This is a genomic window from Collinsella aerofaciens, assembly GCF_020709435.1.
Taxonomy (GTDB): domain Bacteria; phylum Actinomycetota; class Coriobacteriia; order Coriobacteriales; family Coriobacteriaceae; genus Collinsella; species Collinsella aerofaciens_AU.
On the sequence record NZ_JAJFDP010000004.1, the window covers coordinates 56,922 to 114,592 of the forward strand.

Below are 57,671 nucleotides of genomic sequence, written 5' to 3' on the forward strand. Positions count from 1 at the left end.
CCTATGTTCTTCGATTGCGGCAACGATGCGGGCCTCGCCGTGGCGGGTCTCAATTTCCCGGGTTATGCCGAGTATGCCGAGGGCCCTGTCGACGGCAAGACCAATATCGCGGCCTATGAGTTTCCCCTGTGGGTGGCAGCGACGTTCTCGACGGTCGATGAGGTCGAGGCCGCGCTGCGCGACACGGTGATTGTCGCCAAATCTGCCGGAGAGGGGCTGGGCGTGTCACTGCTCCATTGGATTATCGGCGACAGCCAGCGCAGCATCGTGGTCGAGATGATGACTGACGGCCTGCATGTATACGACGATCCGGTCGACACCCTTGCCAATCAGCCGACCTTCCCGTGGCATATGGAAAACCTACGCACCTATATCACCGCCACAAGCGATTTTCCGCAGACGGCGACATGGCGTGGCGCCGAGCTCAAGCCCTATGGAGCCGGTGCCGGCATGCGCGGCATTCCGGGCGATTGCTATTCGCCGAGCCGTTTTGTAAAGGCGGCGTACCTCAATGCCAATTACCCGCAAAAGGAGAGCGAGACCGAAAACGTCGTTCGCATGTTCCGCTCGCTCGAGGGCGTGGTGATGATCGAGGGAGCGTCCAGGATGGGCGATGGCAAGTTCGAGAAGACTATCTACACCGGATGCTTTAGCGCGCGCACGGGCAATTATTACTACGCGATGTATGGGGATCCGTCGATTCGCTACGTGAGCCTGATGGATGCCGAGGGCGCGAGCCCCGATAGACTCGTGGTTCCCGAGCCGCGTCGTTCGTAGCCGATAGCTTTACCGCAATGCAAAGCGGCCCTGCATCTCCCGTGAGGTGCAGGGCCGCTGTCGTTGATTTGTGACGTCGCTAGAAGTTGGCGTCGTTGAGTTGTTCGTTCTCGAGGCCGTCGAGCTGTTGCTGTTCGGGCGTATCGGCGACGCTCTCGAGCAACTCGGTGGGATCGACGTTCATGTCCTTACCGGCTTCGTTGCCGTTGACCAAGTCGTCCGAGAAGATGTCGACTTCCATTTCCTCGGCCTCTTCGATCTGAACCTCGAGCGGCACCTGGGTGCGCACGAGCTTAACGGCCGGGCGCATGCGGGCAAACAGCGGCACGTACTCGATGATGATGGCCGAGTTCTCGAGACCGTACCAGCGTGCCGGGCTTCCGCAGGCGCGGCGGACGGCGTACTTGATGGCCATCACGCGGTGGTCATTGCGGTTGATGTCCGTTTCGGGGGCAAGCATCTTGCGCAGCATGCAAAAGCGGAAGTCACCCACGTTGCCGCGTGTCTCGTAGATGGAGTAGGTGTGATGTTGCGGCGGCAGCTCGCCCGATGCCATCAAGTCGCCGACGATCTGACGCAGATAAGCGTTGACGCGCTGGTTGACTTTAAAGCCCAGGTCCAGGCGAACGCGGAAGAGGAAGTCCGTGCCAAAGGTCTCGACGGAATACTCGTGCGTATAGGGTTCGTCGGTAACGTGCACGTTAATGAACCAATATGCCTTGGCGCGCTTGGGATGCTTATCCAGGATGGAATAGAGCACGTCGCGGTCGAGCGTGAGCGGGTCGGGGCTGTTGGTGAGAAATACCAGATTGTCGGCGAGCACGGGATAGGTCTCGTCGTTGCGCAGGCGGTTGAGCTGATCGATGTACTTGGAGACGGGCAACAGAATCGTCTGCGTGCGCTCGATGGCGGTGCCACGGCGCCACACGTACATAAGGCCAAACAGCAGTGCGGCCAGGAAGATCATCACATAGCCGCCGTCAAAGAACATGGTGAGGCACGAGGCAAAGAAGCACAGCTCAATGGCACCGAAGAGCAGGGCGAAGACGCAGGCGCCCAGCTTGTGCTTGAGAATGCCAGCGATATAGCTCGTCAAAAGCGTCGTGGTCATGAGCATGGTCACGGTAATGGCGAGGCCGTAGGCGCTCTCCATGCGCTCGGAGTTTTGGAACAGCAGCACGATGAAGATGCAGCCGACCCACATGATGTTGTTGACGAGCGGAATATAGAGCTGGCCCTTGGTGTCGCTGGGGTAGTGGATGCGCAGATGCGGCATAAGGTTGAGGCGCGTGGCCTCGGATACCAGCGAGAACGAGCCGGTGATGAGCGCCTGCGAGGCGATGATGGCCGCTACGGCCGAAAGCACGATGGCAAAGGGGCGCAGGGGCTCGGGAAGCATCATATAAAACGGGTTGACGATATCCATCGCGAGCATCTGGGGGTTGGAATTATTGGCGAGCAGCCAAGCTCCCTGACCCAGATAGTTGAGGATAAGGGCCGCCTTAACAAACGGCCAGGATGCATAGATGTTGGCCTTGCCAACGTGGCCCATGTCCGAGTAGAGGGCCTCGGCGCCGGTCGTCGACAGGAAGACAAAGCCGAGCACCATGATGCCCGAGTGGTTGATGGGCGAGAACAGGAACATGATGCCGCGGATGGGGTTGAGCGCGCGCAGGATGGACAGGTTGCCGAGCATGTTGAACAGGCCGGCGCCTGCCAGGAACAGGAACCACAACGTCATGAGCGGGCCGAACAGCTTGCCGATCGACGAGGTACCGGCGCGCTGCATGGCAAATTGGCCGCAGATAATGATGATGGTGATGATGATGACGTTGGTCTGGCCGTCGCCAAGCAGCGCGTGGCCCCACTCGATGGTACGCAGGCCCTCGATGGCTGTGGTGACCGTGACCGCGGGAGTGAGGATGCCGTCGGCGAGCAGCGCCGCGCCGCCGATCATGGCAGGTAGGATCAGCCATGGTGCCACTTTTCGCACCAGGCTAAACAGGGCGAAGATGCCGCCTTCGTTGTGGTTGTCGGCCTTCATGGCGATTACCACGTACTTGACCGTGGTCACGAGTGTCATGGTCCAGATGACGAGCGAAAGCGCGCCCAGGATCATGTCCTCGCTGACGGTACCGATGCCGCCGTTGTTGGCGACGATTGATTTCATGGTGTACATGGGGCTCGTGCCGATGTCGCCATAGACGACGCCGAGCGTTACAAGCAGCATGCCAGCGGAGAGGGGGATGGCTCCGTGCCCGCCTTGACCACGCTGGTCTTGGGGGCTTGCCTCCAGTTTGTTGTGTGCCACGTGGACTCCCTTAGACATCCGGTTATCTGTTTAGGACAGATAATCTTTATGCCGTCTTTATACATACAAGAGCAGTTTGGCACATCAGGTTATTTTAGACAATAATCCTCAGCTGGGGATTATTTATCTACGCAGGTAGCATTTCAAAGCAGGGGCTTTTAAGCACGTACTGTCTGGGCGATGCCAGCCTTGGCGTTTGCGCGTTTGCCGGCGAGTTCGCAAAAAATCGCGCCGCCGATGATAAGCGCGGCGCCCATCAGGCGGACCGGTGTTATGGCTTCGCCCAAAAGGACGGCCGAGAACACGACGGCCGAAAGCGGCTCGAGGTAGCCGACGACCGCGACGGTCTGGACGGGCAGCTTGGCGACGGCACTAAAGTAGAGCAGGCAACCGATGCCGGTGTTGACGACGCCGAGCATGACGACGGCGCGCCAATCAATACTGGCGGCGACGCCGGCGGACAGGAATGAGGGAGCGCCCTGCGTGATGAGCGTGAGGACCAGCGCGGTCACAAAGGCGGCGCTCACCTGGAGCGTGGAGTTCTCGAGGCCTTCGATGTGTGGCGCACCCTTGCTAGCGATGACCATCAGCGCATAGCAAAATGCCGAGGCGATACCGCAGACGATACCCGCAATGGGCATATTGCCGCCTAGACCTTGTGCTGCAATGAGAAAAGCACCGCAGGCGACGGCGATAAACCCGGCGATTTTGCCGCCGGTCAGTTTTTCACCAAAGATGAGTGGGGAGAGCGCCATGACAATGATGGGGCCACAGTAGTACAGCAGCGAGGATACGCCGACGCCGATCGTCTGGTAGGCACGGAACAGAAAAATCCAGCTGGCACCCAGCGCGGCTCCCGACAGAAGGAGTGCTGCGGCTTCGCGGGGACGAGATGGCGCCTGCAGTTTATGGTGTTGGGTGATGGCAAGGATAGTGACAAGCGAGAGGGCGCCCAAAAACGTGCGCAGTAGCACGATATCGGAGCTCGGCAGCGCGATGGCAGCGGCGATGATGCCGTTGGAGCCAAACAATAGCAATGCTGCTAAGTACGTAAACAGTCCGTTGTCCATGCGCTTCCGTCCCCTCTATATTCGAGCATGTTCACTATGGGCGAACTGGCAATAGAAGAAAAGCGAATATAATGCATGGCTAACATGACAAAAACTCATGCAAAGGTGGAGGGGTGCCGTGGAAACGAATATTCAAAAGATGCAGGTGCTGCTCGAGACCGTGCGCGCCGGCAGTTTTACGCGCGCCGCCGAGCGGCTGAGCTATTCGCAGTCGGGCGTGAGCCGTATGGTGGCCGATCTTGAGACAGACTGGGGCTTTAAAGTGCTCGATAGAAGCCGCGAGGGCGTAGTACTTTCTGCCGATGGGCGGCAAGTCATGCCGGCGGTCGAGGCGTTATGCGAGGAATTTGTTCGTTTGCAGCGACGGGTGGATGAGATGCGTGGGCTCATGCGCGGCAAAATCTGCATCGGTACGTTTTCGAGCGTGGCGACCCACGTGCTACCGCCGGTGATTGCGCGCTTTCGCGCCGATCACCCGGACGTCGATTATGAGTTGCTGATGGGCGACTATTCAGAGATCGAACAATGGGTGGCAGAGGGCCGCTGCGATCTGGGCTTTATCCCGTATGAGCCTCGAGAAAACGGCATGGCATCGCGGTCTTTGGTGCGCGACGAGTTGATGGCGGTAGTGCCGGCAGATTCTTTGCTTGCCACGGCGGAGGTCGTTTCTCTTGCCGATTTAGCCAACGAGCAGTTTATTCTGCTAGAACGCGGCACCGATGACGAGATTACGCCGCTGTTCCGTCGGGCGGGGCTGACGGTGTGCTCCAAGCTGTCGACCTGGGATGATTATGCGATTATGGCTATGGTCGAGGACGGCCTGGGCGTGAGCATTCTTCCCGCGCTCATCTTGCGCCGTTGTCAGTTCGATGTTGCCGTGCGTTCGCTTGAGGGACATCCCCATCGGCAGATCAATGCCATATATCGAACGGCCGATGTTTCGCTTGCCGCCGCCCGTTTTCTCGAATACCTCTAAACGTGTACACGCCATTGTTTGCTTTGGGCAGATCTCGGAGTCCGATACATTTTCTTATGAAATTGAACTTTCGAATGAAGCGCCGCGTTATACTGCTTGCTAAATTGAACCATGGTTCAATTCGTGTTCTATAAATTGAACTTTGCCAGCAAGGAGGTTCTAGTGGCCCAAGAGACGTTTAGCGATCGCCTGCGACAGGCTATGTCCGATCGCGACGTTCGCCAGTCGGACGTGATCCGCGCATCGGAGATGCTCGGCAAAAAACTCGGCAAGAGTCAGATGAGCCAATATGTGAGCGGCAAGACGATCCCGCGGCGCGATGTGGCTGAGCTGCTCGCCCGTATTTTGGAGGTCGATGTTACCTGGCTGCTCGCCGGCGACGCCGATCAAGGCGAGGCATCATCACCCCGCAACGATTCCAAGCCCGAACCCCATCCCTCAGCTCAAATTGCAAGGAGCACCACCATGCGTACTTTTTCTAAATCCACCAAACTCGACAACGTCCTGTATGACGTGCGCGGTCCCGTCGTCGACGAGGCCGCCCGTATGGAGGACGAGGGCGAGCGCATCCTCAAGCTCAATATCGGCAACCCGGCGCCCTTCGGTTTCCGCACGCCCGATGAGGTCATCAAGGACATGCGCCAGCAGCTGCCCGACTGCGAAGGCTATTCCAACTCGCGTGGCCTGTTCTCCGCGCGCAAGGCGATCATGCAGTATTCGCAGATCAAGGGCCTGCCCAACGTTCAGATGGAGCATATCTACACGGGCAACGGCGTGTCCGAGCTCATTCAGCTTTCGATGAACGCGCTGCTCGACAATGGCGACGAGATTCTGATCCCCAGCCCCGACTATCCGCTCTGGACGGCGTGCGCAACCCTTGCTGGCGGTCATCCCGTACATTATCTGTGCGATGAGCAGGCGGATTGGTATCCCGACCTGGAGGATATGGAGTCCAAGATCACGAGCGCGACCAAAGCCCTCGTCATCATCAACCCCAACAACCCCACGGGTTCCGTCTATCCGCGTGAGGTGCTCGAGGGCATCGTTGAGGTTGCGCGCAGGCACCAGCTCATGATTTTTGCAGACGAGATTTACGACCGCCTGTGCATGGACGGCTATGAGCACGTCTCGATTGCCTCGCTCGCTCCCGATCTGCCCTGTGTCACCTTTAGCGGCCTTTCCAAGTCGCACATGATTGCGGGCTATCGTATTGGCTGGATGGTGCTTTCGGGCAACCAGCGCTGCATGAGCGACTTCATCATGGGTATCAACATGCTCTCCAACATGCGCCTGTGCTCCAACGTGCCGGCTCAGTCGATCGTTCAGACGGCACTCGGTGGTCATCAGTCCGTTAACGACTACATCCGTCCTGGCGGCCGTGTCTACGAGCAGCGCAACTTTGTGTATGAGGCGCTCAACAAGATTGACGGCATCTCGGTGGTTAAGCCGCGCGCGGCGTTCTACATCTTCCCCAAGATGGATGTGAAGAAGTTCAACATCACCGATGACGAGCAGTTCGCCCTTGACCTGCTGCACGAGAAGAAGATCCTGATCACGCGCGGCGGCGGCTTCAACTGGGCTGAGCCCGACCACTTCCGTATCGTGTACCTGCCGCGCATGGAAGTACTCAAAGAGTCCCTCGAAGACCTCGCCGACTTCTTTGACCATTACCGCCAGGCGTAACGGCAAAGGTAGCCTGTAATGAAACGGTCGGCCCGCAACGGATGCGGGCCGACCGTTTTCTGTCTAAGCCCGTGCTGTTAGCGCTTGTCTCGTTGAGCGGGCGAGGTTCGCGCGTGAGCGGCTAGTTCTATTCCAAAATGGAATACAATGGGCTTAAGCTGGAATTGATGTCCGGGTACCTGCTTTTCTAGAATGTTTTCAACAAGATGAAAGGCGGTTCCAACCAATGATTATCGATGCAAATTCCTACTGGTTCGACGAGCGCATCTTTCATGACGAGACGCTCTGCGAACAGTTTTTGGCCGAGGTGCCCCGCGCCTATGACACCGAAGGCTATCTGACCATGAATTCCGCCGGCAAACGACAGATCGTGATCGAGATGCCCGCCGGTTCTCCGGGTCTTAACTACATTGAGGGCGACTACACCCTCGAGAAGCGCTTGGCCGATATGGATGAGGCGGGGGTCGACAAGGCGATCCTCAAGCTCCCCGGCTGTCACGAGTGGATGTCGCTCGAGATGTGCCGGCGTTTCAACGACGGTATGGCTGCTGACGCGAAGGCGTCAAGTGGCCGTCTGATTCCGCTTGTCGCTGTGCCGCCCTTTGGCACCAAAGCGAATTTGGAGGAGCTCGACCGCAGGCTCGACGATGGTTTTGCGGGTGTGCAGCTCTGCGCTCACTACGGCAAGCGCTATCTCGACGACCAGGTCTTCTCGAGCTTTTTCGAGCACCTGAACGAACGCCATGTCACCGTTTACGTGCACCATGTTCCCGTGCCGGTCGAGAACGAGTCGCTTCTCGCGTACGACAACCTTCGCCGCTCTTATGGCCGCTGCGTCGACCAAACTACGGCGATCGGCCGAGAGATCTTTGGTGATTTCTTTGAGCGCTACCCCAATATCAAGATGGTCCACTCCATGCTCGGCGGCGCATACTTTGCGTTCAAGGAGATGCTGCTGCCTCATGGTCCCAAGCGCCCTGATGCTTCTGGCCGTTTTCAGGTCGATACCGAGACCGTTTCCAGGCACCTCGAGAACAACATCTATTTCGACATGTCCCATGCCCAGCCTTGGGGCAAGACACTCCTTGCCTGCGCGGTTGACGTGCTGGGTGCAGACCATATTGTTTTTGGCACGAGCTATCCCGTTAAACGCGAGTGGCTCACCGAGGGTGTCGCCTGCGTTCGCGCTGCAAATCTGAGCGATACAGACAGCGACCTTGTGCTTGGCGGTACGGCGCAGCAACTGTACGGTGTCGAGTGAGCGGCAATCAGAGGGGAGTATCTGCCATGGACGAAGGAGAGATGAGAGCTGGGGCCGCTCGTGTGGCCATCGATCTTGGGGACGTGTTGCCGTTCGACGGTTTCGACGAACTCTGTCATGAGGTCTTCGCCCGTGCCCTTATCATCGAGGGGATGGGGCGACGCGCCTGCGTCCTTTCGCTTGAGGTCACCTCGATCGCTCCGGCTCTACTCGCCGATCTGCGTGAGGTTGTTGAGGATGCCGCCAATTGCAGCGGTGCTTATTCTTGGGTGGTTCCTACCCACACGTTTTCCATGCCTCACGTCCGCACTCCCGGGCATCTTGCCGACGATGCTGCCCGCAATCGCAACGAGCGCTATCGCGCAGCGCTCGTCGCTGCCGCCCGCACGGCTGTCGAGCGCGCTGTTGCGGGCATTCGCTCTGCCACGCTCGCCACTGTGGAGGGCGAATGCCCCGTGAACGTTAATCGCGACATTGAGACGCCTGCCGGCTGGTGGTTGGGCTCGAATCCCAGGGGGTTTGCCGACCACACGATGCCCGTACTCGCCATAAGGGATGCCGGGGGCGAGTATGTTGCCGTGCTCGCGACGGCGGACGTTCAGTCCTCCGTGCTCGACGGGTCGCGCGACTCCGAGGGGAGGCGCATGGCGAGCGGAGACCTCTTTGGTTTTGCCGCCATGTCACTCGAGCGCGAGCTGGGCGGCGTTGCCCTGTTGCTGCCAGGGGCCGCGGGCGACCAAGGTCCGGCGGAGCACGCCATGAACGTCATGTTCGATGCGGCCGGCGTTAAGCAGACGCTCGATGCCCATGAGGACGGATACCGCATGCTGCACCAGCAGGGGCAGGCCTTGGGCGACGCTTTAATCGAGGCCGCTCGCATGGCGCGTGAGGATGACGCTACCGGCATCGATGCCCGCACGGTCGACGTTCTCCTGCCCGCTCAGACACGCGCCGATTTTCACTCTTTGGCCCCGCACCGAACGTATGAGTTTCATGCCGCTGGCGAGCAGCGCACGAGGGTCTATCTGCTCCGGCTGGGAAACGTCGAGCTTGTCGGCGTACAACCCGAGGTCTCGAGTGCATTCGGCGCCACTGTGCGCGCCGCTCGGTCCGGCTCTGTGTTCTTTGCCACACTCGTCAACGGCGGACAGAAGTACCTACCGGCTCCCGACGCGTACGAAAAGATCACCTATGAGGCCATGAACTCCGGTTTTGCCGCCGGATCCCATGAGCGCCTCGTCGAAATCATCATTGCCGCCTTGAATGCGGCGTGACACAGAAGGAGAACGTGCATGAACATTGGACACGCGCGCCGCAAAATCACCCCACAGGGCGACATCTACCTGATTGGCTACCGCAATCTTCCCAACCGTCTTGAACCTGCGACGGGCGTCCATGACGACGTCTTCGCCAACGCCATCCTCTTCCAGCAAGGCGAACGTGAAGTGTTTCTCTTTAATGCCGATGTCCTCGAGTTCGAGGAAAGCATGGCCGAGGAGGTCAAGACAATGCTCGCCGAGCGCTACGGCATTGACCGTGATTGCGTCCTGCTCTCGGCGACGCACGACCATACTTCAATCGTCGCTTACCACCGCAGCTGGTGGACGGGAAAATTCGACGAGAACTACTACCGCTGGTTCCTCGATACCATTTGCCAATGCTTTGAGGAGTGCCGTGCCAACGCACAGCCCGCGATTTGTCGCTTGGGCAAGCAGGTCATCACCGGTTTCTACGACAACCGCATCATCCCAGGTGAACTCGCCGACAATGAGGTCATTGTCGTATCGTTCTTCGATACCGAAGGCAAGCCATTTGCGGGCTTTGTGAACTGGGCGGTGCATTCCGCTTGCGTCGGACCCGACTGCACGGAGCTCACGAGCGAACTCGCCGGTCTTACCGGCAAAAAGCTCGCTCAGAGTCTTGGTTACTATCCGGCCATGGTCGTCGGTGCTGCTGGCGACTGTAGCGACCGCAATTTTCGACAGGGACGCGGCATTCCCGAGGTTGAGCGTGTTTCGACCGGTCTTGCCGAGGCGATTTCCCAGATCAAGCTCGATTGCGAGGTCGTTCTTGACCGCATCGAGCCTCAGACGTTCTATCACACCGTTGCCCATGACGACTTTTCACTCACGCTTAAGTGCGCCGTCATCAGTCTGGGCGGCCTGCATCTCTTTGTGTTCCCGAGTGAACTCGGCAGCGACCTGGGCATTCGCATGAAGCGCGAATGTCCGGTCGAGGGAATAGTCTGCGGTTACACCAACGGCTATTTTGAGTATTTCCTTCCGGCACGCGAGTACGGCCTCTCCTTTGAGACCGAGCGTACTCAGATTCCCCAGGGCGAACCGGAACGTCTGTGTGACAAGTTCTGCCAGACGACGAGACTTCTCGGCGCAGCAGATTCGCGTCTGTAGGCCTGATTGCGTGATATGGGCCAATGAGGCTCATTGCCATGTGATCGGCATCTTCCATCTTCTCTGCCGTTCCCCATCCCGGGCGTACGTGCGTCCGCGGATTTCAAAGGGGGGAAGCGGGTTCCTTGCCCTCCCACGTCGACTACGGAGGCATGAAATCGATGCTATACCCCGCTCAGAAAAGGAGAATTCCATGAAATACCAGAAGCTTTGCGATGAAATCATCACAAAGGTCGGTGGTCGAGACAATGTGTTAGACGTGAGCCACTGCATTACGCGTCTCCGCTTCCGCCTCAAGGATGAATCGCTCGCCCAGACCAATGAGCTTAAGGCGACGAAGGGCGTCGTTGACGTCATCCAGGCCGGCGGACAGTATCAGGTCGTGATTGGTGCCACTGTCGAGGCCGTCTACAACGACCTTGTTCAGATTGGCGGGTTCGACTCCAAACCCGCACTCGATATCGATGAGGGCGACGACGTCAAAAAGGGCGATCCATTCTCGCGTCTGCTTGCCATCATCTCCGAGATCCTGCAACCGGTTCTTGGCGTGCTTATGGCCGGTGGCTTTATCAAGTCGATGCTCGCGCTCTGCACGGTTGCCGGTTGGCTAGCCAAGGACAGCAATACGTATGTGACGCTCTCGGCAATCGGAGATTCGGTCTTCTATTACTTTCCGCTAATCATTGGCTGGACGTCGGCCAAGAAGTTCGGACTTAAGCCCGTTATGGGAATGGCGCTCGGTGGTATCCTCGTCTACCCGACGCTCGTTGCCCTTATGGGCGGAGATCCGCTCTACACGCTCGGCGCCGGCACGGTCTTCGAGTCCAATGTCTATGGTGATATTTTTGGCATCCCGCTGATCATGCAGAATTACTCATCGACGATTCTGCCTGCGATCTTTATCGTCTGGATTGCCTCCAAGGTGCACAAGGCCCTTTCTAACGCGCTGCCCGCGCTTGTGAGCTCGTTCTTCTCCAACATCCTGACGCTCCTCATTTGCGGCATCCTTGGCCTGCTTGTGGTCGGTCCGGTCATGACGGTCCTCTCCAACATCGTTGCCCAGATCATCTTGATGCTCATCAACTTCCAGCCCGCCATCGCCGGCTTCGTCATCGGTACGTTCTGGAGCCTGCTCGTCATGTTCGGCCTGCACTGGGGTATCATCCCGCTGTGGTTTCTCGATGTCGCAACCTACGGCTATGACCTCATTAACCCGCTCGTGTATGCAGGCGGTTGTGCCATCGCCGGTGCTGTGCTTGGCATGGTCATCCGAACCAAGGACTCCGAGGAAAATGCTGCCGTCAACATTCCCGCCCTTGTCTCTTCGATTTTCGGTGTCAACGAGCCTGCGCTTTACGCCATCTTGCTGCCGCGTAAGCGTCTTATGTGGGCAACCTTTATTTCCGCTGGTGTAGGCGGCGCCATTGCCGGCCTCATGGGTGCCAAACTCTATGCCTTCGGTGCCTCCGGCCCGCTCGGTTTTCCGAGCTTTATTAACCCTGCCGGCATCGACATGGGCTTTATCGGCCTTGTCATCTCCGGTGTGGTCGCTTTCGTTCTGGCTCTTGTCGCCGCTATGGTGATCGGTACCAGGAAGGACGAGGGCGGTAAGGCGCTCAACATCTCGGTGGACTAGTCTGTCTGCGCACTTTAACTAAATATGCCTCGGACGGCGACGTGCCGCCCGAGGCATATTTGTGTTTTGTGCCGTTGTCAGCGTGTTTGCGGACACAAGTCTGCGGTTGTGGAGCAGCAGGGATTATGACGGTCGTGTCGCGGTGGAAGACGCACGGTCGCCCTGCAGGAGCTGACGGTAGGGGAGGAAGCCGATGAACGAGACGACCGCCTGCGAGTGCGCGGCGTTTCGCTTGAGGTAGAGCCTGACCTCGGAGGTCGTCGCGGGCTCGAGCGGCACCAGGGCTACCTTTCCGCTGGCGAGCGATTCCGCCGGCTTGCGCATGAGGAATGAGACGCCGGCGCCGCGTGCGACAAGAGAGATGATGTTCTCGGCTCGTTTGCCGGTGAACGTAACACGTGGGCCAAATCCAGCTTCGCGACAAAGGGAAAGGACGAGCTCGCTTACGAACGAGCCTTGGGGAAGCATGAGGAAATTCTCGTCGATAAGGTCGTCTATCTCGACGGTGTCACATTCGGCGAGTGGATGGTCGAGCGGAAGGACGGCCACGAGCCGGTCGGTCGTAAAGGGAATCTTTTTGAACTCCGGCTCGATGGCGCCGCTGTCACGGATGAAGGCCAGGTCAATGTCCTCGTGCAGGAGCATGCGCTTGAGTGTGTCGCCCTCGCCTTCGATGAGCTCGACAGAATATGAGGGGTTCGCCTGCTGAAAATCGATGACGGCGTCCGTGATCCCATAAGGGGCCATAATGGGGATAGAACCTACGGTGAGGTGCTCGAGCGGCTCACCTGCGCCTATTTGAATGGCGGCAAGATAGCGGTGCTGAAGCGTCGCAATTTTTTGCGCATAGGGGAGGAGCGCTTCACCTTGCGCGGTGAGTGTTACGTGGCGCTGGCTTCGATCGATGAGCTTGCAGCCGAGTTCGTGCTCCATTGCCATGATGTGCTTGGAGAGGGTTGATTGCGACATGAAAAGCAGTTCCGCCGCATCAAGAAACGTGCGTGACTGCGCTAAGATGGCGAATTCGCCAAAGCGGCTGATATCCATAGGGAGGCCTCCGGTACCCTCATTTTGGCAGGTGGCCTAAACCACGACGCCATTGCAGTGGTCGATTTCGTGTTGGATGATCTCGGCGGTGTAGCCCGAGAAGTTTTTGATGCGGTGGACGAAGTTCTCGTCCAAATACTCCACCTTAATGCGGCGATAGCGGGTACAGGGACGCTCGCCGATCAGCGAGAGACATCCTTCGCTCGTCTGATAGGCATTGACCTGCTCAAGAATTTGAGGGTTGTACATCAGGAGTGTCCTGTTGCCGTCCTTTACGCAGATGATGCGTTTGCGCACGCCAATCATGTTGGCGGCGAGGCCCACGCACTCGTGCTCATGCTCGTGGAGTGTATCCAGGAGGTCCTGCCCGGTCGCGGCATCGTCGGGTCCCGCGTCTTCGGAAGGCAGGCGCAAAAAGAACTCGGATTTCATGATGGGCTTAATCATGGCGGGCTCCTCATGTCTCATGCTTTCGTGGACTTTTAATAATAGCGCGGAAGGAAAGCTGTGCGTCCGCGTTACAATCTTTCGATGTTGGACCATGTTGCCAGATTCGTCGTGTACGGCGTCTGGCGTAAGTCTAGGGCTCATTTTTCGCCCTGGACCGTTCCTCTGGGGCGATGCGACTGTCGTTCCAAGAGGAAGGAAATGCATGGGGAGCAAATCTCAGCAACAAGTTCAAGTAACGCCATCGGCCTCTGCGGCGATTCTCGTCGTAATGTATATTGCGGCCTTTGTTGCCGCGTTTAACGAGAACATCATTAACGTGGCGTTGCACGACATTATGGCGGCCTTTTCGGTGAGTGCCACCACGGCGCAGTGGCTCGTCTCGGGCTACATGATTGTGACGTCGATCTTTACGGCCATCATGGCCTTCCTGTCCGGCCGTTTCTCGACGCGCAAGCTGTTGTTTTTCGCATGCGGATGTATGGTCGCCGGCGAAGTCCTGTGTCTGATCGCTCCGTCGTTTAGCGTTTTGCTGCCAAGTCGTATTTTACAGGCTGCGGGATCGGGCATCTTGTTTCCGCTCATGATGAACGTGGTGCTGTCTTGCGCCCCGCGCGAGAAGCTCGGTCTGTATCTGAGCCTGGGTGGTGCCTGCATTACGCTAGGGCCGGCGTTTGGACCTGTGATCAGCGGTCTTATGTGCACGTTGTTTGGCTGGAGGGCGGTGTTCGTAGTGCCGCTGGTGGCCGGCATTGTGGTCGCTGCGGCGGGCGTAAAGCTTGTTCAGAATGTCGGAGAGCGCTCGAACACCACGCTTGATATTCTGTCGGTTGTTTTGCTCGCCGCCGGCATTACGGCATTTGTGTATTCCGTAGGCGAGTTCTCGACCAATCTGATTGCCGGCATCGTGACGCTTATCGCCGCCATTGTGCTGCTCGGCCTGTTTGCGGCCCGCCAGCTCAAACTCGAGCATCCGGTGCTTAACGTGCGTCCCATGGCGAGCGTTCGTTTTTGGCCTGCGTGCCTGCTTGTGGTGGTGTCGATGATGACGACGTTCTCGATGAGCGTTTTGTTGCCGCTCTATTTTGAGGGCGCATACGGCATGACCGCACTTGTTGCGGGCTTGCTCATTTTGCCGGCGATTGCCTGTAACGCCGTGACCTCGATTGTGGGCGGACGCGTGATGGACGCCCGTGGCGCATGGCCGCTGCTGCCGGTCGGCTTTGCCCTGATTGCCGTGGGGCAGACTGCCATCTCGATGACGGCGGCGAGTATGAACATCGGCGTCGTTGTGGCGCTGACCGTTGTGGTGTATGCCGGAGTCGGTTTGGTGCTGAGCCCCTCGCAAACGGCCGGATTGGAGACGCTGCCTGCCGCTGAACATCCTCACGGAACGGCATTGCTTAACACGTGGAACATGATTGCCGCATCGTTTGGCCCGTCCCTGTTTATCGGCCTGCTCTCGAGTTCTGCAGCGACTGCCGGCGCGGCTGGCGCTGCGACCGACGTTGCCCAGGCGATTGGATTTGCAGCTGTCGTGCGCGTGGCGGCTGTAATTGCCGTGGTCGAGTTCGTGACATCGCTGGTGTACGCTCGTCGCGAGTCACACATGTCGCATTAATGTGTGCACATAGATTCTGCAGCTAGATTGGATGGCGACACCATAAACTAATGGACGTTTTGCCGAGAGGCATGAATGTTTAAAGCGCAAAGAGTGCGCGACGGGCCCCGCGAATGGGGCGATGATGCCCGAGAGGGCCAAGAAGGAGTCTCATGTCCGAGAACGAAGAGATCATGAACGAGACCGAGAACGAGACCATGGCTGCCGAGGTTGAGGCAGTCGAGACCGTGGAGACCGAAGCTTCCGAGGTTGAGGCTGCTGACGAGGTTTCCGCCGAGGAGGAGGCCGAGGTTGTCGAGGCCGCCGTTGATTACGATGACGAAGAGCTGATGGACAAGATGCAGAAGGCCGCCCGCCTGCTGCGTAGCCGTCGCTTTGCTATTTCTAAGGAGGAGGAGGCCAAGGCCGAGCGCATGGCGAACATCGAGCGCGCCATCAAGCTTCTTGACCTCAAGCCCAAGATGGAGCAGAAGGAAATGTCCGACCTGCTGGGCATGCGCCTCCGTGAGCTCGATGGCCTGATGGCCGAGGCCGAGGCTGCCGATCTGGTCGGCCGCATCGACGACGCCGAGGGCGATATGCGCAAGATCGTCGTCTTCGCTGCCGAGGATGCCGCTGAGGGCCTGGTCGAGCTTGCCAACAAGAAGGAGAAGCTCCTGCCCGAGCTTTCTTACGAGGAGGCCACCGAGCTGATGGCCGCTCTCGATAAGGTTATCGCTCCGCTCGTCGCCATGGGCCTGGACGAGGATCGCGGTCCTCGCGGCGGCCGTGACGACCGTGGTGGCCGTGGCGGCGACCGTGGCGGCCGCGGCGGCTTTGGCGATCGTGGTGGCCGTGGTGGCGACCGCGGCGGTCGCGGTGGCGATCGCGGCGGCCGTGGCGGCTTTGGTGACCGTGGCGGCGACCGTGGCGGTCGCGGCGGCTTTGGCGGCAACCGTGGTGGCTATGGCGATCGCGGTGGCAACCGTGGCGGCTTTGGCGGCAACCGTGGTAACGACCGCGGCGGTCGCGGCGGCGACCGTGGCGGCCGCAACGGCGGCGGCTTCCGCGGTAACCGTTTTTAGTTACGGCGTTTTACCAAACGCCGTAACGGGCCGACGCTGCGCGGGCCGCATTTGGACAATCTGACGTTCAACTTCAAGGGCGCGACCAGAAGGTCAGCGCCCTTTCGTTTCACGTCACCTTGCCTCAAATGCGACCCGCTCGCTGTCCGTCCTCTGCCTGCGGCGTTGTCTTGCTCCGGATGCGGCAGTTAGGGACGTTCCTTTTCTGCCGGCAGTTTGGGACACTCCTTGTAGTCATTGGGGACGTTCTTAAATGACTAGTCGTTGGGGACGTTCTTGTTTGACTAGTCATTCAAGAACGTCCCCAACGACTACATAGCATGAGAGTGGATAATCTCCCAGTTTGGGCTCGCATTCAGGCTCAAAGTGGGAGATTATCCACTCTCGTTTCTGTTCTGCCTACATTTGTAGGAACAGTTCGTGGAGGCGGGTGTCTTCGTCGAGTTCGGGGTGGAAGGTTACGCCGAGCTGGTTGCCCTGGCGCGCGGCGACGATACGGCCGTCGACTTTCGCTAAGGCCTTTGCGTCGCCGTGGACCTCGACGATGCGGGGCGCGCGGATAAACGTCAGCGGCACTTCACCGTCGATGCCAGCTACCTGCCCCTTGGTTCGAAAACTGCCGAGCTGCCTGCCGTAGGCATTGCGCTCAACGAGCACATCCATGGTTGCCAGGCGCGGCGTGCCCTTATCGTCATGGGCGGCAAGGTCGTGAGCCAGCAGAATCAGGCCGGCGCAGGTGCCCAGGACGGGCATGCCTTCAACAATGCGGGTGCGAAGCTCCTCGAGCATGCCCAACTCATCTAGCAGCTTCCCTTGAACGGTAGACTCGCCGCCGGGAAGTACCAGACGGTCAAAGTCCTGCTTTAAATCAGCCGCCTGCCTCAGCTCAATACAGCGCGCGCCCAGCTCGGATAGTCTTGCCTCGTGCTCGGCAAATGCGCCTTGGACCGCCAGCACGGCGACCGTTTGGTCTGCATAATCGCTCATGTGCGATCCTTTCTGCTGGACTAGCGCCCGCGCTCTTCCATGATAATCTCGATCTCGTCGGCGTTGATGCCCACCATGGCCTCGCCCAGGTCCTCCGAAAGCTCTGCGATGAGCTTGGCATCGGTGAAGTTTGCCACGGCCTTGACGATGGCGGCTGCGCGCTTGGCGGGGTCGCCGCTCTTAAAGATGCCCGAGCCGACAAACACGCCTTCGGCGCCCAGCTGCATCATCAGCGCGGCGTCGGCGGGGGTCGCTACGCCGCCGGCGGCAAAGTTCACGACGGGAAGCTTACCCGTGGCATGGACCTCGCGCACCAGCTCGACCGGAACCTGCAGTTGCTTGGCTGCCTCAAAGAGCTCGTCGTTGCGCAGGGCAACAACGTCACGGATCTGCTTTTGGATCTTGCGCATGTGACGCACGGCCTGAGCGACGTCGCCCGTACCCGGCTCACCCTTGGTGCGAATCATCGTGGCGCCTTCGGCAACACGGCGCAGCGCCTCGCCCAGATCACGGGCGCCGCAGACAAACGGCACGTCAAACTGGGTCTTGTCGATGTGATAGACGTCATCGGCAGGGGAGAGAACCTCGGACTCATCGATGTAGTCGATCTCGATGGCCTGCAGGACCTGCGCCTCGACGATGTGACCGATGCGGCACTTGGCCATGACGGGGATGGAGACGGCCTCCTGGATGCCCTTGATCATCTTGGGGTCGCTCATGCGCGAGACGCCGCCTGCGGCACGGATGTCGGCCGGGATGCGCTCGAGTGCCATGACGGCGCAGGCGCCTGCCTCCTCGGCGATGCGTGCCTGCTCGGGCGTGGTGACGTCCATGATGACGCCGCCCTTGAGCATCTGCGCGAGTTCGCGATTGAGTTTGACGCGATCGGCCTTGCTGGTCTGTTCTGCCATGGTTGCTCCCTTGGTTGGCATGTGCATTGCTTGACGGAACATCCTATCGGGAAGCTGGGTATGGCAAAATACTCAGTTTTCGAGATAATAATAAGGTCAGCCTAATACCAGATTGAACAGCTCGATAAGGTCAGGTGGCAAACTCATGCTTGACTACAATTTGGAAAAACGCGGCGAAGCATCGCTTTATGAGTATGTTTACCAGCAAATTCGAGATGATATTGTTGCTGGACGTATTGTGGCGGGGGAGCATCTTCCGTCTAAGCGCGCCTTTGCCAGTCATCTGGGAATCAGTGTCATTACCATCGAGAATGCATATAGCCAGTTACTTGCCGAGGGCTATATTTGCTCAATGCCGCGTCGTGGCTACTACGCTTGCAAGCTTCCGGATGCACCGGTTTTGCCTTTGGCTTCGCAGGGCATCGACCGAGATACCGTCTCTGTGGGCCTCAGCGCGCATGATGTCAACGGACAGGTCGAGCTGTTCGATGCACTTTCTCCTTCCGCTTTGGAGGCGGCGCGGCTTTGGCAAAGCGCACTGCGGGCGACGCTGGCATCCGAAGATGAGCGCGAAATCTTTTCGCCCGCACCGGCGCAGGGCACCGCTCGGCTGCGACGCGCAATTGCTCACCATCTGCGTGGGACAAGGGGCATGAATGTCGACCCCAACAACATTGTTATCGGTGCAGGCGCCCAGCTGCTCGATACCATGTTGGTTCAGTTGCTTGGAGCCGACAAGGTGTATGCCGTTGAGGACCCGGGCTATTTGCGTCTGACGCGTATCTATCAGGCTATGGGCTGCCAAGTACGACATATCCCGTTGGATGATGAGGGCGTGGACTTGAGCACTCTGCAGAAAAGCGGGACCGATGTCCTTCACTTGATGCCGTCTCATCAGTATCCGACCGGCCTTGTGACGAGTATTGCGCGTCGCTATGCGCTACTGAGCTGGGCCGCCGAGCGACCAGGTCGGTATCTCATCGAAGATGACTTTGATTGTGAGTTTCGCCTTGCCGGCAAGCCGATTCCCGCGCTCGCGTCGATCGATGCCGCCCAGTCGGTTATCTACACCAACACGTTTTCGAAGAGCCTTTCATCGGCGTTGCGTTTGGCGTATATGGTGTTGCCCGATGAGCTAATGGAGCGGTTTAGGCGCAACCTTGGTTTCTACGCCTCGTCGGTGAGCTCTGTTGACCAGGTCGCTTTGGCGCGTTTGCTGGAATCGGGTGATTACGAGCGACATGTGAACCGCGTGCGCGTTCGTGCTCGCGAGGCGCGTGATGGCCTGACGTCGCTTGTGCGGAAAGCGTTTCCGGCAGGGGAGGTCTCGATCGAACATGCAGACGCGGGCCTTTACTGCACCGTGGTTGCGGAGCGCGGAGCGGGCGGAAGCTCTTTTGTGCGGGCCCTCACGCGCTCGAGTATCCCTTTTGTCGATATCAGTGACTGTTATTGGTGTGCCGATGGCGCATTTGTCCCTGAAAACTCAAGTCAAATTCTTGTTCAGTATGACGATTTGAGTTCAAAAGCGCTAAATACCTTGGAATCGCAGCTAATGGGAGCACTCTGCAACCTAAGTGAGTAGGCTTTTGGAACTTTGGCGACCAGGCAGTTTTGTAACAAGCTATCTACCTGCGGTTTTGAAAAGCAGGATGACCGGGCTGCTCGGGATGTTCAAAAAAGTCTACTCACTTGTCGCGCAAAGCTTCTGCATGAGAAAAATGGGGTTTTCAACAGAACTTCGTCCAGCTCTCGGCAAGCTTTTGGCCAGTTGGGGAGGGCTGTTGAAAACTTGGCAGTCCGTTCGGCACCATTTTTGGCGCGTTCGCGCCAATGCGTGACTGACTGGGTTGAAATTCGTGTTTTCCTGTGCCTATGAAAGATCTACTTTGTGACATATCGGCTTTTAGGTACTGGCGTTTGCCCCCTCAGGTCCGCGCTCTGTGTCCGCCGCTTCCACGACCGGAAGAAGACCGGCAGCGATATGATCTCGCCCGCAACCCGACGGCTGCGGTCGCGCTCGGTTTTCCGTTGTATACATTGGTTCAGACAAGAAACAAACGGACTTGTCCTGCCAGCATTAGGCAGCGGCTGTTTCTTGGTGAGCTTCCCAGGGAATCCGTACTGGAAACGGAGCATGGGTTTTTGATTACGTCTCCTCTACTGACGGTATTCATCATGTCGCGGCATCTGACGGATCTTCAGCTTCTTTTGGTATTGGCGGAGATGTGTGGCTTGTTTGCGGTGTGCGCTCTGCCTGCGGCACTTGAGGCGGAGCTTTCGCGTGCAATTGATTCGGGCGCGATCTCGACAACGTTCGGTTGGGTGCGCTGCCCGTCCGAGGACGGCACCGCCTCAAATTTATGGCGTCGAGACGCTTTGGTTTTGGGCGGAGACCTTGACCGTTTTTGTTCAGATGTTTGCGGGATACGTTACGGCAATAGATTTAGGACGGTGTCGCAACTCGTTCCATTGGGTGCCGCGTCGCCTTTTGAGGTCGAGGCGTATTTGCTACTTGCACTGCCGCGATCCCTGGGAGGCGAAGGCTTTTGCGACATAGAGCTTAATGTTGAAGTGATGCTAAGCACAAGTGCTCGAGCGATTGTGGGAAAGTCCCGTGTATATATCGACATACTTCTGTCTTCGCCGGACGGCAGGCGACAGGTGGCCATTGAATGTCAGGGAAAGGCCTCGCACGGACGCGCAGGGGATGGCTTGCGTGACGCTGACCGCATGACGGCCCTTCAGGCCATGGGCTACGATGTGCTTCTCCTGACACACAGACAGATATCGGATGAGGATAGATTCCGCGCGATCGTTAAGGCCGTATGCAGGATGCTCGATGCTGAATATCGTGATAAAAGCTCAGATGAGCAAAGGGCTGAGACATTACTCAGGTCTGAACTATTCGTTGACTGGACAAAATTGGGAGTAATCGACGGAAAGATGCCCGTTAGACACAAAATGGCTCGATCGTGGACGGCTGCGAATCTAAGTGAGTAGACTTTTGGCACTTTGGCGACTAGGTCGTTTTGCAACAAGGCATTTACCTGCGGCTTTATAAAGTGATATGGATGGTCTGCTCGGCAAGTTCCAAAAAGTCTACTCACTTAGTTTTTGACGAGAAGCCGATGCCGAAGGCGGTCCTATTTCAGGTAGTTAACAAGTTTGTGAGGCACGAAAAAGGCCCGAACCATGCGGTCCGGGCCTCATCGAGCTAGAGGTTATGTCTCAGGTTGCTGGCTTAGCCGAAGTAGCGCTTGAGCAGGCCGGCGAAAGCCTTGCCGTGGCGGGCCTCGTCGCGAGCCATCTCGTGCACGGTGTCGTGGATGGCATCAAGGCCAGCGGCCTTGGCACGCTTGGCAAGATCGGTCTTGCCGGCGGTGGCACCGTTCTCGGCCTCAACGCGCATCTCGAGGTTCTTCTTGGTGGAGTCGGTCACGACCTCGCCCAGGAGCTCAGCGAACTTGGCAGCGTGCTCGGCCTCCTCGTGGGCAGCCTTCTCCCAGTACAGGCCGATCTCGGGATAGCCCTCGCGATGAGCGACGCGCGCCATGGCCAGGTACATACCGACCTCGGAGCACTCGCCCTCAAAGTTGGCGCGCAGGTCGGCAACGATGTCCTCGGAGACGCCCTCCATCTTGGCGACGCCCACGACGTGCTCGGCAGCCCACTCGAGCTGACCCTCCTCCTGCTTCAGGAAGCGAGAACCGGGAACGCCGCACTGGGGGCACTTGAAGTCCTCGGGCAGCTGGTCGCCGTCGAACTCTTCCACATAACCGCAAACGGGGCAAACAAACTTCATGATTCGATCCTTTCGATCGATGGCGATTGTGCGCTCGTCCGGTCCCGTAAGGGCCCTCTCCGGACGTGCGTCTTGACGAGTTCTATTATCCATAAATGCAACCAAATGTGAAGCCTATTAGGAATGATTTTTAACAAAACAATTATGAGATATGAAGATGTTGATTGATTAACGATTGGCAGGCCGTCTTTGACCGTCGCTGAGTACAATCGGTCGAGCAAATGTTGACCAATCAACAAATGAGGGAGTTTCCTTTATGCATCTAGCCCGTCGTGCCTGGTGCCGAACATATCAGACGGTTTTTCGCATTGCATTGCCGATCCTGCCCTATACCGAGCCGCACATTTTAGAGCATGCCGAGGATGTGCCCGCGGTGCTTCAAAAGCGCTCGATCCAGAAGGTCCTTATCGTGACGGATCCCGGCATTGCACGTTTGGGACTCACGGCATCACTCGAGCGTGCGCTTACGGCTCAGGGGATTGGCGTTACGGTCTATGCCGAAACGCGTGCGAATCCCACGGTCTCGAATGTGGAGGAGGCGGCGTCCCTGTATCGAGAGAGCGCCTGCCAGGCCATTATCGGCTTTGGCGGAGGATCAGCCATGGACTGCGCCAAGGGCGTAGGCGCACGCATTGCGCAGCCAAACAAGCCCATCAACAAGATGCGCGGCCTGCTGCGGATTCATCGTCGCTTGCCGCTGCTCATCGCCGTTCCCACTACCGCCGGTACGGGAAGCGAAGTCACGCTTGCGGCGGTAATTACCGATGACGGGACGCACTACAAGTACCCCATTAACGACTTTGTGCTTATTCCGCGCTTTGCGGTGCACGACCCCGAGTTTACGCGCGGTCTGCCCGCCTCCATTACGGGGCAGACGGGTATGGATGCCCTGACGCATGCCGTCGAGGCCTTTATCGGGCGAAGCACCACGCCCTATACGCGCAAGATGGCACGACAGGCGGTGCAGCTCATCCACGACAATTTGCTCGAGGCCTATGAGCATGGTGACGACATGCGCGCTCGTCGCAATATGCTTTCGGCGGCGTATAAGGCGGGCGTTGCGTTTACCCGCTCCTATGTCGGATATGTGCATGCCATCGCGCACAGTCTGGGCGGCCGATACGGAATTCCGCACGGTTTGGCCAACGCGATCATCCTGCCGCACATGCTTCGCGCTTATGGTGACGCTGCCGCCCCCAAGCTTGCCGATCTTGCTCGCATGGCGGGCATTGCGCCGACTACCGCGCAGGACAGTCTTGCGGCCGAGGCCTTTATCGATTGGGTCGACCGCATGAACGAGGCCCTGGGAATCCCCAAATATGTCTCGGGTATTCGCCGCTCCGATATTCCGCAAATGGCGGCCCATGCCGATGCCGAGGCCAATCCCCTGTACCCCGTTCCACTTTTGATGGACCGCTCGGAGCTCGAGCATATGTACGAGGTCGTCGCGGGTGGTATGTTTGAGGACGAGAACTAGGAGGGTGCCATGAACACCGAGGAAATTGCGCGCATCGTCGGCGATCAGCGCGCCTACTTTAAGACGCACGCCACGTTTGATGTCGATGCTCGACGTCGCGCGCTCGTGAGTTTACGCGATGCGGTGCGGGCCCACGAGGCCGATATCGCTCATGCGCTCAAGACCGATTTGGGAAAGTCGCATGACGAGGCCTATATGTGCGAGATTGGCACATCGCTTTCCGAGATTCGACATCAGATTGCGCATGTGGCCCGATGGAGTCGTCCGCGCCTGCGTCCGTGCGACCTCGCTAACGCCGTGAGCGTGTGCAAAACGCAAACCGTGCCCTATGGCGTCACGCTCATCATGGCGCCCTGGAACTATCCGTTTTTGCTGACGCTCGAGCCGCTCGCTGGCGCCCTTGCCGCGGGCAATACCGTGGTCATCAAGCCGAGCGCCTATGCTCCGGCATCGAGCGCGGTGCTCAGGCAAATCTGTGAAGAGGCATTTGATCCGCGCCTGGTGACGGTTGTCGAGGGCGGGCGCGCCGAGAACGAAGCGCTGCTCGATGAGCACTGGGACAAGATCTTCTTTACCGGTAGCGTTCCGGTTGGCAAGCTCGTCATGGAGCGCGCAAGTAAAAACCTTACGCCCGTGACGCTTGAGCTGGGCGGAAAGAGTCCCTGCATCGTGGATGCGACGGCAAACTTGAAGGTCGCGGCACGGCGCATCGCCTTTGGTAAATGGCTCAACGTGGGGCAGACCTGCGTGGCGCCCGACTACCTGCTGGTCGATGCGCGCGTGCACGACGAGCTGCTGGACCTCATCAGGGAAGAGGCCCGCCGTATGTTTGGCGAGCATCCGCTCGATAACGAGGACTACGGGCATATCGTCAACGCCAAGCATTTTGCGCGCGTGCGCGGGCTGATCGATCCCGATAAGGTCGTGCTGGGAGGCACGGCGCGCGAGTCGTCGCTCAAGATTGAGCCGACGATCCTAGACGGCGTGACCCCCGATGACGCCGTGATGCAGGAGGAGATCTTCGGTCCCATCTTGCCGGTGCTGACGTTTGAGAGCCTAGACGAGGCCGAGACGTTTATTACGGATCGTCCGACGCCGCTGGCCCTGTATATCTTTAGCCAGGACCGTTCGGTTCAGCAACGCTTTGTGCGCTACGTGCCCTTTGGCGGCGGCTGTGTCAACGACACGATCATGCACTTGGCTACGAGCCATATGGGCTTTGGCGGCATGGGCGCGAGCGGTATGGGGCAGTACCATGGACGCGAGAGCTTCGATACGTTTAGCCACAAGAAGAGCATCGTGAACAAGGCAACTTGGCTGGACGTGCCGTTTCGGTATGCGCCCTACGCAAGCTGGAAGCACAAGTTCGTGCGCATGTTTGTGCATTAGAAAAGGGCGCAGGTAATACGAACAAGTGTTCCTATTACCTGCATTTTGCGTTAGACTACTGTTATGGAGCACGGATGGGCCAACTCCCTTTAGAAGGGATTTGGTATGAACGTAAGCGATGTTATTTCGTTATTGGCGTTGTTGATTGCGGCTATCGAACTCGGTCTGTTTATCGGCCGAATGAAATAGCCGCCCCCGCGTAAGCGAAGACGGCCACTTCTCACGATGAAAACGTGTATCGGAGTTGGCAAGACCCGCGGCAACGGGTGCCATCCGTGTTCCTATCTTATCTGCAAGCGTTCTGTCGCGCAAGCGTTGAGGCAAACGATTGAAGGACGCAGACAGGATGTATTTGTGTCCGCACGGGACCGTAGACTTCTCAATAAGGTTACACACCGGTTTATCCGGCCGTTAGAGGAGCTGCTATGTACGAGCCTTCACGTGTTCTTCTGTCATTTCACATTGCAGGATTTCAGTATGCCGATGGCGCCTTGGTCCTGGGCGATCTTAAAGCGGGCGATAAGCTGACGCTGTGTGCCGAGCGCGATAATCCCCATGACCCCGAGGCAGTTGCGATCTACTATGGCAAGACCAAACTTGGCTACGTTCCGGGAAACGAGGTCGGCCCGCTGTCCTTGATGATGTATTACGGCCACGAGGACGTATTTGAGGCCCGCGTGCAACAGGTTGCCCCCGAGCGCAGCCCGTGGCACCAGGTGCGCGTTGGCCTCTATGTGGTGGATGCCCGCTAGTCGGCAATGGAGGCGGCCATGTTTGATGACGACGACCAGTTCGATCTGACAGACGATCCGTTTGAGTGGGATCTGCTACTCGACGACGATGAGTTGGAGCAGGATCGTAAGAAACGGCAGGACAAGAAAACTCAGAGTGACGCTTCGAAAAAGCAAGACAAACGCCGCCGCGGACTGTTCGGCGGGCTCTTTGGATAACCGCCGCATCGCTGCGTCTGTATACTTAGCACGAGTTGAACACGTTGCGAAATGAGGACACAGACGATGATGTGGTTTACCGCCGACTTGCACCTGGGCGATACGAATATCTTGCACGACATGGACCGGCCGTTTGGCTCGGTCGAGGAGATGAACCGCAAGGTCATCGATGCCATCAATGAGTGCGTGGCTGCGGACGACCGCCTCTATATTCTGGGTGACTTTACCTATCGTTTGCCCCTGGCGGAGGCGGTGCGCCTGCGCGAGCGTATCGAATGCCAGAACGTGACGCTCATCCGCGGTAACCATGACGGCGACTGGGAAGATCCCGACGCCCCGCAAATTTGGGAAGACGTGCGCGATTACCTGGAGATTGCTCCCGGCTATGCCAAGGGCCATCGTCTGGTTATGAGCCACTACCCCATGCTCAGCTGGAACGGCAAGGCACGTGGCGCCATTATGCTGCATGGGCATATCCACAGCAGGGGTGACCGCGCCAACGCACGCAACCGCGATCGCGAGCGCCCTATCTTTCGCTACGATGTCGGTCTCGATGCCAACGAGTACAAGCCCGTAAGCCGCGATCAGATTCTTAGCTTCTTTGGGTTATAGGGCGCCAGAGCCACCACAAAGGGGACAGGCACCTTTGTGGTGGTTCTGGCGCCGTTGCCATTATGGCGGCGGCGCCTTTTTTGTCCGCGCGGCGCGGTAGAGTGTAGCCGGTTGATATTTGCGTCCATCGAGGAGCTGCTATGAACGAGATCAAGTGCCCGCATTGCGGCGAAGTTTTTAAGGTCGATGCATCCGGCTATGCGGATATCGTCAAGCAGGTGCGCGATGCGGAGTTCTCGCGCGACCTGAATGACCGCGTAGCGGCTGCTCGACGCGAGGGCGAGCAGGCGCTGGAGCTTGAGCGTTCGCGTTCGGCGTCTGCCCTGCAGGAGGCAGAGGCTCAGCGCAACGCTCAACTTGTCGAGCAGAAGAACGCTGCGGCTCAGCAACTGGCACAAGAGGTTGCCAAGCGCGATGCCGAGCTTGCCGAGCTGCGCGCCAAGCTCGAGGGTGCTGCCGCAGAGCGCGAGAGTGCAAGCCGGCGTGCGGCGGTTGAGGCTCGTGCCGATGTCCAAAAGGAGAATGTGGAGCTCCAGCGCGAGATCGACAATTTGCGTGCGCAGCTGGGACGCAAAGATGACGAAGCAAAGCTTGCCGAGTCGGCGGCGCGCAACGCTGCTCAAAACGATTTAGCTGCACGCGACGCTCAGATTGCCGAGCTGCAGGCCAAGCTTGCCGCGGCGGACAAGGCCCAGGAGATGGCGCTTGCCGCTGCCGCGGCAGAGTCGCAGCGTGAGCTCGATGCCGCTCGCAGCGAGGCCGAGCGCGCGCTTGCTGACTATCGAGTGAAGGTACAGGAGAAGTTTTCCGCCGCAAAGACTCAGTCCATGCGCGAGGCCGAGGGCCTTCGTGCACAGCTTCGTGAGCAAGAACTTTCTGCAAAAATGGAGCTATCGAAGGCGGTCGCCGCGGCGGAGCGAGAGCGCGATGAGGCACGTGCCAAGCTGACGAGCGAGCTGGCGGTGCGCGATTCTCGCGAGGAGCAAGCCAAGGCGGCACACGAGCTCGAGCTTGCGCAGGCCAAGCGCGCGAGCGATGACCTGATTCGCTACAAGGACGAAGAGATTGAGCGCCTTAAGGACATGAAGGTCCGCCTGTCCACCAAGATGGTGGGCGAGTCGCTCGAGCAGCACTGCGAGACCGAGTTTAACCGTCTGCGCATGACGGCGTTTCCTAACGCGTACTTCGAGAAGGATAACGATGCGTCCGAGGGCACCAAGGGCGACTTTATCTTCCGCGAGTGCGACGCAAGCGGTAACGAGGTCATTTCGATTATGTTCGAGATGAAAAACGAGAACGACGAGACCGCGACCAAGCACAAAAACGAGGACTTCTTTAAGAAACTCGATCACGATCGTCGCCAGAAAGGCTGTGAGTACGCGGTGCTCTGCACACTGCTCGAGCCCGAAAGCGAGCTCTATAACGCAGGGATAGTCGACGTGAGTTACCGCTATGAGAAGATGTACGTGATCCGCCCGCAGTTCTTCATTCCCATGATCACGCTGCTGCGCAACGCCGCCATGGGTTCGCTGCGCTATAAGCAGGAGCTGGCGGAGTACAAGCAGCAGAACATCGACGTCACGAACTTCGAGGCCAAGATGGAGAAGTTCAAGAACGACTTCGGCCGCAACTATGAGCTTGCGAGCCGTAAGTTCCAGACGGCGATCGAGGAGATTGACAAGACGATTAGCCATCTGCAGAAAACCAAGGAGGCATTGCTGTCCTCCGAGAACAATTTACGTCTAGCCAACAAGAAGGCCGACGATCTTACCATTCGCAAGCTCACCTGGGGCAACAAGACCATGAAGGCGGCGTTTGACGAGGCGCGCGGGGCTGCGACAGGGGCAAACGATGAGCCCGCCGAGGCGGATTCGTATGAGGTCGAGGATGCCGAGTAGGGGATAGCGTATAGTGCAAAAGCGGGGCCGCTGGCGATACTGCTAACGGCCCCGCTTCGTTCCAGTATGTACGGCTAGTCCTCGAGCAGGTCCTCGATAAAGCCGACGCGGTAGTTTTTGAAGATGACCTCGCCGCCGTCTTGCGTGGCATCCAGGTCGACATCGCCCATGATGCCAAAGTCGTGGTCGCCATCCTCGTCGGCAAAAATCTGGTGCACGTGCCACACGTGATCGGTCTTCTCGTCGCTCCCGTCGATGGTAAACATCGCGGCGCTGCGGGCATCTCCGTCGGTGAGGATTTCCTCGTGCTGCTCATGGTAGGCATCGAGCGCCTTTTGCCAGCGGACCTCGCTCATGCCCCAGTCCTCGTCGAGTTCGCCCAGGTCGCGAACGTGCTCGCGGGCGGCAAGGGTCACGCGGCGGAAGAGTGCGTTGCGCACCAGCAGCGTGCAGCCGCGACGGTCCGCAACGACCTCGTCGATGCCCTGCGGCGGCGCGGCGTCGAGGGCCGCCGGGTTGCCGGCGTTCTCCCACTCGTCCACCAGGCTCGAGTCGACCGAGCGTACCACAAAGCCGAGCCACGAAATGATGTCGCGCAAGCGCTCATCGCGCTTCTCAATGGGCACGGTGCGATCGAGGGAGCGGTAGGCCTCGACTAGGTAGCGCAGCAGAATGCCCTCGGAGCGGGCGATGCCGAGCTTTTGGATATAGCCCTTAAAGTCGCTCGCGCTCTCCAACATGTCGCGCAGGACGCTCTTGGGCGAGAGCTGGTAGTCGTTGGCCCAAGGTACTTCCTGGCAGTACTTGTCGAAGGCGGCATCGAGCAAATCCTCGAGCGGCTTTTCGTAGGTGACATCCTGGATGCGCTCCAAGCGTTCCTCATATTCGACGCCGTCGGCTTTCATCTCGGCCATAGCGCGGTCGCGCGCGGCGCGCTCCTGCGCGCGCAGCACCTGCTTGGGATCCTCGAGCGTAGCCTCGACCATTGAGATCAGATCCATGGTATAGGTCTCACTCTCGGGGTCGAGCAGCTCCAGCGCGGCAAGCAAAAACGGCGAGAGCGGCTGGTCGAGCGCAAAATCCTCGGGCAGGTCGACCGTTAGCGCATAGTCGATGTCCGGCGCGGCGTCAGCTGGAGCGTCGGGTGCGGGCGGCACCTCGGTGCGCACGACGACGCCGGAGTCGATGAGCGTGGCGAAGATCTCGTCGGCACGAACCTCGAGCTTTGCCTTTTCCTCAGGGGTCTGCAGGCTTGTTTCGATGAGGTCGTGCACGCGGGCGCGGGCGTCGCCGCCCTGCTCGACCACGCTAATCACCATGGAGTGTGTGATGCGCAGGCGCGGCTTGAGCGTTTCGGGCTGCGTCTCGATCAGGCGCTCAAAGGTCTGCTTGTTCCAGGTGACAAAGCCCTCGGGGGCCTTCTTCTTTTTAATCTTGCGGAGCTTCTTGGGGTCGTCGCCCGCCTTGGCCATGAGCTTGGCGTTCTCGATCTCGTGCTCGGGTGCCTCGGCAATCACCATGCCCTCGGTATCAAAGCCCGAGCGGCCGGCGCGACCGGCAATCTGGTGGAACTCGCGGGCGCGCAGACGACGCATCTTGTAGCCATCGAACTTGGTGAGCGCGGTGAGCACCACGGTGTGGATGGGTACGTTGATGCCGACGCCGAGCGTATCGGTGCCGCAGATGACGGGCAGCAGGCCCTGCTGCGCCAAACGCTCGACCAGCAGACGATAACGCGGCAGCATACCGGCGTGGTGCACGCCGACGCCGCAGCCAAGCAAACGCTTGAGGATCTTGCCGAAGGCCGTCGAGAAGCTCGTGCCCTTGACCGCCTCCTTGATGGCCTCGCGCTGCTCCTTGCTGGCAATGCCAAAGTTGGCGAGCGACTGTGCCGTCGCAAGGGCGGCATCCTGGCTAAAGTGCACGATATAGAGCGGGGCCTCTCCGCCGCGCATCGCGAGCTCGACGGTGCCCTCGAGGGAGGTCGTCACGTAGTCGTAGCTCAGCGGCACGGGGCGTGGGGCATCGACGACCAAGTCGCAGGTAGCGCCGGTGTGTTCCTCGAGTGAGGCGGCGATGGCAGTGACATCGCCGAGCGTGGCGCTCATGAGCATGAATTGCGTGTGAGGCAGCGTGAGCAGTGGCACCTGCCAGGCCCAGCCGCGGTCGGGGTCGGCAAAATAGTGGAACTCGTCCATGGCGACGCAGCCCACGTCGGCGCCCTCGCCCTCGCGCAGTGCATCGTTGGCGAGGATTTCTGCCGTGCAGCAGATGACGGGCGCCTTGGTGTTGATATGCGTGTCGCCGGTGATCATGCCGACGTTATCGCGGCCGAGCACCTGCACAAGGTCGAAAAACTTTTCGCTGACCAGAGCCTTGATGGGGGCCGTGTAATAACAGCGCTTGCCCTGTGCCATGCCCATAAAGAGCATGCCTAGCGCGACAAGCGACTTGCCCGATCCGGTCGGTGTTCCCAAAATGACATGGTCACCGGCGACTAGATCCATGAGGGCCTCTTCCTGGTGGTCCCACAGCTCAATACCGCGGTCGCTTGTCCATTCAAAGAAGCGTTCGAAGGCCTGATCGGGCGTGAGCCATGGTTCGGGCTCGCTACCATCCTCGGGCTCCCACCAGGTGGGGGAGAGCGCGCCGAGCGAGCCGAATTCGGCTTCGGTTCCCGTGCCGCCCGAGAACGAGCTGGCGGCGCCGGCGCCAGAAACGGTGCTGGCGGAAGTATCTGTCGTGGTCTGTGCCATGTGGTTGCTTTCTCTCGCCGTTTGTCCGCCAACTATTATGGCGTAGCAGCGGCGCGGGGTGCCAGCGCGCGAGAAAATGCAGGAAATGGGCGTTCTGCCCAGCCGTTTGGTGCAGCTGCCAGCTAAGTGAGTAGACTTTTTGCAATATCGCGAGCACATGGCTTTTGCGCAAGAGCTCTACCTGCGGTTTTAGTTTTCGTTATGCGGGTTGTGCTTGGCTATTGCAAAAAAGTCTACTCACTTAGGTTTGAGGGTCGTTCGCTGACGCCTATTTTCACTTGTTTGCCGACGCCGCGACCATCAGAAGCCCCTAGGACTCCTGCGGCAGGCGCTTCTTGCCTTTGCGGGCGCGGTTTCTAAAGTTCTCGACGGCCTCTTCCATGCCCAGAGGTACATAGGTGAGCGCATCGAGGTTTTCGGGCAGGTAGCAGGCAAGGCTTTGCTCCTGCGCGCGGCCCGCCGCGAGCTGTTCATCGCTGGGCTGCGCGCCGGGTGTGGCGCAAATGCCATAGACGGCGGCACCCATCTCGCGCGTGCGGCATTCATATTCGGTCTCGGGGTGCTTGGGATGGTCGCGGCGGACGTCGTCGCTTACCCAAAGCGTATCGTAGCCGGCCGCGGCAAACTGTCCCAGGGCGTAATCGCGCAACGGCTTGCTATCGGTGCGCAGCGTGACGGTAGCGCCGGCTGAAAAGAGCGGGCGGTAGAGCATCAGATGGTCGACATGGACGAGTCGTTTTTTAGCGTACTTGGCCTTGGGCTGCGGCGTGGGAAAGTTAATGGTGATGGCATCGAGCTCGCCTGCGGCAAACAGCTGTGGCAGCGATGCGGCGCCTCGGGGCAGGACGAGTGCGTTGGATAGCCCCTGTTCGCAGATTTTCTGCGCGGCATAGGCGATGCAGATGGGCTCCTGGTCCATGCCGATAAAGAGGGTGTCGGGCTCGCGGTGGGCGCGCTCGACCAGATAGGTTCCCTTGCCACAGCCAAGATCCAGGTGAAGGTGTTCGAAGGGCTTGCTGCCAGCTGGCGCGCAAGCCTCGCGCCAATCTCCGGCATAAGCCTCGGGGTTCGTCTCGATCGCATCGGCGTAGCGCTCCAGGCGCTCCTCGAGCACAAAGTTCTTAGGCGTGCGAACGTGGACGGCTCCCATGAGGCTCCTTGGTCATAAATGCGAAACGCATGGCCGCGCGTTCCGTCAATGGGTTGAAAAGGGCGGGCATAGATTGCCCGAAAGATGTGGTGCGGCTCGGCGGCGAGTCGTCGGTGCCTACAGGCGCTTGAGAATCACATAGCGGTTGAGCTCGCCGCTACGACCGTCGGCATGGAAGCGCTCAAGCTCGCGCACGGGGACCTCGCCGCTCTTGTAGAACGTACGGACGCCGCGCACCAGGTCGGTGATCTGCTGATCGTCAAAGTGATGGCAATAGCGGTAGGCGTGACGGTCGTTTTGCCAGCCGATGAGGTGGTCGCCGGCTTCAAACTGTGCGGAATCGTAACCCTCAAACGGCGGGGTGAGCTCGGCGCGGGCTTCGGCTCGAACGGCCTTGCGCGCCATGCGCTCGTCGTTCATAAACTCCCAAAAGCTGATGGCGATGATGCCGCCCGGGCGCGTCTGCCGCACCAGGGCGTCGAGTACGCGTACGCGGTACTCGCACGACGGCACGTGGTGCATAAAGCCAAAGCAGACCGAGATGTCGGCGAGCGGGGCGTCGAAAAGCACGTCGGGCGTCTCGGCGGGGTTGAGCTTCATGAGGGCGTCGAGCACGTCGAGCTCCTGGAAGTGCAGGTTGGGAATGCGCAGGGCGTGGCCATGTGCATCGATAGCCAAATCTTGACACGAGTCGACACCATAGAACTCAAACGGGCAGCTGGCATCTGCCGAGGGGTTTGCGCCGTCGACGCCCTTGGCGGCAAGTGCGCCGCCTGCGGCAAAATTCTCGAATCGCATATTGCCGCAGGCAAGATCGAAGACGCGGACGGGATGCTCGATCGTGGCGACGTCGAGCTGCCCGAGCGCGATGTCCATGGTACGCACCCAGCCGGGCCACGGGGCCTGGCGCGTATCGGAGAAGGAGGCGGAGTGCTCGCGATAGAACGTGTTGTTGAGCTGGATGAGCGATGAGGCGAAATCGCGGTTCACGGCGCGGAACTCCCTCCGTTGGCGGTGCGGAATTAACAGTACGACCATACTACCGTTAACGCCGCAACGGGGACAACCAAGCTACGGGTCATTGCTTTGTTTGGACACATTTCCGCAGCTCATATGCACCCGCAACCGCCGGTTGTCAAAAATCTCACTAGAATAGGTGGCATGTTTTTGGCGGTGGCGGATAGATTTTTAACTGTGCAAGGCGCCTTAAGAACAAAAACGGTCCGGCGGCACGGCTGGCATCACATAGGAGGAACCATGAATGTAGAAACTGCGCAGCGGCTCGCCGACCTTCGCCGCAGCAAAGGCTTTAGCCAAGAAGGGCTGGCGCGAAAGTTGGGGCTGTCGCGCCAGGCGGTCAGTAAATGGGAGCGCGCGGAGAGCTCACCCGATACCGAGAACCTGATCTCGCTCGCCAAACTCTATGGCGTGAGCTTGGACGAGTTGCTCAATCCGAGCGACGAGATTGAGGACGATATCGAGTTTGAGAACGAGGACCGCGCTCGCCAACGCGAGGCCGAGGCGGCAGAGCGCGCACGCACCCATGAGGCGGCGGCACGAGCTACCGAGGCGGCAACACAGGCGAGTGACGCCGCCGCCAAGGCGGCGCAAGCGGCAAGCTGGAGTGCACAGGCCGCCAATGCCGCTACGGCGCAGGCGACGAGTGGCGGTGCGGTTGGCTCGACTCCGGTGAAGGGCCCGTTCCAGTCGTTCCCGTATTGGGCCGTGTGCTGGCTGCTGTTCTTTTTGCTGATGTTCCTGTTTGGTGCCGGCCCCTTTGCCGCACTGATCTTCTTTACGATTCCCATCTATCACTGGGTGGCGCGTGCGCTCGATGGCGATTGGGCGCGCGGGGATATTCAGGTTGGTTCGGCGTCGGTGGCGGTCAAGGCCCAGGGGAAGGATACTTCTGCGGAATCTGATGCTGACGTGGCTACCGCGACTACCGCTGAGCCGATTGCCAAAGAGAGTGATGAATGATGAAGCTTTCGCATGAATCCAAGGTACGCTTGGGCGTTGGCATCGGAGCGTTTGTGCTCATCATCGGGCTTGTCTTTGGCATTTCGCGGACTTTGATTCATTTTGATGGCCCGTGGGATCTCGACGATGTTGTATCCGGCTTCTCTGGTATGGACGATGCGGTTGACGAGGACGATCTTTTGGATGGCGGTAACTATTCCGCTCAGCCTCAGCAGCTTTCGAGCGAAACCTTTGATGCCGACGCGTTCACATCGCTTGACTTGGACGTGACGTCGGGCACGGTCGAGGTCAAACACGTCTCCAGCGGGCCAGTGCGCGTAATTGAAAGCGGTCGCGTGGCAACGGGGACCGTTGCCTTCGATGCGGCAACCCAGAACCTGGCCGAAATCAAGGGCTCTACGCTCAAGATTCGCCAGTTCGATTGCGATGACGAGCGCGCCATTGACCGCACGGTTACCGTCGAACTGCCGCGCGAAGTTGCCGATAACATGGTGGGCATTACAGCGAATGTAGGATCGGGTGACCTGACGGTCGCGGGCATTGCGTGTCATGACCTCAACCTGACTTTGGACTCTGGAGACGTTGAGTTTACGGGCACCGTGACCGATACCCTGAATGCCGAGGTCGGTTCGGGCGATGTGACGTTCGAGCTCTACCAGGCCCCCGCGAAGTCGATGGACGTGAGTGTGGGCTCGGGCGATGTGGAGATGACGGTTCCGAACTCGACGGGCTTTAAGGCGAGCCTCACCTTGGGCAGCGGCGACTTTGAGAGCGATTTCCTTCCGCTTGGCTACGACGGCGAGACCATTTTGAATCTTGAATTCGATAACGGCGATAAGTCTGCTACGTATCGTTTTGAGGTCGGTTCGGGCGACATGTCGTTTGATCCGGAGTGACATGCGGTTTTCGGAGATCGGTACATATAGGCATGCTCTTTGATGGAGGCGCCGGAGCCGTGACGGGCTTCGGCGCCTTTGCCTTTACAATGGGGACATGGAACAGATTATCTTGAACATACTCGAGGCTCTGCGTCGCGGCGAGACCGTGGACGACAAAGCGCTCGTCAAACTGATACATGCCGAGGCGCGCCGTGAGGGTGCCGACAAACGCGATTTGGCCAAGCGCCGTCTGCTGCCGTTCTACCAGCGGGTTAAACGTGAGGAGCCGGTTCGGTGGGCTGCGTGGAATGTCGATTCCGATCTGGAGCGTCAACTGCTGCAGGTCCTGCGTATGAAGCCGCGCCGAACGGCCTCGGGCGTGGCGACCATTACCGTCATTACCAAGCCCTGGCCATGCTCGGGCGATTGCCTGTTTTGCCCCAACGATCTGCGCATGCCCAAAAGCTATCTGCACGCCGAGCCGGCGTGCGCCCGTGCGGAGCAAAACTGCTTCGACCCGTATCTGCAGGTGAGCGCTCGTCTGACCGCGCTTTCGCAGATGGGACATGCGACCGACAAGATAGAGCTCATTGTGCTCGGCGGTACCTGGAGCGACTATCCGCAAGGGTATCAGACGTGGTTTATGTCGGAGCTTTTCCGTGCGCTCAATGACGATGCCGTCGCCGGTGTGGCGGCAAACCCCATGTTGGCGCGTCCGGGCATCAGCCGTGCCGAGGCAGGGCGCCTGCTCGATGACGCTCCCGCCGATGCCCTGCCGCCGGTGGTAACAGAGCGCCGCGAGCGCTATCGGGCTGCCGGCATTGCGACAGACGAGGTCGAGCTTGCTGCCGGCGTTGCCGACGAGCAGGGGCGTGTGGATGCTGCCGTGGGCGGCTATAACCGTGCGGTGCGTCGTCTGTACGGTCCCGGTACGCCGTGGGGCGAGGTCACTGAGTGGCAGACGGCAACGATGGAGGAGCTTGAGCGTCAGCAGCGCATCAACGAGACGGCGAAGCATCGCGTGGTGGGGCTCGTTATCGAGACGCGCCCCGATGCCGTGACGCCCCAGGCGCTCACGCTTATCCGCCGCCTAGGTTGCACCAAGATTCAGATGGGCATCCAGAGCCTCAACCAGCACCTGCTCGATATCAACGAGCGTCGCATTTCGGTGGCTCAGATCGAGCGGGCGTTTTCGCTTGCGCGTCTGTTTGGCTTTAAGATCCACGCGCATTTTATGCTCAACTTGCTGGGCGCCACGCCCGAGGGGGACAAGCGCGACTACGAGCGCTTTATGACCGAGGGGGCCTTTATGCCCGACGAGGTCAAGGTCTACCCGTGCGCGCTCATCGAGGGCTCGCGTCTGGTGGGCCGCTATGAGCGCGGCGAGTGGCGCCCCTATACCGAGGAAGAACTGCTCGATGTGCTGGCCGACGACATCGTGGTGACGCCGGCGTTCTGCCGCATCAGCCGCATGATCCGCGACTTTAGCTCCGACGACATCATGGTGGGCAACAAGAAGCCCAACCTGCGTCAGCTCGTTGAGAACCGCCTGGCTGCTCGGGGTGACGGTGCGACGGTGCGCGAGATTCGCTATCGCGAGATCAGTACCGCGGGTGCCGACCTGGATGAACTGTCTCTTGATGAGGTCGCTTACGAGACGCCGGTGACGCGTGAACGCTTTTTGCAGTGGGTGACGCCCGAAGGCAAGATCGCCGGCTTTTTGCGTCTGTCGCTGCCCGTTCGCGCTTTTGTTGCCGCACATGCGGACGAGTTGCCGACGATGCCGGACGAGGCGATGATTCGCGAGGTACACGTGTATGGCATGGCGGCGCGCGTGGGGGATCAAGGCCAGGCAGCCCAGCACCATGGATTGGGACGGTCGCTGGTGGAGCGTGCGTGCCATATTGCTCGGGACGCGGGCTATGCGCGCATCAACGTGATCAGCGCGATTGGTACGCGCGAGTACTATCGCCATTTGGGTTTTTACGACCATGGACTCTATCTGCAAAAGGAGCTCTAGATGAACAAGCCAAGTGTTTCTGCCGGCGTCGTTGCCGGCGTTGCTCTGGGAGCCGCGGCGCTTGGTGCGGCCGCCGTCGCTGTTCGCGCTGCCTGTCTGCAGGTTGCGCGAACCCGCAATGGGTTGGCGCGTGTGAAACGCGTGCACGATGAGGGCGGCGATGAGATTCGCGTGTTGGTGCAAGGCGGCGTCTACCAAAGCGCGAGCTATGTCGGTGAGCGTTGGGCCGAGCCCGTCTTTGCGTACTATCGTGCGTTTGACGACGTGTTTGAGTCCGAGGATGCGATGCGCGACGCTTATGGTCACGGCATCGACCGTATGCTTATGCTGGGCGGCGGCGGGTTTGCCTATCCTAAATTCGCCCTGATGTCGCACGAGGGCTTGCGCATGGACGTCATCGAGTATGACGGAGAGATTACGCGCCTGGCGCGCCGTTGGTTCTATCTGGACGAGCTGGAGCGCACGGTGGGCGACCGCTTGCGGGTGATTACTGCTGAGGCTCGCTCGTATCTGGGTGTGACGAGTGTGGGCCATCGTCGCTACGACGTGGTCGTGAGCGATTGCTTTGGCGGTGCCGAGCCCGTACGCGAGCTGGCGACGGTTGAAGCGTTGCGTTTGGTGCGGGGCGGCCTAAATGTCGGTGGCGTCTACGTTGCCAATATCGTGAGCGCAAGCGAGGGGAGCGATGTGACGTTCCTGCGCGATTGCGCTGCCACGGCACTCGAGGTATTCGCCCACGCCTGGGTGGTCCCATGTGGCGATGCGAAGTTCGGCGGCGAGGAAAACTACCTGCTCATCGCCAGCGACGGCAACTACGCCTTTGCCGAAGCCGTGCCCTTCGACGCTGACTTTCTCGGCGCTGCCCTCCACGACTAGCGCGTCTCCCTGCGACCAGTCTGTTTATGACGGGGCTCCTTTAGCCACTCCTTGGTCATGCCAAAGTAGCTCAACAAGCCCCGTGCCGAAAAGACCGGTTTTATGTATGGTCGCGCCAGCTGCGGACACGCTGCTTCATGTCTTCGATGTCGAGCACGCCTTCGGCAAAGCCTTTGCGCACGAGCTCTTCTGGAACGAATTCGTCATACCGATCAAAGTAAGGCACCTCGCCGGGATAGACGAGGTCGATGGGGTCGAAGTCTTTCTCGGCTTCGGCGGCGAGCACTTCAAAGAACGTCTCCTCGTCGGCCTTCATCTTAAACTGCATAAAGTACGGGCGTGACGGGTCGAGTCCGCGAAGGCCCAACTCAGCGGCGCATTTAATCTTGAGCATGCGCTCGAGCGCCAAAAAGGCGTAGCTGCCCAACCAGGGGAAGAGCACCCAGGTGTCGCCACCCAGGTTGATGAGCGGCTTAGTTCCCGCGCCCGAAATCTCGGCCGTATGGCGAGCCTGCGCCAGACGGGCCCGCGCGTTACCCATCAGGTAAGGATACGCCGCGTGCTCGTTGAGCGCCTTGCGCATACGCTCGAGTACGTGTGTATTGATGTCGCCGGGGCAGTCGCCAAAGTAGGCCGGCACCCGGCCCTTGACCTGCGTGGCAAAGACGGTGTGACGCTTCCAGTCCACTTCCTCGACAATCCAGCAATGGCCGGCGATGGCAATGCGCTCACCGGGCGGGGGCGGGTTGACAATCGTGCCCAGCTCGGCCGATTCGCTGCGAACGGTGAACTCCTCGTTTTCCTGGAACACGGCGTAGAACTTAAAGTTGTTGATGATGCGCTCGCCCGCGAGACCCACGATGAGCCCGCCGCCCTCGGTGACTTGGATATGGTCGATCTTAATGAGGTGACGCAGCAACACGCGATAGTCATCGGCCGAGATGCGATGGAAATAGCTGAGTGTGAGCACGCGCTGGGCAAGCTCTGCCGGCGTGAGTTCGCCGGTGCTGGCAAGCGTCGACATAGTCTGGTGGTAGAGCAGGCTGTAGGGGAGTCGATCGAGCTCGGGCGGCTCGACCCACTTTTCCTCGCGATAGAGTTGTACGAGCGCGATGCCCTGCAGGAGCTTCCACGGAATGGTCTCGGGCATCATCGTGCGCGGCTCGGGTTCCTCCTCGCGCATGACAAACCACATCTCGGGCGGAAGATCGCGGCGCCCCGTGCGGCCCATTCGCTGCAAAAAGGAGCTGACGGTAAATGGCGCGTCGATCTGAAACGCACGCTCCAGACGGCCGATATCGATACCGAGTTCCAGCGTGGAGGTGGTGACGGTTGTCTGTGCCTGCTCCTCATCGCGCATGAGTTCCTCGGCCGTTTCGCGCAGCGATGCCGAAAGATTGCCATGGTGGATGAGAAAACGGTCGGGCTCGTGCCGGCTCTCGCAGTAGCTGCGCAGCATGGAGCACACGGCCTCTGCCTCCTCGCGCGAGTTGGCAAAGACCAGGCACTTGCGGCCGCGCGTATGCTCAAAGATATAGCCCATGCCGGGATCGGCGTTTTCGGGCGCGGTGTCGGTGGGGTTGAGAAGCGCCTGCTCGGTCGCTCGTGGGATGTCGACTTCGCCCTCGGGGGCCGAAGAAGTGCGACGGTCTTTGGGAGCGGCCTTGCCCCGTGCCCGCTCACGACGTTGACGGCGTTCCTCCTGTGTAAGCTGTCCGCTGTGGCGCACGTCTTGGGCGCCAGCCGGCAGCGCCGCGGGCGCCGCCGGCTCAATACGCTCGCAAGCAAGCATCTCGGCTTCTTGTGGACCCGTGCTCTCGAATCCCCGCTGCTGTGCCTGGGGACCCGAGTTGTAGAAGTGCTCCATGGAGATGCGCCACACGCGGCGCGGTTCCTCAAAGCGGGGGATGATGCAATCGCGTCCTGTTCCCTGTGAGAGAAAGGCGCCCGTGCGCTCGGGGTCGCCGATGGTGGCAGAAAGGCCGATGCGGCGGGGCTGCACGCCCGCCATGCGCGAGAGGCGCTCGATAAGGCAGAGCGTCTGACCGCCGCGGTCGCCGCGCATGAGCGAATGAACCTCGTCGATAACCACATAGCGCAGGTCGCAGAACATACGAGGGATTGCCATGTGCTTATGGATCAGGAGCGCCTCGAGCGACTCGGGCGTAATCTGCAAGATACCGCTCGGTTTTTTGATGAGCTTAGCCTTGTGCGACTGCGAGACATCGCCATGCCAGTGCCAGACAGGGATATCGGCCTCTTCGCACAGGTCATTGAGACGGACGAACTGATCATTGATGAGTGCCTTGAGGGGGCCAATGTAGAGGGCACCAACGCTTGCGGGCGGGTTCTCCCAAAACTCGGTCAGGATGGGAAAGAAGGCTGCCTCGGTTTTGCCGGAAGCTGTGGATGCCGTTAGGAGCACATTGTCTTGTGTGTTAAAGATGGCGTCTGCCGCCGCAACCTGGATAGAGCGCAGGCTCTCCCAATCGTGGGAGTAGATGAAGTCTTGGATAAACGGGGCGTAGCGGTCAAAGGCGTTCACGGGGCCTCCTCTCAAAAACGAATCTCTCAACGCGGCTGGCAACGGCTTGCTGCATTACAGTCTCAACGTTCGCCCAGATAAAACCTGCCAAAATAAACCTGTCCCTTTTTGGCAGGTTAGATGGTGAATTCGGCGAAGTTACGGTCGCCGCCTGCGGTGCCGGTGTCGCCTGTTGCTGCTGCCGGCACCAGCGCGTCGCCGCCGACGCTTTGCAGCAGCTCGGCTACGTTGGCGTCGGGGTTCTGGCATAGGATGTCGAGCAGCTCGATAAAGTCGCGAATGACTTCACGCGGCGTCAGATGTGTGTCGGCTCCCACACGACCGAACTCGATCTTGAGGAAGTCCACCAAGTCGTTCTCGGTAAGCGTGGGCGTCCAGCCAAAGTAGCCGGCGTGAATTTGCATGAGTTTTTCGATCAGCACCAGCAGCTCCTCGTAGGTGAGTGGCTGCAGACGGATGATGGGCGCGAGCATGTCCTTAAGGTCCTCGCGCGCAAAGCGACCCTGAGCGAGTCGGCTACGCAGAGCCTCGTAGGAGAACACACCGCGGCGGCGGTCTTCGATGGAGGTTGGCGTGCCGCCCATGATCATGCCCAGGTACTGCGCCTTGCCCTGGAGTGTGTCGTTGTACATGGTCAGGATCTTCTCGTAGTTGTACTGGCGCGTGATCGCGTTGGGAATCTTATACAGATTCACGAGCTCGTCGATGAGCACCAACATACCCTTGTAGCCGCTGCAGACCAAAAAACGCGCGATGAGCTTAACGTAGTCGTACCAGTCGTCATCGCTGATGATGGTCGAGGAGCCCAGCTCGGCGCGAGCCTCGCTCTTGGTACGGTATTCGCCGCGGATCCATTTGGTCACGCGGCTCATGGCTTCTTCGTCGCCCTCGGATACGGCCGTGCGATAGCGGCGGAGCATGCGGGTGAAGTCGAAGCCGTGGACCATTTCCTCGAGCGGGGCCAGTTGGGCATTGACGACCGACTCGTCGACGTCGGCGTACGAGGCGACCCAGCGATCAAGAATAAGGTTGAGCGCACCGCCCTCGGGGCGCGTCTTGGTCGATATATTGCGTATGAGCTCGCGGTAGGTGGCAAGGCCCTGCCCCTGCCCGCCCTGCAGACGGCGCTCGGGGGATAAGTCTGCATCGGCGACGACGAATCCCTCACCCATGGCGTGCGTGCGGATGGTCTGGAGCAAAAAGCTCTTGCCGGCGCCGTAACGACCGACCAGAAAGCGGAAGCTCGCACCACCGTCGGCGATGAGACTCAGATCGGTGAGCAGGGCGCGGATCTCGACCTCGCGCCCTACGGTAATGTAGGGAAGGCCGATGCGCGGGACCACGCCGCCCTTGAGCGAGTTGAGAATGACGGCAGCGACGCGCTTGGGCACGCGGGGTGCTGCGGATGCGGTATCACTCATGGTCTAGGTATCCTCTCACGTCTGCTTCGTAGTCCTCAATAATCTGCGGCCCTGCCGCGCTAAATTCAATTACGGTGTCGCCCACCAGGTCAAAGAGCGCCTCGTTGATGGTATCGACTAGCATGTCCTCGCTCTGTCCTGAGTGCGCCACTGCCGATGTCGCTTGCGCTGCGTTTTGCTCGAGCAGTGCGCGAAGGAAGGCATCTGCGGCGGGCGCGAGTTCGTTTGTGGCGTCAGCGGGCGCAGCAGCTGCGAACGCGGGCGTCGGCGCGAGAAGCGGTGCCACGACACCAAACTGTTCGGTGGATATGGTCGGCTCGTCGGTCAAGTCCTGCCGAATGGGTGCCACGACCGCCTCGACAATCGCGTCGGTTACGGGCTCGGCTTCCGGTTGCCCTGAGTCCGCTGCCTCGGCTTCTGCGGATGCGTCGTCCTCGCGTTCCTCATCGATCAAAAGCGCTTCGCGCGTTTGCGCGGCGGCGCTCCGAATGTGCCCCAGCTGGCTCAAATCGATATCGATCTTGATGGGCTGGTGTGCGGCGTCCCACGAAAGCCATGCCATGATCTCGTCATCGATGATCTTGGCCAGATATTTGGGGACCTTCTCCTCCTTCAGGGGGTGGGTGGGGTCTAGGGCCAGGCGTAGGCGTTGGTCGCAGGCGCGCATCATCTCACCAAGCTTGCTGCTTTTTTGCCTGCTGCCGTGAATTCGCATGCATTCCCAAAAGCCGTTTTGGCAGCGGTAGATGTGAATGGGGTCCAGGCGATATTCGCAGTCCTCGTGGCGCTCGGGCGCAAAGAATACGGCCGAGGCAAACATGGTGTAGGGCATGGCCGTCTCCTCCCCAAATAAGCTCGCCACGATGTCGGTCTTTCGGTGCGTGTCATAGTAGCGCGCCATACGGACATACACGGCGCACGCCACGTGGCGCAGATCGCGGTGGTGGCTGCGGTCGAGCCGCGAGTTACTTAGGTTGTACGTGGAGAGGGCGTTGATGGCGGCCATGAGTCGCTCCTCGCGCACCTCATCGGGCGGAAGGGGGAGCGTGGGCTCGGAGGTTTTGCGACGCTTAGGGGTCTGGCCGGACGGTGCCGGTGCTGGTACAAGGTCTCGTGCCGCGCGCCGCAGCTCGATAAGGGCGTTATCGAACATGACGGTTTTAGAGTCGCGAAGTAGCTTGGGGTCGAGTCCGTGGAAAACGGCGTAATCCTGCAGCCACACGCGCGCAAACCGGTCGATGCCGGGCTCGAAGGCGCGATAGACATCCCAAAAGGCCTTGATCTTGTTAAAACCTTCGAGCGGATCATCTATGCCAATGCCGCAAATCAGCTCATAGAGATACAGAAAGGCAAAGGATGTAGACGTTTCCTCGACGGTTCCGCGGCGCACTTGGGCACGCCAGGTAAAGTAGCCGCGCAACTGCCGGTCGCTCATGGCATTGTAGGTGGGAAAGTACGACTTAAAGGTGCCGTTGTATGGACAGTCGTCCTCAAAGTCGGCCATCAGCAAGCCCTGGCGGTAGAAAAGCTCGGCCTCCGATAGCCAGCGGCCCGCGCCGCCCTTGGGGTCATCCTGCCAGCGCGATATCTCGCGCATCTTGCGGTATTGGTCGGGGAGGAAATTCTGCATCTGTCGGCCGGTTTTGAGAATCGGCTCGTCTGCGTAGATTTCGTTTGAGAAGCGGGCGGACTGATGGGTCCGGGCCTCGGCCATAATGCGCTCGATGAGCATCTTGATGTCCTGGTCGGCCACCGCTTCTCCTCTCCTAACGCAGCTTCGGTGACCTCATATCATAGCACAGCATCAAACAGGTGTTCGAGATACTGCTGCGTAGATAGATTTAGAACAGGAGGGCGTAGATGACGGCGATGACGACGGAGGGGAGCATATTGGCTGTGCGGAAGGTCTGAGGACGGATGAGGTTGACGCCGACGCAGAAGATGAGCATGGAGCCTACGAGCGAAAGGCTGTCGAGGGCTGCCGTAGTCATGATGGGGGAGAGTGCGCCGGCAAACAGCGTGATCGTCCCCTGGAACACGGCGACGGGCAGGGCGGAGAAAATGCAGCCGCGGCCAAGCGACGCCGTCATGGTGCAGACGATGATGCAGTCCAATGCGCCTTTCAGGGCAAGCGTTGACCAGTCACCGAGCAGACCGTCCTGGATCGATCCCACAATGGCCATGGCGCCGATACACACGGTGAGTGAAGTCGAGACAAAAGCGTTGGTGAACTCGTTATCGCCCTCGCTGCCGGTTTTGCGCTTGAGCCATTCGCCAAGGTTCTCGATGGCGGCCTCCAAGTTGATGGCCTCGCCGATGAGCGAGCCGAGGGCGAACGAGACGATGAGCATGGTGGTGCCGGTGGTCGCTAGCGCCTTCCCATCGATAAGGAGCATCTTTTGCATGGTGCCGCCAAGGCCGATAAACAGGACGCACAGCCCCGATGCTTTCATGAGCGTGTCTTGGATGCGCGGTGTAATGAAGCGGCCGCCCGCTAATCCCAAAAGACCGCCCGCAACTAAAAGCACAACGTTGATGATTGTTCCCAAGCCCGGCATGAGCCCTCCTGTATTGATGCCAACGTGGCAATCGTAGCAGAACGAAATGCGAGGTACATCGCGACTCATCTAATACGTTATATAAGTGGTATTAGGAATGATGCGCGGCATTTAAGCCTCAGGTGGTTGTCGGGACATAGGGATAGTATTCAAAGCGCAGTGTCATAAGCCGCTGTGGGGATTCAATAGCCGCGGCGATGATATTGGCATCGCGGGCACGATCAAACCCTTCGAGTTCGATCTGATACGAGACGTCTTGCATAATGTCCAGACGTCGCCAGGCCAGGAGTGTGTCGCCATCGAATTCCAAGGTCTTGCCTCCGTCTGGAGCAACGGCGTATAGACGCAGCTTGGCGGTGGTTGCAGGGTCGACAACTGTGACCTTTTTAATTTCGTTTCGAGTATTCTTGGCGCCCAACAAGGTGAGCAGTGTTGGGGCCACGACCTCGCCCGATGGCAAAAAGACGACTTCGATGGATTCAGGAAATGCGATGATAGCCGACTTGCGGACGGGCTGATTGGCGGCGGCAACTTCGATGTTCGCAGCGTCGATGACCTCTGTGTGGTCGAGCGCGGCAAGCACGCAGCAGTTACCTTCATCGATCTCTTGAGGATCAGCAAGCCCCAGACTGTCCGCGAGCTCGGGATCGTTTGGATCGGCAGCGGGCTCATTCGGCGCTTCGAGAGAAGCTGGGACGTTGTTTGTCGGCGACGGCGTGTCGCCCGCACCTGCTTCTTTGTCCGCGCTCTCTTCTTGTATGGTTGCGTTGATGGGTTCGTCGTTTGGGGGAGCGTCTTGGCGTCAAACGCGGAGGGGAGAATTCCGATGGCTCCGGATCCGTTCCACTCCATTTCGAGAAGCGCCGGGTCGGCAAGAATGCGTTGCCTGCTTTGCGCGCGGGCATCGATTTCAATAGGGCCTGCCTCTATCCCTCGTGTAAGGCTGAGTGATCCGGCTGGCTTCTCGAAATGAGCGTCTGTGTCTTTGGTACTGACGGCGTAGAACAGCAGGGACGCTTCTCCCGCCGCGATGGCATCGGTACCGGCTTTGGTCAGCCGCAACGATGCCGTGAATGAGAGGGTGGGCTGCGCATCGTCTGCATTCGCGGCGGCGCAGCCCAGACATATACCGCCTCCTTTCTCAAAAAACGTACCGTCGAAGGCGACCTTCGCTCCGTTCGCCGAGTCATCGACCGAAGCGATGTCGATGCGCAGCTCTAAATTGCATGGATCGCCATCTGCATCGAGCACAACCGAGCGCCACGTGCAGACGGCGCACCCCGCCTGGGAGCCGTTTGCCTTGTTCGAACGATTGATATCCACGACTATCGAGCCGTCCGTATTACGACGAAGGCATCCCGAGGTTGAGATTGCGGCCTGTGCGATCGAAAAACGCTTGCACGCAATGGCGCTCGACGGATTTGGTGCGGAGCTTAGGGCCGCTGGTAAGGAGTCTGCCATGACAGGAGTCGCCCAAGCGGCGACAGGCGTTCCGGTTGCGAGCGCGCCGCAGAGTGCGACGACGGGCAAAAGGTTCTTCGATGCCATGGGGTCTCCTTAGCTAATTTAGTGCGGCCTGTCCGTGTTTTGTTTCTGGCTGTGTTTGATGTGCAGACCGAGGCCGGCGGTTCCCGCGCCTGCTGCTGCGGCGCCTGCTGCCAAGAGCCATCGTTTGTCGCCTGTCTGCGCCAACGGTTCCTCGCGGTCGCTGCGGTCGAGCTCCGAGAGGTCGACCGTCACTTGCGTGGCGGCCTGCGCCTGTTCTTGCTGGGCAAAGGCCATGGCTGGCCCAAACGCTAGGATGCTGACGGCGGCGGCCAGGGCGACGGCCTTATGCCGTGTGCGCACCGGGCTCGACCGTCCAGGTGATCGTTGCAACCTGATCGCCTTCGCCGGTTACGCGGAAGATGTCGCGCGTGACGCGGGCGACGTTTCCGCTTGTCTTGAGCTTAATTTTGTCCGTGCCACCGGCAATGCCCTGATAGCCCATGTCGAAGGCTGCATTCTTGGAAAGATCGAGGCCCGTTCCCTGCATTGCGGCGCTGGCGTTCTGGAGCGCGCCGTCGGGGCCGACCTTAAAGTCGATGGAGTTCTGCGCGGTTCCGGCCTTGGCGTCGGCGGCAATGGTCCAGGTGTTCATGGCGTCGATCTTCATGTTGGTGACATGGATGCCGTAGGCCGAATGATTGTCGATGGTGGTCGCGTCTTCTGAGGGGCCCTGAAGCGTGCCGTCGGCCTTGGCGACGAAGGGAATAACCGTCGGAACTTTGAACTCAACGTTGTCGATCTCGGTCCTGACCATTACCTTCGTGGTTCCAACGCGCCCGGCTGCCATAGCTGGCGTCGGGGCGGCGCCCATTGCGAGCGCGAGCGCGAGCCCTGCGCCCACGGCGAGCGCTCTGGCTCCGTTCATGTTCCTGGTGATGTCCATGGTCGTTCCTTTCTATTCGCCGCGGGCCGTCCCCGCGATGATTGGACGAATGCTGGTGAATTGCGTGCGGTGCCGCGTCGGCCGGAAAAGCTAGTTCTCGGCTTGCTCAACCCGCACCTTGACACGTGTCGGATTGCCGTGGCTGTCGAGGGTCTTGGCATCGAGTGCCTGGATCTCGATGTATGCCTCGCCTTCTTTGATGTCGCCGGCGGGGCACGTTTCGATTGTCTTGCCGGTCTCGACCACACCGGATTCGTACATGGTCTCGTCGTTTTGGATGACGCGGAATCGCTGGGGAAATTTATTGTCTTGGACGTTTTGCACGTTGACGCGCAGCTTGCCGTCCTCCTGCAGCTGAGCGACCGGTGCGACCGAAATCGTCATCATGTTGTCGCGGACGATGGCGTCGAGCTCATCTTGGATTTCCTGGCGCGTTTTGCCCTCGGCCGTCGTAACCGAAGCGCCCGCCTCGGGTACGGGCTGCGACTGCCAAACGTATAGTCCTACGGCGACAAGGGCACAGACGATGGCCAAGCAGGCAACGATGAGCTTCTTGCGACGACCCAGGCCTGCAAAGTGGGGTGGCTTCTTCGCGCTCATGCGGCATCCTTGGCGGTATAGATGCGCGCAAAGGTGGACGGGTCCGCTCCAAAGAGCATGTGAAGCATCAGACGGCGCGAGTAGACGAGCTCGTCGAAGTCGGGAGGGAGCTCGATGTCGTGGATATGCGCGATGTGGTGGGCGAGCGCCGAGAACGACTCAGGGTCGCAGATCACATCGGTGGTAACGTGGTAGACCGTCGTATCGGGGAATGCCTCTTCGTCGAAAGGCAGGAGATGGGGATCGTCGTTGACTTCGATGGCGATGCCGTACTGGGGCCAGTAATATGCCATGGGAACCTCCCTGCTTCTGGGGCCAAAACTTCTGTCGGTTTTGGCTGTCGATGCCGACCGTATCAGCCGTTACTTGACCAATTGCTGACCAAATGCTTGACGGATTGGCGTCTCCGCAGGTAAAAGGCGGCAAAAAATACTCCAACTTTTTTCGAGCGGCAATCGCGCGGTCAGTGACGGCGGGGCCATATGTGTTAAAAGCATCGTCTGCCGAGGAAATCCAGCCGCTCGCCGAATTGCACGAACGTAAAAATCGCCAATTATGGAGACGGTCTCGAACACGTCGACGAAACGATGCGGTAACATCTCCCTGCAAACACTGTAGTTAGCTAAAGGGGGAGTTCGCGTGTCTGTAACCATCAAACCCTTCACCGACGAGTTCGAAGAGTATGGCCGCGATGAATCTCGCGCATCGGGCGAAGCATCGAGCATCTCGTTTCCGACAACGGAAGACGAGGTCCGTGCCATTTTGGAAAAGCTCCATGCCGAGCGTGTCCCGGTAACGGTTCAGGGCGCCCGAACCGGCCTTGCCGCCGGTGCCGTGCCCCACGGCGGGCATATCCTCAATACTTCCCGTATGAATCGCTACTTGGGCCTTCGCCGCGATGAACAAGGCCAATTTTTGCTGCGCGTGGAGCCGGGCGTTGTGCTCTCGGAGCTGCGCAAGCAGCTGAGCAAGAAGGTGCTGCCGACCGCTGGTTGGGACCAGGCATCGCTTAAGGCCTACGATGAGTTTCAAGAGGCCCCCGAGCAGTTCTTTCCCACCGATCCCACCGAGGCGTCTGCCTGTCTGGGCGGCATGGCGGCATGTAACGCCTCCGGTGCCCGCAGCTACGCCTACGGCCCCATGCGCCCGCATATCACGGGACTCCACGTCGCGCTGGCTGATGGCGATTTGCTTGAGCTTCAGCGCGGCGAGGCTTTTGCCCAGGGCCGCCACCTGTCGCTCGTGACGGCAGTGGGCCGTGCACTCGAGCTTGACCTTCCCGACTACACCATGCCCAAGACCAAAAATGCTTCGGGCTATTTCGTTGCTGACGATATGGATGCCACCGAATTGTTTATCGGTGCGTGTGGCACAATCGGCGTCATCACCGAGCTCGAGATTGCCCTGCAGGCGGCGCCTGCGGTCGTTTGGGGCGTGAGCTGTTTCTTTGACAGCGAAGACAAGGCCGTGTCCTTCACCGATTCCGTGCGTCCCGTCCTGTCCCATGCGGCTGCCATCGAGTACTTCGACGCTGGCGCCCTGGATATTCTACGTCGCCAGCGCGAGCAGTCGACGGCGTTTGCCTCGCTGCCGGCGCTCGACAAAGAGGCCAAGGTCTGTGTCTACGTGGAGCTCGACTGCGACGACGAAGTTCAGGCGACTGAGGAGCTGTATCACTTGGGGTGGGTACTGGAGCTTGCGGGTGGCCGCGACGACGCGACCTGGGTTGCGCGCACCGAGGTCGATCGCGAATGCCAGCGGTTCTTCCGCCATGCGGTGCCCGAGAGCGTCAACATGCTCATCGACGAGCGTCGCCGCACGGATCCCGCCATCACCAAACTGGGCTCGGACATGTCGGTGCCCAATGCACGCTTGGCCGATGTCATCGCCCTTTATCGCCGCACGTTGGCCGAAAGTGGGCTTGAATCTGCCGCCTGGGGGCACATCGGTAACAACCATCTGCATGTGAACATTCTGCCGCGCGATGCGCAGGAATACCGCCGCGGCGGAGAACTCTTTGCCCGGTGGGCTTCCGAGGTCACGGTCATGGGCGGCGCCGTCTCCGCCGAACACGGTGTCGGCAAGATCAAGGCGGGCTTCTTGGAGACGATGTACGGTCACGAGGCCATGGTCGAGTCGGCACGGCTTAAGCTCCAGCTCGATCCTGCCGGGCAGCTGGGCCGCGGTAACCTGTTTTCGGAGAAGCTCTTGGATGAGCTCGTCCAGAAAGGGGGCGCGTGAAGATGAGCGATTTCCATATGGTGGTGTGCGTCAAGGCCGTGCCGGGAAGCACCGAGGTCAAGATGGACCCCAAGACCAATACCATCGTGCGCGATGGCAAACAGGCGGTCATTAATCCCTTTGACGCGAGCGCTTTGGAATGCGCGCTGGCGCTGAAGGACGACTTTATCGGCTTTGGCATGGATGTGCGCGTGACGGTGGTGTCGATGGGCATCCCCGCGACCGAGTCGCTGCTGCGCGACTGCATCGCTCGAGGCGCCGACGACGCGCTGCTGCTGACCGATCGCGCCTTTGCAGGTGCCGATACCCTGGCAACCACCTATGCCCTCAAGTGCGGCATCGAGGCGCTCGACGAGGACTTCGACCTGCTCATCTGCGGCAAGATGGCGGTGGATGGCGATACGGCCCAGATTGGTCCCGAGCTTGCCGGTGCCTTTGAGATTCCCTGCGTGACCGACGTGAGCTGCGTGCAGAGCGCGGGCTTTACGACCTGTGGCTCGCTGGCGCTCGTTCACGGATGCGATGCCGGCGAGGAGACGGTGTACCTTGAGATGCCGTGCGCGATGACGACTGCCAAGGAGATTGGCCAGTTGCGCATGCCGAGTATTGCCGGTATCCGCGCGGCGGAGGAGGCGGACGTGCGCGTGGTCAGTGCCGCCGACGTGAACGCCGACCCCGCGCGTTGCGGTCTTGCCGGGTCGCCGACACAGGTCGTGCGCTCGTTTGTGCCCGACCGTGACCAAACGTGCGAGGCCGTTGACGGAACGGCGTCCGAGCAGGCGGCAAAACTTGCCAAGATCATCGAGGGGATGGCATAGATGAGCGGACTGATTATCGATAGCAAAGCCTGTATCGGCTGCGGTCGCTGCGTTCGCGCCTGCGCCTCGGGCGGCATTGTGGTGGAGGGCGAGCGTCCCAACCGATGCGCCCGCGTAACCGACGGCTGTATCCTATGCGGTGGGTGCGTCGACGCCTGCCCTGTCAACGCTATCTCGATCGAGTGTGACGAGGCCGCTGGTGCGGTGGACCTTGATGCATATCGAGACATTTGGGTCTTCGTGCAGACCGACGAGCACGATACGGTGACTCCCGTTGCCTATGAGCTTATGGGCAAGGGGCGCGAGCTTGCCGATGCTCGCGGCTGCCGTCTGGTGGCACTGGTCGGCATGAGCCCCGAGGGCTCGCTCGGGGACCTGGAGCATCTGGTTTGCGCGGGCGCCGACGAAGTCCTGGCCTGTCGCGACGAGCGCCTGCGCCAAAACGATGCGGAGGTCTACGCCCGCTTGATCTGCGATTTGGTAGCCGAACGCAAACCCGAGGCCATCCTATACGGTGCGACCGCTTTTGGTCGCGAACTGGCACCCGGCGTTGCCGTGCGTTTGCAGACGGGCCTTACGGCTGACTGCACCGTACTTTCGATGGATACAGAGACGGGACTGCTGCAACAGACGCGTCCGGCGTTTGGCGGCAACCTGATGGCCACCATCATTTGCCCCAACCACCGTCCGCAGATGGCAACGGTGCGCCCCGGTATCTTTAAGGCTCCCGACTTCGACTACGGCCGCTCTGGCACGATCACCCAGATATCGCTTGCGGATGATGCTAAGGCTCGTGTCGAGATCTCGATTCCCGCCGAGGAGTGGGGACAGCAGCCCTCGATCGCCAATGCCGAGCGCCTGGTCGTGGTGGGTCGCGGCATTGGTTCCAAGAAAAACCTGCCGTTGATGCGAAGGCTCGCCGAGGCTCTGGGTGCCGAGCTTGGTTGCACGCGTCCCGTCGTGGAGGCGGGTTGGCTGGAGTATCGCCACCAGATTGGCCAGACGGGCGTATCGGTTTCGCCCAGGCTTCTCGTGAGTATCGGTGTTTCGGGCGCCATCCAACATCTTGCCGGCATCGGTGGGGCGGAGTGCATCATCGCCATCAACGAGGACCCGGATGCCCCCATTTTCGGTGCTGCCCAGTACAAGGTTGTTGGGGACGCCGTCGAGGTCGTCGAGGAGCTGCTGGCCCAGCTTGAGCGCTAGGCGCGCGCCAGCCAGTCGCGCATCTCGTCCTTTAGGCGGCTCCAAGTTGCCTGCGTGGCGGGGTCGGTAAAGGGCCGCGTAATGCCAAAGGGCGCGTCGAGCAGGCGGTGGATATCGCCCTGTTCGCGCGCCAGCGCGCGGCTTGCTGGATAGACGAGCTCAAACATAAAGCAGATAAGCCCCACCAAGAAGTCGGCGGGCTCATCGCGCTCATCGCGTGCGACGCAGCGGTGCTCGTCAAAGGCGGCAAGTGTCGGCGACGAGAAACGGCTGCCGAGAAACGTCTTCTCGTCCACCTTGAGGATAGTGTCGACAGTGCTGTCGGCGATGGTGCGCATAATGTCGATCTTGTCGCCATCGCGCACGATATCGCAGAAGCTCCGCGTGCGCTCGTCGAGCTGCGCGGGTAGACGGAAATCGCTGTGATAGGCAATGCTCGCTCGGATGAGCTCATCTTCTGCCGGGTCATCGATAAAGTCGCGGATGCTCGTTACGGCGGGTGCATCGGCGGGATTCTCGCCAAAGAGGACCTCGATGCCCAGCGCCGCATGGCTCATGCTCTCGGCGTCCTTAAAGGTGTCCCAGCGTCGCAGCTGCTCAAAGCGGCCCATATCGTGTAGCAGGCCGCAAAGCCATGCCAGGTCAATATCTTCTGACGACCAGCCCTGCTCGCGCGCTACGGCATCGCATGCCTTGGCCACGTGGTACGTATGCTCGATTTTGAGCGCGATGCGTGGGTTGGTGGCGTCGTAGGCATCGGTGTAGCTTTTGAAGGCCGCGCGCCCGGTCTCGATCGATAGCTGTCATAATGACTTCCTAAAAAGATGTGTCTTTCGATCCGGTGGCAATTGTAGGTGAACTCGGTTGCTGCCGGATGATGATTCTGCCGTGTCGCTACATGCGGCTCGGAGACCTTGTCAGGATGAGAAACGTATGGTGCTCAAAATCGTTAGAACCGTCTGGCCAGTGATGCTTACCTATGTTGCAATAGGCGCGCCGTGCGGAATGATCATGGGGCAGACGGGAATGGAGCCCTGGATGGTCTTTGCTCTAAGCAGTACGTTTGTGACGGGCAGCGGCCAGTTTATGATCTGCAATCTTTGGCTGGCGGGCGTACCGGCACCTTCGATTATCGCGAGCGTTGCCGCCATCTCCTCGCGTTTTGCGCTTTACTCGGCATCGATCGCGCCGCATCTGACGGGTGCCTCGAAGCGTCAGACGCTGGCTGTTGCCGCGACACTTACCGAGGAGGCATATGGCATCTCGCTTGCCAAGTTGGTTGAAGGGGAGGATTGGGGCCCGCGCGAGTCCTTTGTGCTCAACGTGATCCTCATCGCAACATGGGGCGTTTCGTGTACGATGGGCGCCATCGTCGGCGCCGTTGTCGATGTTCCCACCGCCGTTGCAGCCTTTGTCTGCACCTCGCTCTTTATCTGCCTGCTCTTTTCGCAGCGGCTGTCGCGCGGCAACGTCGTCGCGGCGGTTTCGAGCGCGGTGTCCGTCGCCGTATGCAAGTTCTTGGGCCTCGTGAATATTGCCGTGCCGGCAAGCGTCGTGGCCGGCATTGCCATTGCGTTGGCGTGCGATGCAGTATTTGACGGAAGAGGTGCCCGCGATGCCCGTTAACGAGTTCTTGGTTCTGTGGCTGTCGTCGTGGGCTGCTATCGCGTTCTTTCGCATCGCGCCGGCGTTCGCCTTGCGCGGGCGGACCCTGTCGCCCCGCATTACCGAGGCCCTGGGCTATATCCCGCCCGCTGCCTTTGCCGCGCTGGTCGCCAACGACTTGGTGAGCCCCGGCGCGTTCGACGCGGGACTCTGGCCTGCCTTGGTTCCCTGGATTGCGGCCGCCGGCGTCGTGGTCGTGGCGGGCAAGACAAAATCGATGCTGTGGTGCTGCGTCTCGGGCATCGTACTCTATATTGTCTTGAGCCTTATATAGGGCTGGCGTCGCGGGCGCCGAATCTCGTTCCATCCCAACTTGTAGAATTTTTCACCGAGCTGGTCTATTTCTTCTGGTACCATGGTCAAACTTTACTGTAGCAAAGCGTGACGTGGGCTTTTGTACCCCGTCAGCGGAAATGGGGGTTTCATGGCACAGGAAGCAACCGCCAACGAGCAAAAGAAATTCAAGGTCCCGCGCATCCCGGGCGACATCATGATCTATCCCATGATCGTCGGTCTTTTGCTCAACACCTTCTGCCCGCAGGTTTTTGAGATCGGCGGCTTCTTTACGGCTGCCTGCCGCGGTGGCTCCAATACCATCGTCGCCACGATCCTGCTGTTTGTGGGCGCCGGCATCAGCTTTAAGTCCACGCCGGGCGCCATCAAGACCGGCATCGTCGTGCTGATTCCTAAGCTTGTAGTGGCAGCCGCGCTGGGTCTGGGCGTCGCGTACTTCTTTAACGATAACTTTTTAGGCCTGAGCTCGGTTTCCATCATCGGCGGCATTACGTTTTGCAACATGGCGCTCTATACGGGCATCATGGGCGAGTTCGGCGATGAGTCCGAACAGGGCGCCGTCGGTATCCTGTTCTTTACGGCCGGCCCCGCCGTCACGATGATCATCCTCGGTGTTTCCGGCCTTGCCAACATTCCCATTGGCACCATCATCGGATCCATCCTGCCGCTTGTTATCGGCATGGTTCTGGGTAACTTGTTCCCGTTTATCAAGAACTTGCTGGTCCCCGGCGCCAATCCCGCGATTGCCGTCATCGGTTTTCAGCTCGGTGCGTCCATGAGCCTTTCGAGCTTCATCACCGGCGGCATTTCGGGCATCCTGCTGGGCCTCATCACGCTCTTTATCGTCGGTCCCATTACCTTTGCCTTCGAGCGCCTGTGTGGCGGCAACGGTAAGGCGGCTGTGGCATGCTCCACCATTGCCGGCACGGCCATGACCACGCCAGTCGCCCTCGCCGAGGTCGCTCCGCGCTATGCCGAGCTTGCGCCCACCGCGTATGCGCAGATCGCCACTGCCGTCATCATCACGGCAATCATGGCCCCGATTCTGACCGGCTGGGTCGATAAGAAGTTCTGCCAGAGCAAGGAAGACCTGTCGCCTGCCGGTGTCGAGGCCATCGAAGAGGCTGTCGCGACCGGCATCGATGGCGAGTAGCAATCGATACCCATCAATGATTCCGGCGTGCAACTCGCGCCGTTTGAGCGCCCGAACGAGAGCTGTCTTGCAGTGACGTTCGGTCGCTCTGCTATTATTCCCCTTACCCCTGCGGAGTAGGGGGTGTTTGTTGCCCAGATTCGAATTGGGCGATTCTGGCCACTTGGATATTGAAGGGAGGGCGTCTAGTGGTAAAGGCACTCAAGATCGAGATATTCCTGCTATGCATGATTATTCTTATCGGACTTGCCGTACGAAGCCGTCGCTCCCTGTTCTCGAGCACCCAGCAGCTTTTGTTTAGCATGCTGGGCTACACGTCTGCTGCCTACATTTTCTTCGATATGATCTGGACGCTCTCGGACGGCGTGAGCACTCCTGTAGGCATCACGGCCAACTGGATTTCCAACGCGGTTTCGTTTTCGCTGTTCGCCATCGCGTGCCTCATTTGGTTTTTCTATTCCGAGACGATGCAGGGCTCACGGCTCCTGACCACGCCCTATAGGGTGGTACTTTTAACGTTGCCAACCGCATTGGTGGTCGTTCTGGCATTTACCAGCTACTGGACGCACGCTATGTTCTATATCGATGCGCAGGGCGTATATCGTCGCGGAGCGCTTTATATGATTCAGCCTATCGTTAGCTACTGCTACGTCATATATACGTCCTTGCATGCCTTTATTCAGGCTCGAAAAGTCGAAAGCCTGCAAAAGAAGGCCATTTATCGCACCCTCGCCTTTTTTGCGGTTCCCGCTCTGGTGGGCGGTACCTTTCAGATCGTATACTCGGTGCCTGGCCTTTGTGTCGGCATAATGATTAGCATGTTGCTGCTCTATATCATCTGCCAGGAGCAACTGATCTCGACTGACCCGTTGACTGGACTCAACAACCGCAACCGTTTTGAGACCTATATGCTGTCGCTCTTTTCAAATGTGGATCAGGCCGAAGATGTATATCTGCTTATGATGGACGCTGACGGCTTTAAGCAGATTAACGATCGCTATGGACATGTGGAGGGCGACCATGCTCTTCAGGTAATATCCGCTGCGCTCAAAGAGGTCTGCTCGGCGTCTGGTGGCTTTATCGCGCGTTATGGTGGCGATGAGTTCGTGGTGCTCCAAAAGGCAGCGGCGGAACAGGATATCATGCATCTGTGCGCGACAATCAACGACGAGCTCGCGCATGCCGAGGTGCCGTATGCATTGCGGATGTCCATCGGTTGCGCGCGGGTCGGCGATAGTGTTGATACCTGGCAAGACTTACTTCGCGCTGCCGATGCGGAGCTCTACCGCGTCAAGGCCGAGAAAAAGAAAGCCGGCATCCAGATACGCTAGGAAAAGGGTCGCACGCTTGCGTGCGTGGCGGCCCTCAGCTCATCGATGTATTCCATTAAGCTAAAGTGTGCAAACGCCCTCCCTAAAAAGGTGAGCTCGCTAGGCTTTTTTGGGTTTGTTGACGATGATGATGCCGCCGCAGACCAACAACAGGGCAACGATGACGGTAACGGGGCTCGTGCCAGCGCCCTCGCCGAGCAGCAGTGCGCTCAACAGCACGCCAAAGACCGGGTTCATAAAGCCAAAGACCGACACGCGGCTGACGGGGTTGACGGCGAGCAGGTGGGACCACAGCGAGTACGCGACGGCGGAGATAAGCGCCATGTAGATGATGAGCGCGATGGCGGGGGCGACTTCGGTGGGGGACAATGTGCCGCCCATCAAAAAGCCGATGGCGGTGAGGACCAGACCGCCGACTAAAAACTGCCAGCCGGCAAGCAAAACACCGTCGTGCTTGCGCGAGAAGATGCCGATCAGGCAGGTCGAAAGAGCGCCCGCGACAGTGGAGGCTAGGATAAAGCCCTCGCCATCGAGCGTGAAGCCAAAGGTGCCATCTGCGCCCGAAAGGTTGACAAGCGCGACGCCGGCAAAGCCCAACACGCAGCCAAGCACCTTGGCCGTATTGAGCTTCTCGGTGCGAAATGCCAGGGCGGCAAAGAGGATTGCGAGGAAGTTGGCGCTGGCCTCGATGATGGAGCTCGACATGGCACTGGCGCGCGAGAGTCCCAGGTAGAAAAAGAAGTACTGCCCGATAGTCTGGAAGAGCGACAAGACAAAGATGGGCTTGATGTCGCGCGCTTGCGGTACGAGGGGGCGGCGTTGGGCCGCGCTCATCCCAACGATAACCAGGACGCCGGCAAGCGTAAAGCGTAAACCTGCAAAGAGCAGCTGCGAAGCGCTATCGTGCGCCGGGATACCAAAGAGTGCGTAGCCGATCTTGATGCAGGGAAAGGCCGATCCCCAGAGTGCACAGCAAACAAGACAGCCCAGGATGAGTCCGGGCAGGGTGGCGAGATACGGCTTGCGGCTTTCCATGATGTCCTTCCTACATGCGCGAAGCAAAAAAAGAACCCGCCACCGGATGTGTCGGTGGCGGGTGTTGTTACCCGAAGGGATTGTACCCGATGGGAAAGGTTTAGGCGAAGTAGGCCACGCCGCTCTCAAAGATCGGCATGAACTTATCGCCGGGGACATGCTCGGGCACGTTGCGGTACAGGTTGTCGCCGCGGCGCTCGGCATGACCCATCTTGCCCAGGACGCGGCCGTCGGGGCTCGTGATGCCCTCGATGGCGAGTGCGGAGCCGTTGGGGTTGACGGAGAGATCCATGCTGGGCTTGCCGTCCTCGCCCACGTACTGCGTGGCGACCTGGCCGTTGGCGATCAGCTGGGTGAGCACTTCGTCATTGGCGACAAAG

50 protein-coding genes (2 of these 50 cut by a window edge) are annotated in these 57,671 nt (G+C 59.5%); 28 read left to right on the top strand and 22 right to left on the bottom strand.

Annotated elements, in window-relative coordinates:
• On the top strand, positions 1-777 hold the 3' portion of the coding sequence (gene bsh, locus LK493_RS04110) for a choloylglycine hydrolase (protein ID WP_227790223.1). Its footprint begins 189 nt before the window's first position; the window shows 777 of its 966 coding nt (coding positions 190-966); the start codon falls outside the window, past its left edge; it ends in the stop codon at positions 775-777.
• A 79-nt stretch (positions 778-856) separates the two neighbouring features.
• On the opposite strand, the gene LK493_RS04115 is transcribed toward bsh, so the two are convergent.
• Positions 857-3,106: a KUP/HAK/KT family potassium transporter gene (locus LK493_RS04115; protein WP_321573267.1), complete on the bottom strand. Its 2,250-nt coding sequence runs from the start codon at positions 3,104-3,106 to the stop codon at positions 857-859.
• 140 nt (positions 3,107-3,246) lie between these two features.
• Positions 3,247-4,158: a DMT family transporter gene (locus LK493_RS04120; RefSeq protein WP_227790224.1), complete on the bottom strand. Its 912-nt coding sequence runs from the start codon at positions 4,156-4,158 to the stop codon at positions 3,247-3,249.
• A 118-nt stretch (positions 4,159-4,276) separates the two neighbouring features.
• Here LK493_RS04120 and LK493_RS04125 point away from each other — a divergent pair, with 118 nt between their 5' ends.
• The 6 genes from LK493_RS04125 (at position 4,277) to LK493_RS04150 (ending at position 12,125) form a co-directional block, all read left to right on the top strand.
• Complete coding sequence (locus LK493_RS04125) at positions 4,277-5,134, top strand: LysR family transcriptional regulator (protein WP_227790225.1); 858 nt, start codon at positions 4,277-4,279, stop codon at positions 5,132-5,134.
• Between the two features lie 201 nt (positions 5,135-5,335).
• The gene (locus LK493_RS04130; protein ID WP_117637011.1) at positions 5,336-6,817 is read left to right on the top strand and encodes an aminotransferase class I/II-fold pyridoxal phosphate-dependent enzyme; all 1,482 of its coding nucleotides are present in this window, start codon (positions 5,336-5,338) and stop codon (positions 6,815-6,817) included.
• Between the two features lie 226 nt (positions 6,818-7,043).
• On the top strand, positions 7,044-8,078 hold the full coding sequence (locus tag LK493_RS04135; RefSeq protein ID WP_217107675.1) for an amidohydrolase family protein: 1,035 nt from the start codon (positions 7,044-7,046) through the stop codon (positions 8,076-8,078).
• A 26-nt stretch (positions 8,079-8,104) separates the two neighbouring features.
• Positions 8,105-9,352, top strand: coding sequence for a hypothetical protein (locus LK493_RS04140; RefSeq protein WP_227790226.1), 1,248 nt, complete (start codon positions 8,105-8,107; stop codon positions 9,350-9,352).
• Positions 9,353-9,370: 18 nt separating this feature from the next.
• Complete coding sequence (locus LK493_RS04145; RefSeq protein WP_217750124.1) at positions 9,371-10,489, top strand: neutral/alkaline non-lysosomal ceramidase N-terminal domain-containing protein; 1,119 nt, start codon at positions 9,371-9,373, stop codon at positions 10,487-10,489.
• Positions 10,490-10,682: 193 nt separating this feature from the next.
• The gene (locus LK493_RS04150; RefSeq protein WP_227790227.1) at positions 10,683-12,125 is read left to right on the top strand and encodes a PTS transporter subunit EIIC; all 1,443 of its coding nucleotides are present in this window, start codon (positions 10,683-10,685) and stop codon (positions 12,123-12,125) included.
• A 123-nt stretch (positions 12,126-12,248) separates the two neighbouring features.
• Here LK493_RS04150 and LK493_RS04155 read toward each other — a convergent pair whose 3' ends face one another.
• Positions 12,249-13,172 carry a LysR family transcriptional regulator gene (locus LK493_RS04155; RefSeq protein WP_227790228.1) on the bottom strand — a complete coding sequence of 308 codons (924 nt, stop codon included), beginning with the start codon at positions 13,170-13,172 and terminating at the stop codon, positions 12,249-12,251.
• Between the two features lie 36 nt (positions 13,173-13,208).
• Positions 13,209-13,619, bottom strand: a complete 411-nt coding sequence (locus tag LK493_RS04160; protein WP_217107679.1) for a peptide deformylase — start codon at positions 13,617-13,619, stop codon at positions 13,209-13,211.
• 205 nt (positions 13,620-13,824) lie between these two features.
• On the opposite strand from LK493_RS04160, the gene LK493_RS04165 reads away from it, so the two are divergent.
• Together LK493_RS04165 and LK493_RS04170 are read left to right on the top strand one after the other, a co-directional pair.
• Complete coding sequence (locus LK493_RS04165; RefSeq protein WP_227790229.1) at positions 13,825-15,240, top strand: MFS transporter; 1,416 nt, start codon at positions 13,825-13,827, stop codon at positions 15,238-15,240.
• Between the two features lie 152 nt (positions 15,241-15,392).
• A complete protein-coding gene (locus LK493_RS04170; RefSeq protein ID WP_195443849.1) occupies positions 15,393-16,304 on the top strand; it encodes a hypothetical protein in 912 nt (303 codons plus the stop codon).
• A 399-nt stretch (positions 16,305-16,703) separates the two neighbouring features.
• Here LK493_RS04170 and pdxT read toward each other — a convergent pair whose 3' ends face one another.
• Both pdxT and pdxS read right to left on the bottom strand, forming a co-directional pair.
• Positions 16,704-17,291, bottom strand: a complete 588-nt coding sequence (pdxT, locus tag LK493_RS04175; RefSeq protein ID WP_195544259.1) for a pyridoxal 5'-phosphate synthase glutaminase subunit PdxT — start codon at positions 17,289-17,291, stop codon at positions 16,704-16,706.
• 20 nt (positions 17,292-17,311) lie between these two features.
• The gene (gene pdxS, locus LK493_RS04180; protein ID WP_227790230.1) at positions 17,312-18,202 is read right to left on the bottom strand and encodes a pyridoxal 5'-phosphate synthase lyase subunit PdxS; all 891 of its coding nucleotides are present in this window, start codon (positions 18,200-18,202) and stop codon (positions 17,312-17,314) included.
• Positions 18,203-18,347: 145 nt separating this feature from the next.
• Between pdxS and pdxR the strand changes: the two genes are divergently transcribed.
• Positions 18,348-19,787: a MocR-like pyridoxine biosynthesis transcription factor PdxR gene (gene pdxR, locus LK493_RS04185; protein ID WP_195246466.1), complete on the top strand. Its 1,440-nt coding sequence runs from the start codon at positions 18,348-18,350 to the stop codon at positions 19,785-19,787.
• 560 nt (positions 19,788-20,347) lie between these two features.
• Positions 20,348-21,205, top strand: coding sequence for a hypothetical protein (locus LK493_RS04190; RefSeq protein WP_227790231.1), 858 nt, complete (start codon positions 20,348-20,350; stop codon positions 21,203-21,205).
• Between the two features lie 241 nt (positions 21,206-21,446).
• Here the strand turns inward: LK493_RS04190 and LK493_RS04195 are convergent, their stop codons facing one another.
• A complete protein-coding gene (locus LK493_RS04195; RefSeq protein WP_022094328.1) occupies positions 21,447-22,007 on the bottom strand; it encodes a ferritin family protein in 561 nt (186 codons plus the stop codon).
• 256 nt (positions 22,008-22,263) lie between these two features.
• On the opposite strand from LK493_RS04195, the gene LK493_RS04200 reads away from it, so the two are divergent.
• The 6 genes from LK493_RS04200 to LK493_RS04225 all read left to right on the top strand — a co-directional run bounded on the left by LK493_RS04200 (position 22,264) and on the right by LK493_RS04225 (position 28,333).
• On the top strand, positions 22,264-23,484 hold the full coding sequence (locus LK493_RS04200) for an iron-containing alcohol dehydrogenase (RefSeq protein WP_227790232.1): 1,221 nt from the start codon (positions 22,264-22,266) through the stop codon (positions 23,482-23,484).
• 9 nt (positions 23,485-23,493) lie between these two features.
• Positions 23,494-24,873 carry an aldehyde dehydrogenase gene (locus tag LK493_RS04205; protein WP_227790233.1) on the top strand — a complete coding sequence of 460 codons (1,380 nt, stop codon included), beginning with the start codon at positions 23,494-23,496 and terminating at the stop codon, positions 24,871-24,873.
• 425 nt (positions 24,874-25,298) lie between these two features.
• The gene (locus tag LK493_RS04210; protein WP_035137041.1) at positions 25,299-25,625 is read left to right on the top strand and encodes an HIRAN domain-containing protein; all 327 of its coding nucleotides are present in this window, start codon (positions 25,299-25,301) and stop codon (positions 25,623-25,625) included.
• A gap of 18 nt (positions 25,626-25,643) precedes the next feature.
• Positions 25,644-25,823 (top strand): hypothetical protein, encoded by a 180-nt coding sequence (locus tag LK493_RS04215; protein ID WP_195544263.1) that lies wholly within the window; start codon positions 25,644-25,646, stop codon positions 25,821-25,823.
• 66 nt (positions 25,824-25,889) lie between these two features.
• Entirely contained in the window at positions 25,890-26,435 is a 546-nt protein-coding gene (locus LK493_RS04220; RefSeq protein ID WP_227790234.1) for a metallophosphoesterase, read from the top strand.
• Positions 26,436-26,575: 140 nt separating this feature from the next.
• Positions 26,576-28,333 carry a DUF2130 domain-containing protein gene (locus LK493_RS04225; protein ID WP_227790235.1) on the top strand — a complete coding sequence of 586 codons (1,758 nt, stop codon included), beginning with the start codon at positions 26,576-26,578 and terminating at the stop codon, positions 28,331-28,333.
• Positions 28,334-28,407: 74 nt separating this feature from the next.
• Here LK493_RS04225 and LK493_RS04230 read toward each other — a convergent pair whose 3' ends face one another.
• From LK493_RS04230 to LK493_RS04240, 3 genes are all read right to left on the bottom strand, one after another.
• Positions 28,408-31,089, bottom strand: a complete 2,682-nt coding sequence (locus LK493_RS04230) for a DEAD/DEAH box helicase (protein ID WP_227790236.1) — start codon at positions 31,087-31,089, stop codon at positions 28,408-28,410.
• Between the two features lie 310 nt (positions 31,090-31,399).
• On the bottom strand, positions 31,400-32,239 hold the full coding sequence (trmB, locus tag LK493_RS04235) for a tRNA (guanine(46)-N(7))-methyltransferase TrmB (RefSeq protein ID WP_227790237.1): 840 nt from the start codon (positions 32,237-32,239) through the stop codon (positions 31,400-31,402).
• 117 nt (positions 32,240-32,356) lie between these two features.
• A complete protein-coding gene (locus tag LK493_RS04240; protein ID WP_055250686.1) occupies positions 32,357-33,229 on the bottom strand; it encodes a methyltransferase domain-containing protein in 873 nt (290 codons plus the stop codon).
• 267 nt (positions 33,230-33,496) lie between these two features.
• Here LK493_RS04240 and LK493_RS04245 point away from each other — a divergent pair, with 267 nt between their 5' ends.
• The 4 genes from LK493_RS04245 (at position 33,497) to LK493_RS04260 (ending at position 37,993) form a co-directional block, all read left to right on the top strand.
• A complete protein-coding gene (locus LK493_RS04245; RefSeq protein ID WP_148332550.1) occupies positions 33,497-34,219 on the top strand; it encodes a helix-turn-helix domain-containing protein in 723 nt (240 codons plus the stop codon).
• Positions 34,216-35,115: a DUF4097 family beta strand repeat-containing protein gene (locus LK493_RS04250; protein ID WP_148332552.1), complete on the top strand. Its 900-nt coding sequence runs from the start codon at positions 34,216-34,218 to the stop codon at positions 35,113-35,115. The genes LK493_RS04245 and LK493_RS04250 overlap by 4 nt, the downstream gene beginning before the upstream one ends.
• Before the next feature lie 97 nt (positions 35,116-35,212).
• Positions 35,213-37,117 (top strand): elongator complex protein 3, encoded by a 1,905-nt coding sequence (locus tag LK493_RS04255; RefSeq protein ID WP_227790238.1) that lies wholly within the window; start codon positions 35,213-35,215, stop codon positions 37,115-37,117.
• Positions 37,118-37,993 carry a spermidine synthase gene (locus tag LK493_RS04260; protein ID WP_227790239.1) on the top strand — a complete coding sequence of 292 codons (876 nt, stop codon included), beginning with the start codon at positions 37,118-37,120 and terminating at the stop codon, positions 37,991-37,993. It begins immediately after the preceding gene.
• Between the two features lie 100 nt (positions 37,994-38,093).
• Here LK493_RS04260 and LK493_RS04265 read toward each other — a convergent pair whose 3' ends face one another.
• The 9 genes from LK493_RS04265 to LK493_RS04305 form a co-directional block, all read right to left on the bottom strand.
• Positions 38,094-40,538 carry a DEAD/DEAH box helicase gene (locus tag LK493_RS04265; RefSeq protein WP_227790240.1) on the bottom strand — a complete coding sequence of 815 codons (2,445 nt, stop codon included), beginning with the start codon at positions 40,536-40,538 and terminating at the stop codon, positions 38,094-38,096.
• Between the two features lie 116 nt (positions 40,539-40,654).
• On the bottom strand, positions 40,655-41,959 hold the full coding sequence (locus LK493_RS04270) for an ATP-binding protein (protein WP_161115338.1): 1,305 nt from the start codon (positions 41,957-41,959) through the stop codon (positions 40,655-40,657).
• Positions 41,952-43,712 (bottom strand): TerB N-terminal domain-containing protein, encoded by a 1,761-nt coding sequence (locus LK493_RS04275; protein WP_227790241.1) that lies wholly within the window; start codon positions 43,710-43,712, stop codon positions 41,952-41,954. The genes LK493_RS04270 and LK493_RS04275 overlap by 8 nt, the downstream gene beginning before the upstream one ends.
• Positions 43,713-43,800: 88 nt before the next feature.
• Positions 43,801-44,517, bottom strand: a complete 717-nt coding sequence (locus tag LK493_RS04280) for a DUF554 domain-containing protein (RefSeq protein ID WP_035137052.1) — start codon at positions 44,515-44,517, stop codon at positions 43,801-43,803.
• A gap of 118 nt (positions 44,518-44,635) precedes the next feature.
• Complete coding sequence (locus tag LK493_RS04285) at positions 44,636-45,100, bottom strand: hypothetical protein (protein ID WP_227790242.1); 465 nt, start codon at positions 45,098-45,100, stop codon at positions 44,636-44,638.
• Positions 45,101-46,083: 983 nt separating this feature from the next.
• Positions 46,084-46,299 (bottom strand): hypothetical protein, encoded by a 216-nt coding sequence (locus LK493_RS04290; protein ID WP_158564811.1) that lies wholly within the window; start codon positions 46,297-46,299, stop codon positions 46,084-46,086.
• A 49-nt stretch (positions 46,300-46,348) separates the two neighbouring features.
• Positions 46,349-46,948 (bottom strand): hypothetical protein, encoded by a 600-nt coding sequence (locus tag LK493_RS04295; protein ID WP_161160416.1) that lies wholly within the window; start codon positions 46,946-46,948, stop codon positions 46,349-46,351.
• A 90-nt stretch (positions 46,949-47,038) separates the two neighbouring features.
• Positions 47,039-47,548: a hypothetical protein gene (locus LK493_RS04300; protein ID WP_227790243.1), complete on the bottom strand. Its 510-nt coding sequence runs from the start codon at positions 47,546-47,548 to the stop codon at positions 47,039-47,041.
• Positions 47,545-47,841, bottom strand: coding sequence for a hypothetical protein (locus tag LK493_RS04305; RefSeq protein WP_227790244.1), 297 nt, complete (start codon positions 47,839-47,841; stop codon positions 47,545-47,547). Before LK493_RS04305 ends, LK493_RS04300 begins: the two co-directional genes overlap by 4 nt.
• Positions 47,842-48,187: 346 nt before the next feature.
• Here LK493_RS04305 and LK493_RS10285 point away from each other — a divergent pair, with 346 nt between their 5' ends.
• Genes LK493_RS10285 through LK493_RS04320 form a run of 3 tightly spaced genes read left to right on the top strand, consistent with a single transcriptional unit; the run spans position 48,188 to position 51,813 of the window.
• Positions 48,188-49,789 carry an FAD-binding oxidoreductase gene (locus tag LK493_RS10285; protein ID WP_227790245.1) on the top strand — a complete coding sequence of 534 codons (1,602 nt, stop codon included), beginning with the start codon at positions 48,188-48,190 and terminating at the stop codon, positions 49,787-49,789.
• A 2-nt stretch (positions 49,790-49,791) separates the two neighbouring features.
• On the top strand, positions 49,792-50,607 hold the full coding sequence (locus tag LK493_RS04315) for an electron transfer flavoprotein subunit beta/FixA family protein (RefSeq protein ID WP_227790246.1): 816 nt from the start codon (positions 49,792-49,794) through the stop codon (positions 50,605-50,607).
• Entirely contained in the window at positions 50,608-51,813 is a 1,206-nt protein-coding gene (locus tag LK493_RS04320; RefSeq protein ID WP_117746257.1) for an electron transfer flavoprotein subunit alpha, read from the top strand. It abuts the gene before it with no gap.
• Here the strand turns inward: LK493_RS04320 and LK493_RS04325 are convergent.
• On the bottom strand, positions 51,810-52,514 hold the full coding sequence (locus LK493_RS04325) for an HD domain-containing protein (RefSeq protein ID WP_321573268.1): 705 nt from the start codon (positions 52,512-52,514) through the stop codon (positions 51,810-51,812). The two genes, LK493_RS04320 and LK493_RS04325, sit on opposite strands and share 4 nt — an antisense overlap.
• 268 nt (positions 52,515-52,782) lie before the next feature.
• Between LK493_RS04325 and LK493_RS04330 the strand changes: the two genes are divergently transcribed.
• The 4 genes from LK493_RS04330 (at position 52,783) to LK493_RS10290 (ending at position 56,256) form a co-directional block, all read left to right on the top strand.
• Positions 52,783-53,439 (top strand): AzlC family ABC transporter permease, encoded by a 657-nt coding sequence (locus LK493_RS04330; protein WP_227790261.1) that lies wholly within the window; start codon positions 52,783-52,785, stop codon positions 53,437-53,439.
• The gene (locus tag LK493_RS04335) at positions 53,429-53,752 is read left to right on the top strand and encodes an AzlD domain-containing protein (RefSeq protein ID WP_227790247.1); all 324 of its coding nucleotides are present in this window, start codon (positions 53,429-53,431) and stop codon (positions 53,750-53,752) included. Before LK493_RS04330 ends, LK493_RS04335 begins: the two co-directional genes overlap by 11 nt.
• A gap of 150 nt (positions 53,753-53,902) precedes the next feature.
• The gene (locus LK493_RS04340; protein ID WP_227790248.1) at positions 53,903-54,925 is read left to right on the top strand and encodes a 2-keto-3-deoxygluconate permease; all 1,023 of its coding nucleotides are present in this window, start codon (positions 53,903-53,905) and stop codon (positions 54,923-54,925) included.
• A 188-nt stretch (positions 54,926-55,113) separates the two neighbouring features.
• Positions 55,114-56,256, top strand: coding sequence for a GGDEF domain-containing protein (locus LK493_RS10290; protein ID WP_227790249.1), 1,143 nt, complete (start codon positions 55,114-55,116; stop codon positions 56,254-56,256).
• Between the two features lie 99 nt (positions 56,257-56,355).
• Here LK493_RS10290 and LK493_RS04350 read toward each other — a convergent pair whose 3' ends face one another.
• Positions 56,356-57,291 carry a DMT family transporter gene (locus tag LK493_RS04350; protein ID WP_227790250.1) on the bottom strand — a complete coding sequence of 312 codons (936 nt, stop codon included), beginning with the start codon at positions 57,289-57,291 and terminating at the stop codon, positions 56,356-56,358.
• A 100-nt stretch (positions 57,292-57,391) separates the two neighbouring features.
• A protein-coding gene (locus LK493_RS04355) for a phosphoribosylformylglycinamidine synthase (RefSeq protein WP_227790251.1) crosses the window boundary here: on the bottom strand, positions 57,392-57,671 show its end. The gene runs 3,467 nt beyond the window's last position; 280 of the gene's 3,747 nt are visible here — the last part of the coding sequence; its start codon lies off the right edge, out of view; it ends in the stop codon at positions 57,392-57,394.

Excerpts from the sequence above, each read along its gene's own strand:
- LK493_RS04115 (WP_321573267.1), bottom strand. The coding sequence starts at position 3,106 with ATGTCTAAGGGAGTCCACGTGGCACACAACAAACTGGAGGCAAGCCCC.
- LK493_RS04120 (WP_227790224.1), bottom strand. The coding sequence starts at position 4,158 with ATGGACAACGGACTGTTTACGTACTTAGCAGCATTGCTATTGTTTGGC.
- LK493_RS04130 (WP_117637011.1), top strand. The coding sequence starts at position 5,336 with ATGTCCGATCGCGACGTTCGCCAGTCGGACGTGATCCGCGCATCGGAG.
- LK493_RS04135 (WP_217107675.1), top strand. The coding sequence starts at position 7,044 with ATGATTATCGATGCAAATTCCTACTGGTTCGACGAGCGCATCTTTCAT.
- LK493_RS04140 (WP_227790226.1), top strand. The coding sequence starts at position 8,105 with ATGGACGAAGGAGAGATGAGAGCTGGGGCCGCTCGTGTGGCCATCGAT.
- LK493_RS04145 (WP_217750124.1), top strand. The coding sequence starts at position 9,371 with ATGAACATTGGACACGCGCGCCGCAAAATCACCCCACAGGGCGACATC.
- LK493_RS04150 (WP_227790227.1), top strand. The coding sequence starts at position 10,683 with ATGAAATACCAGAAGCTTTGCGATGAAATCATCACAAAGGTCGGTGGT.
- LK493_RS04155 (WP_227790228.1), bottom strand. The coding sequence starts at position 13,172 with ATGGATATCAGCCGCTTTGGCGAATTCGCCATCTTAGCGCAGTCACGC.
- LK493_RS04160 (WP_217107679.1), bottom strand. The coding sequence starts at position 13,619 with ATGATTAAGCCCATCATGAAATCCGAGTTCTTTTTGCGCCTGCCTTCC.
- LK493_RS04165 (WP_227790229.1), top strand. The coding sequence starts at position 13,825 with ATGGGGAGCAAATCTCAGCAACAAGTTCAAGTAACGCCATCGGCCTCT.
- LK493_RS04170 (WP_195443849.1), top strand. The coding sequence starts at position 15,393 with ATGTCCGAGAACGAAGAGATCATGAACGAGACCGAGAACGAGACCATG.
- pdxT (WP_195544259.1), bottom strand. The coding sequence starts at position 17,291 with ATGAGCGATTATGCAGACCAAACGGTCGCCGTGCTGGCGGTCCAAGGC.
- pdxS (WP_227790230.1), bottom strand. The coding sequence starts at position 18,202 with ATGGCAGAACAGACCAGCAAGGCCGATCGCGTCAAACTCAATCGCGAA.
- pdxR (WP_195246466.1), top strand. The coding sequence starts at position 18,348 with ATGCTTGACTACAATTTGGAAAAACGCGGCGAAGCATCGCTTTATGAG.
- LK493_RS04195 (WP_022094328.1), bottom strand. The coding sequence starts at position 22,007 with ATGAAGTTTGTTTGCCCCGTTTGCGGTTATGTGGAAGAGTTCGACGGC.
- LK493_RS04200 (WP_227790232.1), top strand. The coding sequence starts at position 22,264 with ATGCATCTAGCCCGTCGTGCCTGGTGCCGAACATATCAGACGGTTTTT.
- LK493_RS04205 (WP_227790233.1), top strand. The coding sequence starts at position 23,494 with ATGAACACCGAGGAAATTGCGCGCATCGTCGGCGATCAGCGCGCCTAC.
- LK493_RS04210 (WP_035137041.1), top strand. The coding sequence starts at position 25,299 with ATGTACGAGCCTTCACGTGTTCTTCTGTCATTTCACATTGCAGGATTT.
- LK493_RS04215 (WP_195544263.1), top strand. The coding sequence starts at position 25,644 with ATGTTTGATGACGACGACCAGTTCGATCTGACAGACGATCCGTTTGAG.
- LK493_RS04220 (WP_227790234.1), top strand. The coding sequence starts at position 25,890 with ATGATGTGGTTTACCGCCGACTTGCACCTGGGCGATACGAATATCTTG.
- LK493_RS04225 (WP_227790235.1), top strand. The coding sequence starts at position 26,576 with ATGAACGAGATCAAGTGCCCGCATTGCGGCGAAGTTTTTAAGGTCGAT.
- LK493_RS04230 (WP_227790236.1), bottom strand. The coding sequence starts at position 31,089 with ATGGCACAGACCACGACAGATACTTCCGCCAGCACCGTTTCTGGCGCC.
- trmB (WP_227790237.1), bottom strand. The coding sequence starts at position 32,239 with ATGGGAGCCGTCCACGTTCGCACGCCTAAGAACTTTGTGCTCGAGGAG.
- LK493_RS04245 (WP_148332550.1), top strand. The coding sequence starts at position 33,497 with ATGAATGTAGAAACTGCGCAGCGGCTCGCCGACCTTCGCCGCAGCAAA.
- LK493_RS04250 (WP_148332552.1), top strand. The coding sequence starts at position 34,216 with ATGATGAAGCTTTCGCATGAATCCAAGGTACGCTTGGGCGTTGGCATC.
- LK493_RS04255 (WP_227790238.1), top strand. The coding sequence starts at position 35,213 with ATGGAACAGATTATCTTGAACATACTCGAGGCTCTGCGTCGCGGCGAG.
- LK493_RS04260 (WP_227790239.1), top strand. The coding sequence starts at position 37,118 with ATGAACAAGCCAAGTGTTTCTGCCGGCGTCGTTGCCGGCGTTGCTCTG.
- LK493_RS04270 (WP_161115338.1), bottom strand. The coding sequence starts at position 41,959 with ATGAGTGATACCGCATCCGCAGCACCCCGCGTGCCCAAGCGCGTCGCT.
- LK493_RS04280 (WP_035137052.1), bottom strand. The coding sequence starts at position 44,517 with ATGCCGGGCTTGGGAACAATCATCAACGTTGTGCTTTTAGTTGCGGGC.
- LK493_RS04290 (WP_158564811.1), bottom strand. The coding sequence starts at position 46,299 with ATGGCCTTTGCCCAGCAAGAACAGGCGCAGGCCGCCACGCAAGTGACG.
- LK493_RS04295 (WP_161160416.1), bottom strand. The coding sequence starts at position 46,948 with ATGGACATCACCAGGAACATGAACGGAGCCAGAGCGCTCGCCGTGGGC.
- LK493_RS04300 (WP_227790243.1), bottom strand. The coding sequence starts at position 47,548 with ATGAGCGCGAAGAAGCCACCCCACTTTGCAGGCCTGGGTCGTCGCAAG.
- LK493_RS04305 (WP_227790244.1), bottom strand. The coding sequence starts at position 47,841 with ATGGCATATTACTGGCCCCAGTACGGCATCGCCATCGAAGTCAACGAC.
- LK493_RS04315 (WP_227790246.1), top strand. The coding sequence starts at position 49,792 with ATGAGCGATTTCCATATGGTGGTGTGCGTCAAGGCCGTGCCGGGAAGC.
- LK493_RS04320 (WP_117746257.1), top strand. The coding sequence starts at position 50,608 with ATGAGCGGACTGATTATCGATAGCAAAGCCTGTATCGGCTGCGGTCGC.
- LK493_RS04330 (WP_227790261.1), top strand. The coding sequence starts at position 52,783 with ATGCTTACCTATGTTGCAATAGGCGCGCCGTGCGGAATGATCATGGGG.
- LK493_RS04335 (WP_227790247.1), top strand. The coding sequence starts at position 53,429 with ATGCCCGTTAACGAGTTCTTGGTTCTGTGGCTGTCGTCGTGGGCTGCT.
- LK493_RS04340 (WP_227790248.1), top strand. The coding sequence starts at position 53,903 with ATGGCACAGGAAGCAACCGCCAACGAGCAAAAGAAATTCAAGGTCCCG.
- LK493_RS04350 (WP_227790250.1), bottom strand. The coding sequence starts at position 57,291 with ATGGAAAGCCGCAAGCCGTATCTCGCCACCCTGCCCGGACTCATCCTG.